The sequence below is a fragment of the Pseudomonas sp. B21-019 genome, from assembly GCF_024749225.1.
Classification (GTDB): domain Bacteria; phylum Pseudomonadota; class Gammaproteobacteria; order Pseudomonadales; family Pseudomonadaceae; genus Aquipseudomonas.
Genome location: NZ_CP087193.1, coordinates 2,631,856 through 2,688,452, shown reverse-complemented (window position 1 = coordinate 2,688,452; position 56,597 = coordinate 2,631,856). Strand labels below are relative to the sequence as shown.

At 58.7% G+C, this 56,597-nt stretch carries 56 protein-coding genes (1 of these 56 running past the window's edge); 31 read left to right on the top strand and 25 right to left on the bottom strand.

What is annotated here, in order from left to right; genetic code table 11:
• Both LOY36_RS12195 and LOY36_RS12190 read left to right on the top strand, forming a co-directional pair.
• Positions 1–304: the 3' portion of a hypothetical protein gene (locus tag LOY36_RS12195; RefSeq protein WP_258673763.1), read on the top strand. It extends 866 nt beyond the left edge of the window; only the last 304 of its 1,170 coding nucleotides appear in the window; its start codon lies off the left edge, out of view; the stop codon is at positions 302–304.
• Between the two features lie 81 nt (positions 305–385).
• Complete coding sequence (locus LOY36_RS12190) at positions 386–1,558, top strand: hypothetical protein (protein WP_258673762.1); 1,173 nt, start codon at positions 386–388, stop codon at positions 1,556–1,558.
• A gap of 164 nt (positions 1,559–1,722) precedes the next feature.
• On the opposite strand, the gene LOY36_RS12185 is transcribed toward LOY36_RS12190, so the two are convergent.
• Both LOY36_RS12185 and LOY36_RS12180 read right to left on the bottom strand, forming a co-directional pair.
• Positions 1,723–1,860 carry a phage major tail tube protein gene (locus LOY36_RS12185; protein ID WP_408981111.1) on the bottom strand — a complete coding sequence of 46 codons (138 nt, stop codon included), beginning with the start codon at positions 1,858–1,860 and terminating at the stop codon, positions 1,723–1,725.
• Between the two features lie 22 nt (positions 1,861–1,882).
• Positions 1,883–2,050 carry a hypothetical protein gene (locus LOY36_RS12180; protein ID WP_258673761.1) on the bottom strand — a complete coding sequence of 56 codons (168 nt, stop codon included), beginning with the start codon at positions 2,048–2,050 and terminating at the stop codon, positions 1,883–1,885.
• Positions 2,051–2,643: 593 nt separating this feature from the next.
• On the opposite strand from LOY36_RS12180, the gene LOY36_RS12175 reads away from it, so the two are divergent.
• On the top strand, positions 2,644–3,651 hold the full coding sequence (locus LOY36_RS12175; RefSeq protein ID WP_258673760.1) for a hypothetical protein: 1,008 nt from the start codon (positions 2,644–2,646) through the stop codon (positions 3,649–3,651).
• A gap of 394 nt (positions 3,652–4,045) precedes the next feature.
• Here the strand turns inward: LOY36_RS12175 and LOY36_RS12170 are convergent, their stop codons facing one another.
• From LOY36_RS12170 to LOY36_RS12150, 5 genes are all read right to left on the bottom strand, one after another.
• Positions 4,046–6,022, bottom strand: coding sequence for a hypothetical protein (locus LOY36_RS12170; protein ID WP_258673759.1), 1,977 nt, complete (start codon positions 6,020–6,022; stop codon positions 4,046–4,048).
• 371 nt (positions 6,023–6,393) lie between these two features.
• Positions 6,394–7,965 carry an HNH endonuclease signature motif containing protein gene (locus LOY36_RS29130; RefSeq protein WP_258674240.1) on the bottom strand — a complete coding sequence of 524 codons (1,572 nt, stop codon included), beginning with the start codon at positions 7,963–7,965 and terminating at the stop codon, positions 6,394–6,396.
• Positions 7,966–8,460: 495 nt separating this feature from the next.
• The gene (locus LOY36_RS12160) at positions 8,461–8,895 is read right to left on the bottom strand and encodes a phage virion morphogenesis protein (RefSeq protein ID WP_258673758.1); all 435 of its coding nucleotides are present in this window, start codon (positions 8,893–8,895) and stop codon (positions 8,461–8,463) included.
• A 250-nt stretch (positions 8,896–9,145) separates the two neighbouring features.
• Positions 9,146–9,886 (bottom strand): IclR family transcriptional regulator, encoded by a 741-nt coding sequence (locus LOY36_RS12155; protein ID WP_258673757.1) that lies wholly within the window; start codon positions 9,884–9,886, stop codon positions 9,146–9,148.
• Between the two features lie 61 nt (positions 9,887–9,947).
• Positions 9,948–10,910 carry a helix-turn-helix domain-containing protein gene (locus LOY36_RS12150; RefSeq protein ID WP_258673756.1) on the bottom strand — a complete coding sequence of 321 codons (963 nt, stop codon included), beginning with the start codon at positions 10,908–10,910 and terminating at the stop codon, positions 9,948–9,950.
• A gap of 212 nt (positions 10,911–11,122) precedes the next feature.
• On the opposite strand from LOY36_RS12150, the gene LOY36_RS12145 reads away from it, so the two are divergent.
• The 3 genes from LOY36_RS12145 (at position 11,123) to LOY36_RS12135 (ending at position 14,651) form a co-directional block, all read left to right on the top strand.
• Positions 11,123–12,499 (top strand): aspartate aminotransferase family protein, encoded by a 1,377-nt coding sequence (locus LOY36_RS12145; RefSeq protein WP_258673755.1) that lies wholly within the window; start codon positions 11,123–11,125, stop codon positions 12,497–12,499.
• A gap of 33 nt (positions 12,500–12,532) precedes the next feature.
• Entirely contained in the window at positions 12,533–13,987 is a 1,455-nt protein-coding gene (locus LOY36_RS12140) for an aldehyde dehydrogenase (RefSeq protein WP_258673752.1), read from the top strand.
• Positions 13,988–14,087: 100 nt separating this feature from the next.
• The gene (locus LOY36_RS12135; RefSeq protein ID WP_258674174.1) at positions 14,088–14,651 is read left to right on the top strand and encodes a cytochrome b; all 564 of its coding nucleotides are present in this window, start codon (positions 14,088–14,090) and stop codon (positions 14,649–14,651) included.
• A gap of 224 nt (positions 14,652–14,875) precedes the next feature.
• On the opposite strand, the gene LOY36_RS12130 is transcribed toward LOY36_RS12135, so the two are convergent.
• Positions 14,876–16,213 carry an alginate export family protein gene (locus LOY36_RS12130; protein ID WP_258673751.1) on the bottom strand — a complete coding sequence of 446 codons (1,338 nt, stop codon included), beginning with the start codon at positions 16,211–16,213 and terminating at the stop codon, positions 14,876–14,878.
• 241 nt (positions 16,214–16,454) lie between these two features.
• Here LOY36_RS12130 and LOY36_RS12125 point away from each other — a divergent pair, with 241 nt between their 5' ends.
• From LOY36_RS12125 to antC, 15 genes are all read left to right on the top strand, one after another.
• Positions 16,455–16,847, top strand: coding sequence for a DUF6152 family protein (locus LOY36_RS12125; RefSeq protein ID WP_258673749.1), 393 nt, complete (start codon positions 16,455–16,457; stop codon positions 16,845–16,847).
• Between the two features lie 82 nt (positions 16,848–16,929).
• Positions 16,930–17,688 (top strand): hypothetical protein, encoded by a 759-nt coding sequence (locus LOY36_RS12120; RefSeq protein ID WP_258673748.1) that lies wholly within the window; start codon positions 16,930–16,932, stop codon positions 17,686–17,688.
• Between the two features lie 33 nt (positions 17,689–17,721).
• Entirely contained in the window at positions 17,722–19,230 is a 1,509-nt protein-coding gene (locus LOY36_RS12115; protein WP_258673746.1) for an alpha/beta hydrolase domain-containing protein, read from the top strand.
• 20 nt (positions 19,231–19,250) lie between these two features.
• Positions 19,251–19,739, top strand: coding sequence for a DUF6644 family protein (locus LOY36_RS12110; protein ID WP_018927835.1), 489 nt, complete (start codon positions 19,251–19,253; stop codon positions 19,737–19,739).
• Between the two features lie 32 nt (positions 19,740–19,771).
• Positions 19,772–20,260 (top strand): DUF6644 family protein, encoded by a 489-nt coding sequence (locus tag LOY36_RS12105; protein WP_018927834.1) that lies wholly within the window; start codon positions 19,772–19,774, stop codon positions 20,258–20,260.
• A 38-nt stretch (positions 20,261–20,298) separates the two neighbouring features.
• Positions 20,299–21,021, top strand: coding sequence for a DUF6162 family protein (locus LOY36_RS12100; RefSeq protein WP_258673744.1), 723 nt, complete (start codon positions 20,299–20,301; stop codon positions 21,019–21,021).
• A complete protein-coding gene (locus tag LOY36_RS12095) occupies positions 21,018–21,950 on the top strand; it encodes a metal ABC transporter solute-binding protein, Zn/Mn family (protein WP_018927832.1) in 933 nt (310 codons plus the stop codon). The genes LOY36_RS12100 and LOY36_RS12095 overlap by 4 nt, the downstream gene beginning before the upstream one ends.
• A 23-nt stretch (positions 21,951–21,973) precedes the next feature.
• Positions 21,974–22,654 carry a metal ABC transporter ATP-binding protein gene (locus LOY36_RS12090; RefSeq protein WP_258673742.1) on the top strand — a complete coding sequence of 227 codons (681 nt, stop codon included), beginning with the start codon at positions 21,974–21,976 and terminating at the stop codon, positions 22,652–22,654.
• Positions 22,651–23,556 carry a metal ABC transporter permease gene (locus LOY36_RS12085; protein ID WP_258673741.1) on the top strand — a complete coding sequence of 302 codons (906 nt, stop codon included), beginning with the start codon at positions 22,651–22,653 and terminating at the stop codon, positions 23,554–23,556. The genes LOY36_RS12090 and LOY36_RS12085 overlap by 4 nt, the downstream gene beginning before the upstream one ends.
• Positions 23,553–24,548, top strand: a complete 996-nt coding sequence (locus tag LOY36_RS12080; RefSeq protein WP_258673739.1) for a metal ABC transporter solute-binding protein, Zn/Mn family — start codon at positions 23,553–23,555, stop codon at positions 24,546–24,548. Before LOY36_RS12085 ends, LOY36_RS12080 begins: the two co-directional genes overlap by 4 nt.
• A 12-nt stretch (positions 24,549–24,560) precedes the next feature.
• Positions 24,561–24,902 carry a hypothetical protein gene (locus tag LOY36_RS12075; protein ID WP_258673731.1) on the top strand — a complete coding sequence of 114 codons (342 nt, stop codon included), beginning with the start codon at positions 24,561–24,563 and terminating at the stop codon, positions 24,900–24,902.
• Between the two features lie 8 nt (positions 24,903–24,910).
• Positions 24,911–25,735, top strand: a complete 825-nt coding sequence (locus LOY36_RS12070) for a DUF4198 domain-containing protein (protein WP_028940857.1) — start codon at positions 24,911–24,913, stop codon at positions 25,733–25,735.
• Between the two features lie 154 nt (positions 25,736–25,889).
• On the top strand, positions 25,890–27,275 hold the full coding sequence (gene antA / locus LOY36_RS12065) for an anthranilate 1,2-dioxygenase large subunit (RefSeq protein ID WP_258673730.1): 1,386 nt from the start codon (positions 25,890–25,892) through the stop codon (positions 27,273–27,275).
• 1 nt (position 27,276) lies between these two features.
• Positions 27,277–27,765 (top strand): anthranilate 1,2-dioxygenase small subunit, encoded by a 489-nt coding sequence (antB, locus tag LOY36_RS12060; protein ID WP_064617270.1) that lies wholly within the window; start codon positions 27,277–27,279, stop codon positions 27,763–27,765.
• An 18-nt stretch (positions 27,766–27,783) separates the two neighbouring features.
• Positions 27,784–28,815: an anthranilate 1,2-dioxygenase electron transfer component AntC gene (gene antC / locus LOY36_RS12055; RefSeq protein ID WP_019649047.1), complete on the top strand. Its 1,032-nt coding sequence runs from the start codon at positions 27,784–27,786 to the stop codon at positions 28,813–28,815.
• A 71-nt stretch (positions 28,816–28,886) separates the two neighbouring features.
• Here antC and LOY36_RS12050 read toward each other — a convergent pair whose 3' ends face one another.
• Positions 28,887–29,099, bottom strand: coding sequence for a DUF3079 domain-containing protein (locus LOY36_RS12050; RefSeq protein WP_018927823.1), 213 nt, complete (start codon positions 29,097–29,099; stop codon positions 28,887–28,889).
• A 224-nt stretch (positions 29,100–29,323) separates the two neighbouring features.
• Between LOY36_RS12050 and LOY36_RS12045 the strand changes: the two genes are divergently transcribed.
• The 4 genes from LOY36_RS12045 to LOY36_RS12030 are packed head-to-tail and all read left to right on the top strand — an operon-like array spanning position 29,324 to position 32,425.
• Positions 29,324–29,848, top strand: a complete 525-nt coding sequence (locus LOY36_RS12045) for an iron transporter (protein ID WP_019649048.1) — start codon at positions 29,324–29,326, stop codon at positions 29,846–29,848.
• Complete coding sequence (locus LOY36_RS12040) at positions 29,849–30,181, top strand: cupredoxin domain-containing protein (RefSeq protein WP_258673720.1); 333 nt, start codon at positions 29,849–29,851, stop codon at positions 30,179–30,181.
• Between the two features lie 22 nt (positions 30,182–30,203).
• On the top strand, positions 30,204–31,058 hold the full coding sequence (locus LOY36_RS12035) for an FTR1 family protein (protein ID WP_258673719.1): 855 nt from the start codon (positions 30,204–30,206) through the stop codon (positions 31,056–31,058).
• A complete protein-coding gene (locus LOY36_RS12030) occupies positions 31,046–32,425 on the top strand; it encodes a 4Fe-4S binding protein (protein ID WP_258673718.1) in 1,380 nt (459 codons plus the stop codon). The genes LOY36_RS12035 and LOY36_RS12030 overlap by 13 nt, the downstream gene beginning before the upstream one ends.
• Positions 32,426–32,441: 16 nt before the next feature.
• Here LOY36_RS12030 and LOY36_RS12025 read toward each other — a convergent pair whose 3' ends face one another.
• The 11 genes from LOY36_RS12025 to LOY36_RS11975 all read right to left on the bottom strand — a co-directional run bounded on the left by LOY36_RS12025 (position 32,442) and on the right by LOY36_RS11975 (position 47,137).
• Positions 32,442–33,137 (bottom strand): anaerobic ribonucleoside-triphosphate reductase activating protein, encoded by a 696-nt coding sequence (locus tag LOY36_RS12025; protein ID WP_258673713.1) that lies wholly within the window; start codon positions 33,135–33,137, stop codon positions 32,442–32,444.
• On the bottom strand, positions 33,134–33,301 hold the full coding sequence (gene nrdD / locus LOY36_RS12020; protein ID WP_258673711.1) for an anaerobic ribonucleoside-triphosphate reductase: 168 nt from the start codon (positions 33,299–33,301) through the stop codon (positions 33,134–33,136). Before nrdD ends, LOY36_RS12025 begins: the two co-directional genes overlap by 4 nt.
• Positions 33,302–33,333: 32 nt before the next feature.
• Positions 33,334–35,349 (bottom strand): ribonucleoside triphosphate reductase, encoded by a 2,016-nt coding sequence (locus LOY36_RS12015; RefSeq protein ID WP_258673710.1) that lies wholly within the window; start codon positions 35,347–35,349, stop codon positions 33,334–33,336.
• Positions 35,350–35,659: 310 nt separating this feature from the next.
• Complete coding sequence (moaA, locus tag LOY36_RS12010) at positions 35,660–36,652, bottom strand: GTP 3',8-cyclase MoaA (protein ID WP_258673709.1); 993 nt, start codon at positions 36,650–36,652, stop codon at positions 35,660–35,662.
• Positions 36,653–36,677: 25 nt separating this feature from the next.
• Positions 36,678–37,634 carry a peptidylprolyl isomerase gene (locus LOY36_RS12005; protein WP_258673708.1) on the bottom strand — a complete coding sequence of 319 codons (957 nt, stop codon included), beginning with the start codon at positions 37,632–37,634 and terminating at the stop codon, positions 36,678–36,680.
• Between the two features lie 10 nt (positions 37,635–37,644).
• Positions 37,645–38,325, bottom strand: coding sequence for a respiratory nitrate reductase subunit gamma (gene narI, locus LOY36_RS12000; protein ID WP_258673707.1), 681 nt, complete (start codon positions 38,323–38,325; stop codon positions 37,645–37,647).
• Positions 38,318–39,073, bottom strand: a complete 756-nt coding sequence (narJ, locus tag LOY36_RS11995) for a nitrate reductase molybdenum cofactor assembly chaperone (protein WP_019649057.1) — start codon at positions 39,071–39,073, stop codon at positions 38,318–38,320. Before narJ ends, narI begins: the two co-directional genes overlap by 8 nt.
• Before the next feature lie 2 nt (positions 39,074–39,075).
• Positions 39,076–40,614, bottom strand: a complete 1,539-nt coding sequence (gene narH, locus LOY36_RS11990) for a nitrate reductase subunit beta (RefSeq protein ID WP_019649058.1) — start codon at positions 40,612–40,614, stop codon at positions 39,076–39,078.
• Position 40,615: 1 nt separating this feature from the next.
• Positions 40,616–44,389 (bottom strand): nitrate reductase subunit alpha, encoded by a 3,774-nt coding sequence (locus LOY36_RS11985; RefSeq protein ID WP_019649059.1) that lies wholly within the window; start codon positions 44,387–44,389, stop codon positions 40,616–40,618.
• Between the two features lie 68 nt (positions 44,390–44,457).
• Complete coding sequence (locus LOY36_RS11980; protein ID WP_258673705.1) at positions 44,458–45,855, bottom strand: NarK family nitrate/nitrite MFS transporter; 1,398 nt, start codon at positions 45,853–45,855, stop codon at positions 44,458–44,460.
• Positions 45,833–47,137 carry a nitrate/nitrite transporter gene (locus LOY36_RS11975; RefSeq protein WP_019649061.1) on the bottom strand — a complete coding sequence of 435 codons (1,305 nt, stop codon included), beginning with the start codon at positions 47,135–47,137 and terminating at the stop codon, positions 45,833–45,835. Before LOY36_RS11975 ends, LOY36_RS11980 begins: the two co-directional genes overlap by 23 nt.
• A 303-nt stretch (positions 47,138–47,440) precedes the next feature.
• Between LOY36_RS11975 and LOY36_RS11970 the strand changes: the two genes are divergently transcribed.
• The 6 genes from LOY36_RS11970 to LOY36_RS11945 all read left to right on the top strand — a co-directional run bounded on the left by LOY36_RS11970 (position 47,441) and on the right by LOY36_RS11945 (position 51,996).
• The gene (locus LOY36_RS11970; protein ID WP_258673704.1) at positions 47,441–49,243 is read left to right on the top strand and encodes a HAMP domain-containing protein; all 1,803 of its coding nucleotides are present in this window, start codon (positions 47,441–47,443) and stop codon (positions 49,241–49,243) included.
• Positions 49,240–49,887, top strand: a complete 648-nt coding sequence (narL, locus tag LOY36_RS11965) for a two-component system response regulator NarL (RefSeq protein ID WP_028940874.1) — start codon at positions 49,240–49,242, stop codon at positions 49,885–49,887. The genes LOY36_RS11970 and narL overlap by 4 nt, the downstream gene beginning before the upstream one ends.
• Before the next feature lie 86 nt (positions 49,888–49,973).
• Positions 49,974–50,648 (top strand): Crp/Fnr family transcriptional regulator, encoded by a 675-nt coding sequence (locus LOY36_RS11960; protein WP_019649064.1) that lies wholly within the window; start codon positions 49,974–49,976, stop codon positions 50,646–50,648.
• Between the two features lie 74 nt (positions 50,649–50,722).
• A complete protein-coding gene (locus LOY36_RS11955; protein ID WP_258673703.1) occupies positions 50,723–51,121 on the top strand; it encodes a putative zinc-binding protein in 399 nt (132 codons plus the stop codon).
• 346 nt (positions 51,122–51,467) lie between these two features.
• A complete protein-coding gene (locus LOY36_RS11950) occupies positions 51,468–51,701 on the top strand; it encodes a type II toxin-antitoxin system Phd/YefM family antitoxin (RefSeq protein ID WP_026345803.1) in 234 nt (77 codons plus the stop codon).
• Positions 51,702–51,711: 10 nt separating this feature from the next.
• Positions 51,712–51,996: a type II toxin-antitoxin system RelE/ParE family toxin gene (locus LOY36_RS11945; RefSeq protein ID WP_026345804.1), complete on the top strand. Its 285-nt coding sequence runs from the start codon at positions 51,712–51,714 to the stop codon at positions 51,994–51,996.
• A gap of 75 nt (positions 51,997–52,071) precedes the next feature.
• On the opposite strand, the gene LOY36_RS11940 is transcribed toward LOY36_RS11945, so the two are convergent.
• From LOY36_RS11940 to moaB, 5 genes are all read right to left on the bottom strand, one after another.
• Positions 52,072–52,542 carry an SCP2 domain-containing protein gene (locus LOY36_RS11940; protein WP_258673701.1) on the bottom strand — a complete coding sequence of 157 codons (471 nt, stop codon included), beginning with the start codon at positions 52,540–52,542 and terminating at the stop codon, positions 52,072–52,074.
• A complete protein-coding gene (locus LOY36_RS11935) occupies positions 52,536–53,426 on the bottom strand; it encodes a U32 family peptidase (protein WP_019649069.1) in 891 nt (296 codons plus the stop codon). The genes LOY36_RS11940 and LOY36_RS11935 overlap by 7 nt, the downstream gene beginning before the upstream one ends.
• Before the next feature lie 10 nt (positions 53,427–53,436).
• On the bottom strand, positions 53,437–54,432 hold the full coding sequence (locus LOY36_RS11930) for a peptidase U32 family protein (protein ID WP_064617223.1): 996 nt from the start codon (positions 54,430–54,432) through the stop codon (positions 53,437–53,439).
• Between the two features lie 214 nt (positions 54,433–54,646).
• Positions 54,647–55,882 carry a gephyrin-like molybdotransferase Glp gene (glp, locus tag LOY36_RS11925; protein ID WP_258673700.1) on the bottom strand — a complete coding sequence of 412 codons (1,236 nt, stop codon included), beginning with the start codon at positions 55,880–55,882 and terminating at the stop codon, positions 54,647–54,649.
• On the bottom strand, positions 55,879–56,433 hold the full coding sequence (gene moaB, locus LOY36_RS11920) for a molybdenum cofactor biosynthesis protein B (RefSeq protein ID WP_019649072.1): 555 nt from the start codon (positions 56,431–56,433) through the stop codon (positions 55,879–55,881). Before moaB ends, glp begins: the two co-directional genes overlap by 4 nt.
• Between the last annotated feature and the right edge of the window lie 164 nt (positions 56,434–56,597).

Genomic DNA, 56,597 nt, shown 5'->3' with positions numbered 1-56,597 from the left:
TGGTCAGAGCCCAAACTTCAAATACAAGTTTGTTAAGTCGATCGAAACACCGCTGACGCAGATTTCAGACGTCGTTGCAGGGTTGTTTGCCAAGTATTTCGAGTTTATTGAAAAAAACACCCTGAGCGACCTCACTATTATTAGAAAAAAATTGAGCCCGCAACAGTTGGAGACCCTCAACTTGATAAGAGCGCTGATCGAAAAAAGCCATGATGAATGTGAGCATCTCCTGTTTTATGTCATGACCCTGAGTGAACATAAGAAACACGTTTCTTTCATGTTCCCCGACGTAAAGTTAGACTAGGCTGGTATGATCGCTGTGCGCTGCGCCAACGCGGCGCAACTTAATAATAAATAAGAGCTATCGACCACTCTTGGAAATCACATGACCACTGAAGCCAGTTCGCAACTGATCCCCGATGTGCCTCCCGCGGTGCCTGCCGTCCAGAATTGGAAATTGAGAAACGCTGACCGACCGAGGCATTCTATTACTGAATATCCTCTCTACACGGATTCTCACATCACTGGTCAAATCCACCGCGAGGATTGGCCGTACGCATTCCTGAATACCATTCCGGGTAGTACTGAACCCGGCCTGGTGCAGCACTCCTGCACGTTGCGAGTTGAAGAGTATATTCACTCAACTATTCCAGATTTTTCAGAGACGGATGACTCGCTCTACCATGGTGGCTTACTCCAGGATGAGATCGCTGCTCTAGCATCAATCTGTTTGGGGGCCAGAGTCAAAGCAGGCGGTATGAGCCGGATATTCGAAAGGCTTACAAAGGATCCGTTAGGCCGACCTACGGAATGGGACTATAAACGGCCTCTGTCTTTGACGGTAAACAAGGATCGTTTAATTCTTCCAGACGTGGCTGGCGTTCACTCACTCGATGAATTAATGCGATTTGAATCGTTGCCATCTTTAAATGCACCGCAATCAATTGCACTTATACGGGCTGCTCGGTTTTACCAAGATGCGTTATGGATTGTAGAGTCAGAGCCGAGTCTTGCTTGGCTTATGCTTGTATCCGCCCTTGAGACTGCGGCAAACCACTGGCGTACAGAGAACGGAACGGCGCCAGAGCGCTTAGCCGATTCGAAACCTGAATTAGTCGCTGGATTGATGGAATGTGGTGGAGACAAACTAGTTCAGTTTGTGGCAGAGCAGATTGAACACACATTAGGCGCTACAAAAAAATTCATCGATTTCACTCTGACTTTTCTACCCTCGCCACCATCGTCGCGTCCAAACGAATGTGATCAGATTTCTTGGGTACACGCGTCAATGAAGAGGTTACTTGGCTCTGTCTATAATTATCGATCTAATGCCCTCCATGGAGGCACTCCATTTCCTGCCCCTATGTGCGATCCGCCTAGGAAACTTGATGTTTCGAGTGGATATTCAGAGATCGGTACGACTGCACTAGCGGTTAGCTCCTACGGAGGGGTTTGGAAAGCTAAAGACCTACCCATTAACCTTCATGCCTTCCATTACATCGTCCGCGGAGCACTTCTCGGATGGTGGGAAAAGATGGCAAGAGAAGCTCAGTCGTAATTGTCGAAACTGGTAGGCAAAGAACTGGCTACACGGGAGAAAAATGTGGGCCGCTTTGAATGCCTTGCCAGATGAAAAGGCTATTTCACAAGTGGCTATTTTTTTGACTCTATCAAGCGATCCTAAGATTCTTGTCATCCTTGGGCAGCTGATCCTCATCACCCCTAGCAATGTTTGAACTTAAAAAGCTTCCTGGCTGCCTCAAAGTACAGGCTGTTCCAAGTGATTTTCCCTTCCAGTTTGTCGATGCCATCCGGCAGCACGATCAGCCCCACCATGCCAAGCCCTTGAAAGTCGCTCATCACGGTTTTGATGGTGCCCAGATCAATCGGTGTTTGGGGCTGCTAGATCAATGGATTCCGGTTGGCCGTCTTCGCTGAATTCGATGACGCCGGGTTCGCCTTCGGCCAGTTCGATGGGCCGCAGGCCTTTGACGGCCGGCGGTTGGGCGCCGAGGAAGCCGACGTGGCGTAGGTAGTAAACGCCGGGCACGGGGTTGTTGGCCGCGGTTGGGTGGTAGAAGGAGGCGGATACTTTTTTGTAGCTGCCCTTGGCGATCTGTTCGGCGAAGGAGGCGTCGTGTTGCGGGTGGCCGATGACCAGCGGGGCTTCGTGCAGGGTTGGGTTGTAGGCGGCGACGGTGGCGGCCAGGTCGGTTTCGGTGAAGTTGAAGGTGGTGCCGGGTGCCGGGTTTGAAGATGTGGAGTGGGGTCATGGGGGGCGCTGCGTTGTGATGATGTGCAGAGCTTGGCCGCTGGATGGGGCTGGGGCTTTTATCGGATTTATAGGGTTAGATTGGTGAGATTTTGCCGGTGGGGTACGTCACCACGCGTTTTGCGTATGGGGTAAGCGGTGACAGGGAAAAATAATCGCAAAACACCCAAGGCAGCGATCAACGCACACAAGCTATTGATTGGTATAAAAAATAGTCAGTTAATTAATTATTCCTTTTTTAAACCATGTCTTGTGCTGGCGGAAGTAACTGCCGTCTGCTATTGGTTATAGAAAAGCGTTGAGCGGGATGGGTGTCCTGCAGTGTCCGAGCTCAGCAGAAGGGATGTTTTGCTTAACTTACGGAGAAGATGATGCAAGGATCTCAACGTGCAATATTATTTTTCGGGGCAACCACATTAGTTGGGTGTAGTGTGTGGCACCCGATGGAACCACCGATAGCAAATGCTCTTGGGCGTTATGTAGAAAAAGGCAGCTTCGGTTCATATACGATTGGTGGAATCGCCGTTACATTAGATCCAACAATGGTGCGCACCGACGATTCAAGAGATACGTTTACAAAAAGCGAATACTCATCTTTCCACGCCAAGTTAATGGCCTCGTTCAACAATCTAGTCGGGGCCGGGGCGGATGTAAATTATGATGCCTCGAACATTGAGGTGTCTAAAGGGTGGAAAGTGATGCAAATTTCCGACCTTTCCATCGCTGCACCTCTGCACGCAGAATTTGTTTATAAATGCCTGACGAATGATGAGTACAGCTTTGAAGCCAGGAGCCTATTGGCCGGCGGAGCATCGATAAGCAGCTCTGAACTTGCCAAATCTTTTGGGACAGCAGAAATCAGCACTACTCCTTCAGCGCCGAACATTACAAAGGTCACAATAAAAAACCCTACGGTTTGCCTCTCTTACGTTGCGGCGCGCCTAGATCCGGTAGACAAAAGTTCAATCCCCAAAATGACTGCTTTCACAAAGACTGAAAATGGCATCCCAAAAACTGCATTTAATCTAGGTCATAACGGCTCTAGCGATCAAGCCACTCTCGATCTAGGTACCGAAGGACTCGATAACAAGCCGATGTTTAGGTTGATACATGCAGGCACCAAAGACGTTCCCTCATTGAGAGTTGAAATAGTTGACCTGACCAAACCAAAAGCGACTCCACATAGTGTAGTTCTATCTGAAACCACCCCTGGATCTCGAGAGTGGGAAGGAATTTATGGCCTTGAAAATTTCCAGTACGAGAGCATGAAATTTTTACTGGCTCGGTTAAAAATTAACGCAAAGCTGACTGCAGATAACACTGTTGAAGTGGCATCAGCGACGATTTTTGCTCCCACTTATAAGCTTTCTCTAAAATAGCTGATGTTTGCTTCGGCACGCATCGGCACGGTAGGCACTTTGCTGAGAGCTGCTTAGGTGCCAATAGGTAGGCCGGAGAGAGTTTATAAAGCATTTACGGAGTGCTCTTTGCTCGACCATAAGACGACGTGACTCGGGTTGTTGCTCGCGTCTCCTATGGCACAAGCATAAGCTCTTTACCTACCTTGCATTGCGCCAGAAGACGGGTAGTTCGCAGGTTAAGGTCTAGCCTTCGCTAGCCATTGGTCCGCTCATTATGTCACCTGCGAAGGTTATGCACCGAGTCGGTGGGGTTGGTCGATCGCTGCTAGCGTTAATGGCAACGATCGGCCAACGACCTACATCTCGGCATTGCAGCTACACCGAATCTCGCATCACCAGCCACTGCAGGAACTCACAGGTAGCGACTATGCCGTTCGATGAGCAACTGGCGATCATACATCTGCATGTACGGGAGCAGTGCCTGAAAGATTTGTTCGCGCTCATTTGCGCTGATCCAATCTCCGTTGCGACCGGTCGCTTCAAGCATGGCTCTCATCACGTAATCGGTGTTGTCACTGAGCGGAATAAAGTGAGCTTGTTTCAAAATATCGCTGATGGCTTCGCACAGGTCCTCATGGGTCTCTGCTGAGCTTATACCTAGGTTTGAGCGTATGTAGCCTGTGAACCCCTTACCGCCTTTGAGTAATAACAGCAGGGTTTGATACAAACCTGCCCGCTGGCATGCCGTAAACCAAGCGCGCTCGCTTCGATCACTATTGTAAAATTGCTGAAGCGTCTCCAATGTTTCCACGACTCCCAGCTTTCGGAACCTCTCTGCCTCTACCAACGGCATGCTCCGCACATCGGTGTAAGCATCTGCGCTGTTCCAAAACTGGGTGACGCGAGTCATCTCTGCGCGTGTTGCGAACGGGTGTAGCCAGTTTCGCCAATATCCTCCCATCCGACCTGCCCGCCAATGCCCCACTGCAGGTAACAACTCGTTGATGAGCCACCGATAGGTCTCCATACACGACCACCGGGTTTCACTATAAGCACGATAATTAGTAGGCGGCTCCCATAGGATTGCAATCTGATCCGTGCTGCAAAGATCCTCAATGACAGCTCCAAAGATAACTCCATGGTAGCCCGTGCTTGAAACCGGCATTAGTCTATTCGACGCATTGTGGAACATATGCCATTGAGAGCTGCCATTATTGGTGTCATGAGCATTGGCGAACTCAAGCATTAGCTCCCATACCCAAGCATCGACTTTGCAAAGTGCGACTCGCGTACCCAGCCATTTGACGAATGGAAAGTTTCGCGCCTCCCATTGCGTCTCGACATGGTTCAGGCTTTGTATGTAGTGTTTTGAGAACTCGTCCGCAGCATTGACCACCTCTTGGGCTGCTGTTTCAGGAAGGAGGAACCGGCAGTTCTTTAAGTCGATTATGTGGTTGTTAGGTTCTTGACTGGTTAGGCCTTGAAAAAAAGGGCGACATGTCGTCAGCAGAGGTTCGCCGTCATTGCCTAATAAGTTGTTCAGTAGCCAAGGTTGGTCCAGTACCACCATCACACCTTCAGTATCCAGCATGGTGATCGAAATAATAGCCGAGCCCGGATAGTCCTCAGGCGTGGGGAGCATGGCTGAGACATCGACCAACGGTTTTCTCAAGGACCAATACCGACCGATTGTGCTGCGAATTGTCAGGTCTTCCTTCTCAAACGCTCCGCTATCCAGAAACTCATGCGCCATTGCTGAAATTTCTGCTCTAGGGTCTCTGATCGCTTTGAGCAGCGCGTCATGAAAGCCCACTTTTTGCATCCACTGATTGCAGAACTGATCGACATGCGGACCGGAGAAAAAACGAGTGAGCACGTCTGGGGCGTTTTTGAGCTTTTCGGTCAGGTGTTCCGCTGTCCATAAATCCGCCTCGATTCCATGCGTCGATAATTTTCGCTTGGCCGCAATCCAAGCTCGGTCAAGAGAACGGATAGTGCTTTGAGCCAGGATCAGAGTGAAGCGTTCTGCAGATTCCGCCCACTCGCCAGCTAGGAAACGGTCCACCGCTATGGTCAGATCGCGGCCAGTGAAATTTCGCCAACACTTACATTCAAATACCGACAAACGATCCTTGTTTAGAAGCTCAAATGCGAATAAATCAATGCCATGTTGGGAGACGCTACCTTTGTTACCTAGTCGCTGACAGCCGGTAAGAGAGTGGTCTTTTTGTAGCAGCCACCAGCACATCTGCTCGAATGGCTCGGGGTACATGTCCTCGAACCGCAGCGCATTGGTTGTCTTGGGCGGTACGTATTGTTGCGCAGTAATCGGAGCGTCAGCATTTAGATGTTCGCCCCACTCCTGTGGAAATCGTTCGTGATTGCTCATGGGACCTGGATCGTTCGTGTAAAGGTTAAGGGAACCACGCACGCACGCGTGGGAGCAAGCCAACCCTTTACAGTTACTGCTCCAGCCTCATGGACCGTGGTGTGGCGGATAGCTGTCTTTCGTCGAGAGCCGCTACTGATCCAAAGAAGCAGTCAATCACAGAAATTGCCAACACGAAGCCGCCGCCCACGTTACATCGCTCTTTATTTAGCGCATGTAAAAAAGCGGGGAGCTTGCTCCACTAATGGGCAGCAAACCTCCTCGCTTATTTTTTAACTCTGGCTCCCTCACGCCTCAATTAGGTTTAATAATGTTTTTTGTACTTATATCAAGTAGCACTCAGAGATCATCTCTGTGCTTGCAAGTTTAGATTATTTATATTGTCTCCAGTTATGATGGCGACTAAACTTTTGGGAGACTCGTCCCTCTCCATTGCATGGTATGCAATCATTTGCATGATAACGTCCTTCGCCCTTGCATAGCTGGCACTCTACCGATTCGTATCTTGACCAATCATGATCATAGTAAAAGCCCTCGGTTACTTGGCCTTCACCACCGCACGGTGGACAATCATCACCATCATGCTGACCAGTGCCATCACAGAGCTTACACGTGACCGAATCATACTTTGACCAATCGTGGTAATCGTAAAAGCCCTGAGAGACTTGGCCTTCACCAAGGCATGGCGGACAATAATCACCATCATGTTTCCCACTACCATCACAGAGCTTACACGTGACCGAATCATACTTTGACCAATCGTGGTAATCGTAAAAGCCCTGAGAGACTTGGCCTTCACCACCGCACGGTGGACAATCATCGCCATCATGCTGACCACTGCCATCACAGAGCTTACACGTGACCAGATCATACTTTGACCAATCGTGGTAATCGTAAAAACCCTGAGAGACTTGGCCTTCACCGCCACAGGGCGGACAATCATCGCCATTATGCCGACCACTGCCATCACAAAGCTTGCACGTAACTAAATCGTACATGGACCAATCGTGATGGTCGTAATAATTCTGAGAGACCTGCCCCTCAGCGCCACATGCCGGACAATCCGCACCACCGTTCGTGCCAGCCCCACTACATAACCGGCAGTCAACCAATTTATAGGCAGATAGATCAATTCGATCCTTAATTTCTGCATCTATCTCTCCATCGCCTAAACATACGGGGCACGGATCGTAAAAACTGGTTGCGCCGTGCCCCTCACAGAGTGGACATATGTGCTCTTGATTTTGTTCTATGTATGAATCAATTGCAACACTTACGGATTCTGAACTGGTAAAGTTGGCATGATCGACTTCAGTAACCGAATAAGCTTCTGTAGATGTCGCAATCTTGTCCAAGGTGCTTTTGAATTCATCATCAGGTATGATGTTACGAACAATCTCATGAATCCCCAACAATGACTTGGCGGAGTTAAGGCCTGCAAGATATGACCCGATCAGATTTCCCTGAAGCTTCCACAACTGCCGCTGAAATATCTTTAAAGCGCCCTTGAGTATTAGAACTTCTTCCCTGTCGATGTTTGCGGGAATTCGAGCATTGTCATATTCCGTATGATGATCAGGGCAAAGAAATATTAGATTTTTGGGATGATTGCAGTGGGTGGCGGAGACGCAATCAATATGCGCAATTTCGCCGTGACTCTTGTTGCATACCGGGCAAGAGCTTCGTGCTTCGTGCCTAATTTCACGCTTTATTCCTTCTGGAATATGTGGTCTTTGTCCTTTATCAGTTTTTGGCCACTTACCTTCCATCTTTTGATTTAACCTAGCGAGCTCGTCTTGGTCGTAGTAATAGACCTCATCGCGTTCCTCATAGCTTATTTTGGTTCTATCAAGGATTCCATTTGAAGTGATCCATCGCAAAAGAGTCGGCGACAGATCAAATTTCAAAGCTGCTTCATACTCGTTAATAAAATTTTTCTTCATTTTAGAAACCACTGATATCGTTAGGTTGGCACTTTATGAGGAGGGCGGAGGGTAAACATCGCGATATATAAGAAAGCTCAGGCCGTGTAACTCTTTGACTGTGTTTGGCAAGTGATGCTTTTATTAAGAACATTGGGGCGTTCAAAGGTGATGCGAGCAAATGGCAGCAGCACACCATGTTGGTAACTCCCTTTAGCTAGATATTCGTCGATGTACAGCCACCGCCGCTGCCCAGGATCATGGGTTTTCCTCAGCGATTTTGATCAGGTAGTTGCCCATTCGTCATAGCGGTCAGGAAATTTAGAAACACGTCCGAATTTACATGCTCAATGCTCTTCGGAACGTTTTTTCATAAAATAGATGAGCCATTTTTAATCCCGACATCCATGATATGGCGAGTGGCCATAGCCTACCCTACGTCGCAAATTTGGGGAATTTTCTTGAGTCGAGGCTAAACACCTTTGGTAGCGACTTCCAGGTGGGCTAATGCTAAATCTAGGATGACCTTTTCCGCTTCAGGTTGCAGGTTGCTTTCAGCATCCATGGGCAAATACGGTCGGCCCGGGACATCCCCCACAGCTGCGAAAAATCAGCTTGATCCCCACCGAACTGTATCATCGCCGCATAGGGCTTGTTGCTACCCACCAGCGCCGAGCTGTCGGTGGCCTGGGTGGTGCTTGAGGCGGCTAAGCCGGCGGCGCTGACTTGCAGAATCTTGCCAGTCCAGTGACCGTTGTTGGCTCGGCGTTCGGTGGTGGTGTCGAAGAGTTCGAGCGAACGCGGGCGTCCTTCGTGTTCGAAGTTTTCTTCGGTTTGACTGGCGAGCTCGGCGGCCAGACTGTGCATGAGTGGCGTGAGGTCGCCGATGGTCCTTTCCACTTGGTTTAGGGTTTGGTGCAGGTGTTGGTGCTCTAGTTGGATGGTGAACATGGGATGCCTTCCATTTTGGGTTTGCGGTGCGTCACAGGCAGCATTGGGGGCTGAGTTTGGGGCTGCTGTGCAGCCCGGCGGGAGCAAGCTCCCTCGCCACGGGTGGTGCAACGGTATTGCACCGGCTGTCCCAATTTGTGCCAGCCTATCCCGGAATGGACCGGATTTATCTCGCTTACTCGCTGGGATTTATCTCAGGCCTGAACAGTGAGCGTTGCGTTTTTTTTGGGCCGCCACCCGCCCTCTCACCTCACTGCAAGGCGATACGCGCCGTCAGTTCCGATGCCGCGCCGGTCACCAGGTCACACAGGTAGCTCTGCTGAAACGCACGGAACCGCTCACTGCGCCCAACCAGGGTCATGCTCCCGAGGACTCGCTGCTTTTCGTCGAAGATCGGCGCCGCGACGCCACTACGCCCCGGGTGCAGTTCGTTTTCGCTGATACAGTAGCCCTGTTTGCGGATGGCGAGCAGGTTCTTGGTGAACGGCTTCCACTCCAGCCCCAGATGCAGCAATTCGGATGGGTTCGCGTGAGCATCGTAGATGCGTCGGATCTGGCGCGGCAGCAGATAAGCCAATACGACCCGGGAGGTCGCGCTGTGAAAAAGATCGATCGGCCGCCCCCTGTCACCACCGACCGGTCCGGCATCGGAGCCACGATGGATCAACACGTTGACCACTGAGTCGCCATGCCACTCGCTGACCAGCGCATCCAGGCCGGTATCGGCGACCAGTTTGTCGGCCAGGTCCCGGCTGCATGCCAACAACGGGTCGTAGTTCGCCATCTGATGCTCCAGCGTGACGATTCGCGGGCCGAGTGCATAACCGCGCGGCAATCGCTTCAAAAAGCCCGCGTCGCCGAGTTCGCGCAGATAACGATAGGCGGTGGCGGGCGTATAGCCGAGCTCCTGGCAAACGATGTCTACATCGATCACCGGCTGTTCCGGGCGGAACAGGTCGAAGACCATGAGCAGGCGGCGAAGGCTATTCATCTTTTTCTACATCCTTGTGGAGTCGACAGTCACCCCGCCGCTGAATGCAGCGGGCTGCTGTTCAGGCACGAGCGCAAACGGTGATGGCTGCGCGCGCGGTATGGGACGGCAACTCTGCGAACAGCTCCTGGTACTCCGCCGCAAAATGGCTGAGGTGATAGAAGCCCCATTGGGCAGCGGCATCGCCGATCGAGAGATGCGACGCGCGGGTGGACATCAAGGTTCGGCGTACACCGTTGAGCCTCACGGAGCGCAAGTAGTTCAGCGGCGTCGTCTCGGCAACCGAACGGAAGCTGTTCTGCACGGTACGCCGACTCACGTGGAGTCGCTGGCACAACTCGTCCACGCTGGGCACGTTCATCATCTCCGCCGTCGCCAGGCGGTGGCATTTCTCGACAATGAAGCTGCGTGTGGAGCTTGGGCTGCGCTGGTGCTTGTCGCAGGCCGGGTCGGTCATGAGTTGCAGCAACTCGCCGAGCATGGCCTGTTCCAGTTCCAGCTCGCGCGCGCTGTCGAGTTCTTCGTTCACCAGGGCCTGGGAGAACAGCGCCAGCAATCGGCGGCGAGCATCTGCAAAGCGCGGCGCGGAAACCCTGATCACCGGCTGACGCAGCAACAGACTGACCTCCTGAGCCGACGCCGTTTGCGCCAACGCCTGCTCGAACAATTCACGTTCGAAGGTAATGGACAGCAGCTCCATGCCTGTCGGCATATGGAACATGAACTCCTCGCCACCGTGAAGAAAGAACAGGCTGCTGTCGTCCACCTCCCGCCCCTGCATCCGAATCGAACCCGGGACGGTGATCGGCACGGCAAAGCACATCTTGCCTCGGGGTGCCACGCCGTGCTGCACGACACGCTGGTTGATCTGCTCGCGAAATACGTGGCAACGCGCAGTCGTCAACTGCATCAGCGAACTCTCGGTCGAGCCGGCGGTTAACTGGCTGTAGTCCTGGCTCCACTCCTGGACGGTGGCTGCATGGACATGGATGTCTCGAAAATGGCTGATACTCTGATTCTTCATGATGTACGGAAGCCTCTGCCAATATTCTTGTTTTTAGACCGCCATCCTATGCGCTATTTGCACATAGTGGAAATCCTGCAAATTCCTTGAGCAATTGTCAATTCGCTGGAACTTGCATTCGGGGCGGTCCACTCATGTGCCGATTCGGGATACCGGCCAGGGACACACAACGAGGATGATCGGCACACAGAAACCGACATCCAGAGGTCGTCATGAGTGAAGCCAAATTAGAATCCCTGCACTTCGCGGATGCTCCGCGGATTACATCCAGCACACTACCCGGCCCCAGGACCAGCGAAGCCCTGGCGTTGTCGGCACGTACCGAGTCGATGGCGCGCGGCGGCGGACGCATGCCTGTGGCCATGGACCGCGCCTTCGGCGCGACCTTCAAGGACCCCGATGGCAACACCTACATCGATTTGTCCGCCGGCGTGGGCGTCAGCAGCGTAGGCCGCTGCCACCCGAAAGTGGTGCAGGCCATCCGCGAACAGTCCGAAGTGCTGATGCATGCCCTGGAAGTCAACAGCACCCGACGCACCGAACTGGCAGCCAAGCTGTCCGAGATCGCGCCCGACGGCTTGCGTGGCGACTGCATCACCTTCTTCACGCAAAGCGGCAGCGATGCGCTGGAGGCCGCCATCAAGTTCGCCAAACGCATCACCGGGCGGCACCAGATCATCGCCTTCCACGGTGGCTACCACGGCGTATGGAACGCCTCGGGTTCCCTGACGACAGGCACGAACTACCGCAAGGGCTACGGCGCGCAGATGGGTGGCGTCATTCACGCCCCCTACCCTTATGCCTACCGTTTTCCCTTCGACACCACTCACAAAAGCGCCGAGCAGATCGCCGGCGAGTACGTGGACTACCTGCTGAACACCCCCTACACCGCCGCCGATGACGTGGCCGCCGTGATCGTCGAACCGGTGCAGGGCGAAGGTGGCTACGTGCCCCCTTCACCAGAATTCCTGAAGCTGTTGCGCAAGGCATGCGACCGTAGCGGTACGCTGCTGATCGTCGATGAAGTGCAGTCCGGCGCTGGGCGCACCGGCAAGATGTGGGCAGTCGAGCACTCGGGTGTGAAGCCAGACATGCTCACCTTCGGCAAGGGTATCGGCAGCGATCTGCCGATGGCCGGCCTGATCATGCGTTCGGACCTGGCGGCCGCGATTCCTGACGGATCAATGCCCAATACCTTCGCCGCCAACTCGTTGTCCGCAGCAGTGGCGCTGACCAACATCAGCATCCTGCAGGACCCGGAGCTCGATCTGCTCAACCGCGCTCACACGCTGGGGCTGGACGCGCAGGAATATATCCGTGGTTTCGACAGCCCGTTCGTTGGTGAAGTACGCGGTCGCGGCCTGATGATCGGTATCGAGCTGGTCGAAGACCCAGCCACCAAGGCCCCCCTGGCGCCGGAAAAGATCGGCCAGCTCATGGGCTACTTGCTGAACCACGGCGTGCTGATGATTCCCTGCGGTCGCTACAGCAACGTGATGCGTGTCATGCCCTCGCTGACGATCTCACGCTCGCTGTTCTTCAAGGCACTGGACATCTTCGGCGATGCCCTGGCTTCCCTCAAGGCATGACCTGACCACTGCACATCACTCATGGATCCCAAAATGACTGAGCACATGAATCACTTCATCGAAGGCGCGTCCTTCGAAGCTTCCGACGGCCGTCGCATAAACCTCGTCAACCCCGTGACAGAACAGGTGTACGGTAGCTCCGCACGCGGCACGGCTGAGGACGTGGACCGTGCCGTGAACGCGGCGCGCACCCAACTTGAGCATGGCATCTGGAGCCAGCTCGACGGCGCCCAGCGCGGTCGACTGCTGTCGAAACTGGCTGACCTGGTAGAGCGCGACAGCGAATTGCTGGCCGATCTGGACGCCAACGCCATCGGTCGCTCACCCATCGAACCGCGCCGGATGGACTTGCCCAACGCGATCGCCAACCTGCGTGCCGCCGCCGGCTGGGCCAACCAGCTCGAAGGTCGCACCATTCCCACCGGTGGTTACTTCGGCAACAAGACCCTCTCGTACACGGTACGGGAACCGGTGGGCGTGGTCGGTGCCATCGTTCCCTGGAACTCACCGTTGATGATCACGGTCTGGAAGCTCGCCGCTTTGCTGGCAGCAGGCTGCACCGTGGTCATCAAGCCTTCGGAGGAGACGCCGCAGTCTGCCCTGCACCTGGCGGCGCTGGCTCAGGAAGCGGGCTTCCCTGACGGCGTGATCAACGTAGTCACCGGCTACGGCGAGGAAGTGGGTCGCGCCTTGTGCGAACACCCTCACGTCGCCAAGATCAGCTTCACCGGCAGCCCCGAGGCCGGACGCGAAATCCAGCGCACTGCCGGTGTGCTGTTCAAGCGCGTGGCACTGGAACTGGGCGGCAAGAGCCCACAAATTGTCTTCGACGATGCCTCTTTCGAGGACGCGCTGCGCGGCTGTGCACTCGGCCTGTTCGCCAACCAGGGCCAGGTCTGTGCAGCCGGCTCGCGCATCCTGGTACAACGCAGCATCGCCGATCGCTTCGCCGCGGCGCTTGCCGATGCCGCGCGAGCAGTCAAGGTGGGCGACCCTCGGCAGCCCGGCGTACAGATGGGACCGGTGGCCAAGAAAGCGCAATTCGATCGCGTTAACCGTTACATCCAACTGGGCATCGACCAAGGCGCCTCGCTACTGGCCGGCGGTGTATCGAACCCTGAGCAGGGCTGGTTTGTCCGGCCGACCATCTTCGCCAACGCCCGCAACGACATGGCGATCGCCCAAGACGAGATCTTCGGCCCTGTCGGCACGGTGATCACGTTCGACAGCGAAGATGAGGCTATCGCACTGGCCAACGATTCCACATACGGTCTCGCGGCCACGGTCTGGACGACCGACCTGGTGCGCGCGCACCGCGTAGCCGCTGCGGTGAAGGCCGGTGCCGTGGGTATCAACTGCTGGAGCCCGCTGGACGCCAACCTGCCCTGGGGCGGAGTCAAGACCAGCGGCATTGGACGCGAAGGAGGGATTAGCGGCGCGTTGGCCTATACCGAGGAGAAGGTCATCACCGTGCTGCTGCCTGCCTGAGAACAAATCCCTGCACTGACGGAACCACCCCCGAAGCCTTGTGCCCTAACAGCTGAAAGGTGCGTCCTTGATGCCTTTGATGCTCAATGGAGAGACTGCAATGAACCCGATAAATCAAGAGACAATCGATCGGTATCCGACGTCCCTGCGGATTTTGCACTGGGTGCGCGCCGTGCTCATTGCAGGCCTCCTCTGGGCAGGCTGGCATATGACCGGTCTGAATGACGAAGTGGCGAGCAAGTACGAGCTCTATTACCCGTGGCACAAATCCTTTGGGGTGTTGGCGTTCCTGGTGGTCCTGACGCAGGTCGCCCTGCGTTTTCGGACCCCCGGGCTTCCGCAGCCGCTGGAAACGCTGGCGACGTATGAAAGGTTCCTGTCAAAGCTTACGCAGCGTGTCATGTATGCGCTGATCGTGATCGTGCCGTTGATGGGGTATTCAATGTCGAGCACCTACACGATGAGTGACGGGGTGTTCTTTTTTGGGGTCAACCTGCCGGAGCTCCTGCCGAAAAATGACAATTGGTTCGTCGTCTTCCAATGGCTGCACAAGGTGCTCGCCTACACCCTGCTCGGACTGATCCTGTTGCATGTCGCGGGCGCCCTGAAACACCGGTTTTACGACCGGGACCCTCAAAATGACGTCCTGCGCCGCATGCTGTGACTTGATGGGGCGTGGACGCAAAGACGTCCACGCCTTCATGGCTCTGAGCGGAAGGGTCCGGTAAAGTCCGCCGGCTTGACGCGTAACCCATCCTCCTGCAACAAATCCCCCTCCTTGATCGCCAGTTGCCTGGCAGCCTCTCATCGGGAATGCGCCACTGCTAGTGGCGCCCCCTGGTCAAGATTCCTGCAACAAACCTTCGTCATTACGGCGCGAGCAGCGACTCAGAAAGTCACCCACACGATGAACTGGAAGTAAGTGTTCGTTGATGCGCTCCCGCTCTGCTGGCCACCGTCCCCGAGCCATTTCTCAGGCTTGTAGAAGCCGACCAGCGGCGAGAGTGTGACGTTATCCGTCACCATCCAGTCCAGAAAAAGGTCGACCTCGCGGGCAGTGAAGTCTTTCTCATGCCGACGGGAGAGCTGGTGGTAGTTGAAGGCCATTGCGTTTAGGGTCAATTTCTCGGACGGCTTGACGGAGAGGAGTACGTCGTTGATCGCCATGTTCGAGGTCACTGAACCTGCGTAATTCGCGGCGATTTCACCCTGGTATCGCTTGCGAAAACCTCCCTGGAACAGAAAGTCGTAGCCTTCGGAATAGCGCGAATATCGATAGCTCACCGTCGGTTGCCATTGGGTGTCGGCGAAGGTGTAGCCCGCGTCGAAGAACATCGCCCGTTGTGAGCCCGAACGTTTTTCCTGACGTGCCACCTCGAATGCAAAGTCGGCATTCTCGATCCCGGCATTGCCCTGCCCACGAATGCTGTAGATGTTCATGCCCTTGCGCTCAAGCCGATCACCAAAGGCAAATCGCTCTTCAACATCGAGGCCGTGCACGTACGTCGAACCGATCGAGCCGATGGGCGTGGTGTAGTCGAGGGTGGCGGCCGCCACTTCAGTCTTCGACTGCCCGGGGTTATCGGATTTGAGCCATATCAGGCTACCGTGAAGGCCCTGCGTACCACCCAGTTTCAAGACTGCCGTATTCCCGAACGCCAACCGCGGGCCAAGGTAAAAGGCACCGCCACGATTGAACCGGCCATCCGTGACGCCCTCGATTGGGTTGAAAGCCTTCCCGGGGTTGAACCCGTCATCAGTGATCAGGAAGCCATCCACCGTAACGAGCTGGCGGCCAAAAGAGAAATCAACGCCGTCCTTGCCCAGTGCAGGAATCAGATCGCCGGACTTCCAGCCTAGGTAGGCGTCTTCCACAGCCGTTCTTCTTTCATCCCCGGCGGTGTTCCCACCCGCGTCCCCATCGCCCCATGTCCCCGTGCTGATCCAGCTGAGTCCGCCATAGATCGAGCCGGCATTGATCTTGTCCGTCGTGCCGTTGAGACCGTACTTGGCGAAGCCTTCTTGCCACCGCATTCGGCCGGGCTCCCTCTGCGGGTCGCCGATGTAGTTCTTCTCGCTGCCGAACCAGCCGAACCCCGCCCAAAGGTCGGCGTTCAGGACAGTGCCACCCTCGTCTTCGTTATAGAGCTGGTAGGCGTGCGCCTGCGGCTCAAACGTGCAGAGTGCAACCAGCGAAAGTAATGGGGCGTAATTGGCGGTGCGCATGACGTCTCTCCTGTTTTTATATTTATGAGGCGAGCCGCGAGTGTTCCGGCTTGGGTTGCGCGAGCGGTAACCCAAATCAGCACTTGCAAGGGGCTGACCGCCCCATCCCCCTTCGCGCGATACCTCCCCCGCTGCAAAACGTCCTCAGCGCCTTGAATGGTTGCCGTTTTGGGCTACGGCCTCTGAACGCAACGCCCCTATGCTGGGCCCCATAAGAATCATAAGAACCGAGGCACCCGTCATGACCCCTTTGTCACCCTCCCCGCTGTTGCGTCAGGGGCTTTGTCTTCTGACGCTCATCGCCTGCAGTGCCCTGCCGACTGTTGCCAGTGCCCACCATTCGTTCGCGCTTTTCGACCAGACCCAGACGATCACGATCAAGGGTGTCGTCGAGCGCTTTGCCTGGACCAATCCTCACATCACGATTTACCTCGATACACCCGGCCCGCCGGCCCAGCGATTCAAGATCGAGACAGGCAGCGTCAACGCGTTGCAGCGCACTGGCTGGAGCGCTGACTCGATCAAGGCCGGCGAGAGCGCCGAGGTGTCCTTCAAACCGCTGAAAAACGGTGAGCCGGGAGGGCTGCTCGTGGAGATCAAGATCGGTGACGTCGTGCTTTCGGGCGGCGGATGAGAGACGTCCCACCCCGCCTTCATGACGACCGAACTGAACAGACCAGCAGCGTGGAGACGTTTCAATGAGACCGACACGAATCTTGAACACGGCAGTGATTTTCCTGGGCGTCGCGCTCGTCGCCGGGATGTGCAACGCCGCAACACCTACGAAACCCCAAAACGATAAACACAACATCGGCACACGCCCCGACATCAGCGGCACCTGGGAAAGAACCCCGGACGACTGGTTCGGTGAGAACCCGGATGATCCGGTGCACCCCGGCGGACCGATGGACCTGAAGGCACCCTATGCCGACGAATACGCCGCGCTGAAGAAGAGACAAGCCGTGGCGAACGAGGCCGGAACGCCGTTGGCCACAACGAGCTCCAGATGCCTGCCCGAGGGAATGCCAACGTTGATGGCGGCGCTCTTCCCGATCCAGATCATTCACGACGACAAGCAAGTGATCGTCCTCGGCGAGTATCTCCAGCAGGTACGCCGGATTCTCCTGAACCAGGCGATGCCTGCGAAAGAGAAGCTGGACCCTAAATATCAAGGCCACTCGCGCGGCCACTGGGAAGGCGACACGCTCGTCGTGGAGACACAGCGCGTGCGAACGGACGTGAGCTTCTACGACGTTCCGCACGGTCAGGATATGAAGATCACCGAACGCATCAGGCTGAAGGGGCCGGATCACTTGGAAAACCAGGTCGTGATCGAGGATCCGCAGGTGCTCAACACCCCATATCGCTTCACGTTCGACTACAAGCGCTCCAACTACGCCATTCAAGAGTACGTCTGCGAGAACAACCAGATCGTGATCGACAGCGAGGGCAAGGCATCCCTCAGCCGCGAGTGAAGCCCCCATCAATAATCACCAGGAGGTGACCGGATGGAACGACTGACAACCATCAGCATCCTGCGGCCGACGCTGCAAAGCGCCCTGCTGTTGCTGATCCTCACGTCGAACACGTTCGCAGAGGTGCCGCTCATGCCCACGGCCATCGCGGTGCCGCCCTCCGGCAAGCCACCGCTCTCGTCGGCGAAACGCCCGGGCACCGAATACAGCGACCTGGACAAGTACGGCTACGTCGAGGAGGAGTTTTACCTGCAAGGCGTCGCCCCAGCCATTACCGCCTCGGGCAAAACCCTGTTGGAGGCGCCTTACACCACCCGCATTCTGGTGCGCAAACCGGCTGACCCCGCGCGCTTCAATGGCACGGTCGTGATCGAGCCGTTCAGCTGGTTCGGCGAGCGCGCTGCGGGATGGATCCTGACTCGCGACTACTTGCTGCGCCGCGGCTACGCGTACGTCGGCTACACGCTGAATGTGAACAAGCCGCCAGTCGATCCCAAGTTCATCTCGGACTCCCCGGCTGCCGAGGCCGAGCAGATCGCTCAATACGGACGGATCGTGAACTTCGAGTTCATGCGCCGCTTCGACTTTGCACGCTACGCGCCGCTGGGCAGCTATTACGACCCGGAACACTTCACCCGCGGTGAAGCTCCCGATCCGTTCGCTCCACAGTCCCAGGGCATCGGGGCGCAACTGGCGTTGCTGCTGAAAACCAATGCAGCGCAAAGCCCGTTGGCAGGTCTCGACGTTAAACGCATCTACGTCAATAGCTGGGCCGTGACCGCGCAAGTCTGGATGGACTACCTCGACCAGGGCCGGCACCAGCAATGGCGTATGCCCGACGCAAGGCCGCTGATCGATGCCTACATGACCGGCCGCATGGCCTACGGAGAAGTGGGCGGCGACGTCATCCGGGTGCCGCGCCATACGCCCGATGGCGTGCCGTTCGTGACCGTCTACAGCCAGTCCGAACTGATGCACGACGTGATCGAAGGCATCAACCTGCCGCCGGACACCGACAGCCCGCAGGTTCGTTACTACGAAGTGACCGGCATGCCGCATCTGCGGCTGGCCGATCTCGGTACGGAGCATACCGAACAGCTTGCTGCCGACATCGGCAAGGGCGACGACCCACGGTGCCGGACGCTGTACGACGAACCGGCGGAGCTGGTCGTCTCGGCGCTTCTGGATCGCATGGACCAATGGGTACGCAAGGGCAAACCCATGCCCAATGCTCCGAGGGTCGCCCGCGATGGCAAGACCGCCGCACGCGACCCTGTTACCGGAAACCTGCAAGGGGGCGTACGCCCGCCGTGGATCCAGGTGCCCAGTGCGACCTACCTCACGGATCAGGAGACCGGCTGCGGACTGATCTACGACACCAAGGTGCCTTACTCCAGGGACGTCCTTGGCCAGCGTTATGGAAGCTTCAGCAACTACGAACAGAAATTCGAAGACGCCAAGGCCCTTTCGATCAAGGAAGGCTACCTACTGCCGGAGGATGCGGCGGGCCTGCGTTCGATCGCAACGCCTCAAGACTTCTAACCCATTGGGAAGAACAGCAAATGTCATCATCACTCATCATTGCCTGGATCTATGCGTCACCTTTGAGCACAGCCATCCGGGACATTCTCTGGATCATACCCACCGTCCAGAGCATTCATATCCTCGCTATCACAGTGCTCTTCGGCTCTGCGGTCATCTCCGATCTTCGGCTGGCGGGTGTGTTCGCCACGGACGAGCCCTTGCGTGGCGTCGTTCGCCGGTACTACCCGTGGATGCGCAATGCGCTCCTCGTCCTGCTCTTCACCGGGTTGATCATGATCATCGCCGAGCCTGATCGCGTACTCGTCAACTCGACCTTCTGGCTGAAGATGGCCCTGGTCGTGAGTGCGTTCACGCTGACCTTGCTTTTACGGCGCCCCCTTCTGCGCCCTGCCGACGATGCACAACGTGATGGCAAGCCTCCTCTTGTCAAGGCGCTAGCCTGGCTGTCGATCGGCTTGTGGTGCGTCGTCATCATCTGTGGTCGCTGGATCGCCTACGCGATCTAAGCGTTTTCAACGAAAGCTCCCAGGTATTCGCCATGGACATTCAACCAACACTACAAGCCCTCCAGGACACCTCTGTCGCCACCTTCATCCGAGAGTCGGGCTCCGCCTTTCCAACCCTTGAATCGGTGCATGTGATCGGCATCGCTCTTGTGTTCGGGACCATCGCCGTCGTCGATTTGCGTCTGCTCGGCGTTGCCTCCCATCGCCGCAGCGCGCTACGGCTGATAAAAGATTTGCTGCCGTTCACCTGGGTCGCTTTCGTGGCTTGCGTGATCACCGGCCTGCTCATGTTCGCCGCCAATGCCACGACCTATGCCGAGAACACCGCATTCTTGTGCAAGATGGGCGTGTTACTGCTGGCGGGGCTCAACATGGGGGTATTCCATTTGGGCGTCTTTCGCCGCATTGCCGAATGGGACACAACGCTAACGCCTCCCAGCCAGGCGCGTGTCGCGGGGTTCAGTTCGTTGGCATTGTGGGCGGGCGTGGTGTTCCTCGGCCGCTGGATCGCGTTTCTCTGATGGCTCGTCTATCGCCGCGTCGCGCATCTGGTGCAGCTATGCCCAGCGATCACGCAAACAGCGCAATCAAGGTGGTGCACCCGGTATCCGGCCGATGGGAATCGCTGGCACTGTTGCTTGCGGCCCTGGCAGTCATCGCCAGCGTGGCAGGCTATATAACGCTGCGCCCCCAGAAAGTCGGCCCACCGATAACCTTGAGCTGGCAGGTGCGTTCCTTCGATGGCCTGGGTGCGGTCGATCAGGCGATTCACAGCGCTCTGCTGCCGGCCGGTGAAGAAATCATCTGGTTCAACAACGATACCGGCGGCTGGATCACGCTGGAGCGTGCGCAGAAAATCTTGCTGCCGCCCTTCTACCGTGACGCCTTCTGGAAGACCAATGGCGAGGTGCAGTGGCAATTGATTCTGCCCGGCACTCACCAGCCGCATGCCGCTTCCGGCGACGTGCACGCCGATGCGCCTGTCACCCCGCCGGACCAGACCGCCAACAAGGTGTCGCAAGCCACCCAGGGCCAGGGCGCTACGGTCTATTACGGCTCCGCCGGCCGCGCGCCGGGCCAGAGCGCCTACCTGCTCGTCATCGGTCACGCGCATGCCGGTGTCATGTGGGCCAACCAAGCGACGATCTGGGTCCACCGCGACCCGAACGCGCCCTACCCTGGCATCGTCAAGCCCGAATCGCTGGTCGGCGATGGCTGGCGACAGGTCATCCCTTACAACGGTGCCAGCGAAGTCGAACGCGTAAAAGGAACCCAGCCATGACCGTTTCTACGAAACACCGCGCACTGTGGCGCCGATGCATCGCGCTATTGCTGCTGATACCCGCCATCGCACTCGCCAGCCCGGCTCCCTCTTCGGGCAAGAAGCTCAAGATCGGCGTCACACTGCATCCCTACTACAGCTTCGTGGCAAATATCGTTGGAGATCGGGCGGAAGTCGTTGCGCTCATCCCGGCGGAAGCGAATCCGCACAACTACCAGCCGCAGCCCGATGACATCACCCGCGCGATGAATATCGATGTTCTGGTCGTCAACGGCATCGGACACGATGAATGGGCCTTCCAGATCATCAAGGCCGCTGGCCGCGGGGCGACCCTGCCGATCATCCAGGCCAATGCCTCGGTTGCGCTCATTCCAATCGGCGGCGGCCAGGACGGCGTCAAGGTGGTCAATCCGCATACCTTTGTCTCCACCACGGCGGCGATACAACAGGTCTTCGAGATCACGCGCCGGTTGGGGGAACTGGACCCGGACAACGCTGCGGCGTATCGACAAAACGCCCTGGCGTATGCCGCGCGTATCCGGGCGCTAAGGGCCGGCTTCATGACCCGTTTCGCCGCGCTGGATTTGTCTTCCTTCCGGTGCGCGACAACGCACGCTGGCTACGACTACATGATGCAAGAGTTCGGCCTGTTCGTGAGTGCGGTGATCGAGCCGCGTCACGGCGTCGCGCCGACTGCGCGCCAGTTGGCCAACACCATCGACGCGATCAAGAAGGCCAATGTGCGTGTGCTTTTTGCCGAGAAGAATTTCTCCCTCGACCTGGCCAAGCCTATCGAGGCAGCCACCGGCGTGAAGGTGTTCGCGCTGTCTCACATCACCGGCAATACCTATAGCCCGGACGAATTCGAGGTGGCGATGCGCGAAAACCTCGAGACCTTGGCCGAAGCCGTTGAGTTTACGCAGCGATGAACGCGATGAAGGAGGAACCAGCGATGCGCGGCCCCGCCATAGTGTTCGATAACGTCTCCCTGCAACTGGGAGGTACGCAAGTGCTCGACAAAGTGAGCTTCCGGGTAGAGGCCGGTGCGCTGCACTGCCTGGTAGGCCCGAACGGCGGCGGCAAGACTTCACTGGTGCGTGCGCTGCTGGGCCAGATGCCGCATTCGGGGACGGTCCGGTTCGAAGGCGAGGTCACGACACCCATGGGGTATGTCCCGCAATTGCCGGACTTCGACCGCAACGTGCCGATGACGGTCAACGACATCATGGCCCTTCTCGGTCAACGCAGGCCGGCCTTCTTTGGCTCAAGCCGATCTGCCAAGGCGGCCAATGCCCAAGCGCTGGAGCGCACCGGCGTGGCCGGAATGGGCGCAAAACCCTTTGGCAGCCTGTCCGGTGGCCAGCGTCAGCGAGTGCTGCTGGCACAGGCGATCAGCCCGGCGCCCTGGCTACTGATCCTTGACGAACCGACCGCCGGCATCGACGAACCGGGTGTGCGACTGGTGGAGGCGCTGGTGGCCGAGCTGAACGGCCGCGGCGTCACCATCCTCTGGATCAACCATGACCTGGAACAGGTCAGGCGCATCGCGCAATCCATGACCGTCATCAACCGGCGGGTGCTGTTCCATGGTTCGCCCGACCAGGTCGCCTACCCTCTGGAGGCTACCCAATGAGCGCCCTGTACGAATTGATTCGCAACCAGCTCCAGGCGCTCGCCGCGAGTGGCATCCTGCCGCAACCGTTCGAGTACGAGTTCGTGATCAATGCGCTGCTCTGTGCAGTGCTCATCGGACCGCTACTGGGCGTGCTGGGCTCGATGGTGATGATCAAGCGCATGGCGTTCTTCAGTCAGGCCGTCGGTAATGCGGCGATGACCGGCGTTGCCATTGGCGTGCTGATCGGCGAGTCCTACACCTCCCCCTACTTCTCAATGTTCGGCTTCTGCCTGCTGTTCGCCCTGACGCTGAAGTACACGCAGCACCGCACCACGCTGGCCAATGACACGCTGATCGGCGTGTTCTTGTCCATCTCGCTGGCGGTCGGGGCCTCGTTGCTGCTGTTCGTGTCGGCAAAGATCAACACGCACGTAATGGAAAGCGTGCTGTTCGGTTCCATCCTGGCGGTCGACTACACCGACATGAACGTGCTGCTGGTGGTAACGGCGACGTGTGCTCTGCTCGGACTGCCGATGTACAACGGCATGCTGCTGGCCAGCCTCAATCCGAGCCTGGCACATGCTCGCGGCGTGCGCGTGCGAAGCGTCGAGTACCTGTTTGTCGTACTGGTCACCCTGGTGACGGTAGCCTGCCTGAAAATCATCGGCGCAGTGCTCGTCGAAGCCCTTCTGCTTATACCGGCCGCAGCAGCACGCAACATCAGCCACTCGCTCCCGGGGCTGGTCGTGCGCGCCATCCTGACCGCGACTTTTTCCTGCGTGGTCGGCATCCTGGCACCCATGCAATTCCACATTCCCGTACCGACAGGCGGCGCAATCGTGATCGTCGCCGCCCTGGTGTTCGTCGTCACCACCGTCATCCGCGCTACCGGGTCCCGGTTCAGAGGTGCCAGCGTATGAAATGGCTTTGCATGTCACGTCGACCCTGGCTAGCGCTGCTGGCACTGCTGCTGGGCAGCCCGCTTTCTGCCTTTGCGGATGTCGGCAAGCAGCAGGTGCTTGTCGCGCTGCCGGCGGTGTATGCGCTCACCTCGACGCTCAGCGACGGCACAACCCTCAAGGTCGCCCGCCTTCCGGCAGACGCTGCCGTGCCCATGGAAAGCCAGGCCAACGCGCTGTCGCGCCTGGACGCCGCTGCATTCCAGCAGGCCACCGCCGTGGTCACTCTGGGCAGTCTCTGGCGCGCGGATCCTCTGTACGCGACGGCCCGTCGCCACAATCTGCGAATCGTCGAGATTGATGCTTCGCACTCATGGGACACCATCAAACCGGGCGTGGCCGTGACCCGCGTGCCATCGAACGACGTTCCCTGGGCCGCTGCGCGCGACGTCGATGGCGGACTGTCGCCGTACGCCTGGCTCGGCCCCGTCAACGCCATGCGCATGTCGGCGATTATCGCTACCGACCTGGCACGCCTGTCTCCCCCCGATGCGCCTCGGATAGAGCGCAACCTCGCCGCACTCGAAGGCCGATTGCGCCAGCTCAAGGCCAACTACGGTGCCCGGCTGCTGGCAGTGCCGGATCTGCGCGTGCTGTTGCTGGCCGATGAGTTCACCTACTTGTTCGGCGAGTTCGGGATTTTTGTCGACGGCTGGTTCGTCCGACAGGACATCGACTGGAGCGACGCCGACCGCGCCGCACTGACCCGATACCTGCGCGAGCGTGACATCCACGTGGTGGTCCACAAGTGGGCACCGGACGCCAGGATTGCCAAGGCCATCGAGGACGGCGGCGCACGGTTGTTGATACTGGACGCCGGCAACCCGGGAATGCTCACCGACGCGGCCAACGGGTACGAAGCACTCCTGAGTTCGAACCTGGATTCCTTACTGACGGCCTTCGCGCCACTTGGCCCCAATACGAGCGGCGATCACAAATCGCCGCTCCAATGATCAACCTCGACCGTGGAGATCGAAGACCTTATGAAACCCCTAGGCTCAGCACATCGAATACTGATCGCCGGCGCCCTGGTGTTCTGCCAGGCAGCCTTCGCTCATGGCCCCGTCTTCGACTGCTACATCGAGAGCGATGATCTGGTGAAGTGCGAGGCGGGTTACACCGACGGCAGCTCCGCCGCTGGCAGAAAAATCCATGTCCAGGACACCAGCAACAAGGTGTTGCTCGAAGGAAGCGTCGATAAAGACAACAGCTACACCTTCCAGCCCCCCGCCGGAAAATACTCCGTTGTGTTCATGGGTGGAGACAACCATCAAGCCACGATTCAGTCCTCCGACATTTCAAAGTGAAATCGACCATGCCGATCAAACGACGACTGCTCCAGGCACTTGCCGCCGTAACATTAGGCTGTCTGACAGGCGCTGCACAGGCCCATTTCCAGATGCTCTACGTCGAGGAAACGGCGCTGCCGCGTGCGGATAAACTGGAGTTCGCGCTGGTGTTCACGCATCCCTTCTCCGGCGGCCCCACCATGACCATGGATGAACCCCGCGCCTTTAGCCACATCAGCTCGCACGGCGGGGAAAAAATCGATCTGCGCCAATACTTGCGCCCTGTCCAGTGGCAGAGTCGCGATAACCAAACGACTGCCTATCGTGCGTCGATTCCGCGGGAGTTGGTTCGCTCACTGGGTGACCATATCTTCGTACTCGAGCCCGAGCCCTACCTGGAAACCGAGGAAGACGTCTACATCCAACAGTTCACCAAGCTGATCGTGAACGTGGGCGGAGTACCCGGCAACTGGGCAGAACCACAAGGGTTGCCGGTTGAGATCCAGCCACTGAACAAGCCTTATGCAAACTGGACAGGCGGAGTGTTCCGCGCCTTGGTGCTGGCCGATGGCAAGCCCGTTCCGTTCGCCGAAATCGAAATCGAATACATCAACCATTCCGTCGATATCGAGAAAAACGCCTTCGGCCAGCAAGACTATGTAACGGCACCTCAAGCTTCATTCAAGTCCCTGAGCACCTACACGGACGCCCAGGGCGTCGTGACCATCGGCCTGCCCCGGGCCGGCTGGTGGGGTATTGCAGCGCTCGACATCGGTACAACGAAAACCCACAAGGGCAAGCCCTTGTCGCAAGACGCGGTGCTGTGGGTGCAGGCCAGGGATATGAAATGAAAAGCGCATAAAGCAACCGCGCCTGATAGCCCTCACGGAAAGCGCCCCCCGCCCCCTCAGAAACGGATAGATATCGCCTCGAATCCGGATAGATGCACCGCACAGAAAGGCTTTCAATCGGGTCGTGCCTAAAACTACAAAAAGGGTGTACCTGATGAACAGCTCTAGAAGCATTGCGCAGTGGCAAGATTACATTCAGGGTTGCCTGAATTTTCGGCCGGCCGAAGGTATTTACCGCGTCGCCCGTGACATGTTCACAGAGCCGGAACTGTTCGACCTGGAGATGGAACTGATCTTCGAGAAGAACTGGATATACGCCTGCCACGAGAGCGAAATCGCCAATCCCAATGATTTCCTGACGATGCGCGCAGGTCGTCAGCCGATGATCATCACCCGCGATGGGAGCAATCAGCTCCACGCGCTGATCAACGCTTGCCAGCACCGGGGCGCGACCCTGACTCGCGTCAGCAAAGGCAACCAATCTACCTTTACCTGTCCGTTCCACGCCTGGTGTTACAAAAGTGACGGCCGCCTGGTCAAGGTCAAGGCCCCAGGTGAATACCCGGAGGGTTTCGATAAAGCAACACGCGGCCTGAAGAAGGCCCGGATCGAGAGCTACAAGGGCTTCGTCTTTATCAGCCTGGACGTCAATGGCAGCGACTCGCTGGAGGACTACCTCGGCGATGCCAAAGTGTTCTTCGACATGATGGTCGCGCAGTCTCCGACCGGCGAACTGGAAGTACTGCCCGGCAAGTCGACCTATAGCTATGACGGCAACTGGAAACTGCAGCACGAAAACGGCCTGGATGGTTATCACGTCAGCACCGTGCACTACAACTACGTCTCCACGGTGCAGCATCGCCAGCAAGTCAATGCGGCCAAGGGCGGCGGTTCCGACACGCTGGACTACAGCAAGTTGGGCGCCGGCGATGCCGAAACCGACGACGGCTGGTTCTCGTTCAAAAATGGCCACAGCCTCTTGTTCAGCGACATGCCCAACCCGACTGTACGCGCCGGTTATGCCAGCGTGATGCCGCGTCTGGTGAAGGAGTACGGCCAGCAACAAGCCGAATGGATGATGCATCGCTTACGCAATCTCAACATCTACCCAAGCCTGTTCTTCATGGATCAGATCAGCTCGCAGCTGCGTATCGTGCGCCCGGTGGCCTGGAACAAGACCGAGATCACCAGCCAGTGCATCGGCGTCAAGGGTGAGTCCGACGCGGATCGGGAAAACCGGATTCGCCAGTTCGAGGACTTCTTCAACGTTTCAGGCATGGGCACTCCTGACGACCTGGTGGAATTTCGCGAGGCCCAGCGCGGATTCCAGGCTCGCCTCGAGCGCTGGAACGAAGTATCCCGCGGCAATGAAAAATGGGTCGAAGGCCCCACCCCGAACAGCGAGGTTTTGGGCATCAATCCGGTACTGACCGGCACCGAGTTCACGCATGAGGGGCTCTACATCAATCAGCACGGATCCTGGCAGCGCTTCCTTCTGCAAGGTCTGGCACAAAAAGCCCTGAAGTTGAAGGAGGTGTGAAATGAGCGCACTACAACATTCCATCGAACAATTCCTCTACCGCAAAGCCGAGCTGTGTGATCAGCAGGATTGGGACGCCTACATCGCCCTGTTTGATGAACAGAGCGAGTTCCACCTGCCGCAATGGGAGTCGGAGCATGTGTACACCACCGATCCCAAGCGCGGCATGTCGCTGATTTATTACTCGAACCGCTCCGGCCTGGAAGACCGGGTATTTCGTCTGCGCACAGGCAAGTCGGCAGCTTCAAACCCGATGCCGCGCACCTTGCATCAAATCAGCAATGTGCGAATCAAGGAGATCGATAACGGCTTGCTTGAAGTCAAGGCCGCCTGGGTCACGCTCTACACCCGGCAAGGGCTGTCCGAGCAGTTCTACGGCCATGTGACCTACCACCTCAAAGCGGACGCTGACAGCTGGAAGATCACTCGCAAGCACATCGTGCTGCTCAACGACACGATCAACTCAGTGCTTGATTTCTATCACCTGTGAACTGTGGGGCACGCTGTCATGAACCATAAAGTCGCTTTCAGCTTCGCAGATGGCAAGACCTCGTTCTTCGAGGTCAAACCCAACGAACTGCTGCTCGACGCCGCGCTACGCAATGGCGTGAACATCCCGCTGGACTGTCGCGAAGGTGTCTGTGGCACTTGCCAGGGTCGCTGCGAATCAGGCCAATTCACTCAAGACTACGTCGATGAAGAGGCCCTTTCCGAGCAGGATCTGGCGCAACGCAAAATGCTCTCTTGCCAGACCCGCGTGCAATCGGATGCGTCGTTCTATTTCGACTTCGATTCGAGCCTTTGCAACGCTGGCGCAACCCGGTTACTGCAAACGGTGATCACCGGTGTAGAACAGGTTTCGGCCACCACGGCGATCCTCCATCTGGACGCTAGTTCCCACCAGCAGCAACTGGACTTTCTGCCGGGGCAATACGCTCGACTGCATGTACCGGGCACCAGTGAGTGGCGCTCCTACTCATTCGCCAACCGCCCCAATCCCACCAACCAATTGCAGTTTCTCATCAGGCTCCTGCCTGATGGCGTGATGAGCAACTTCATCCGTGAGCATTGCCGCCCTGGTCAAACACTCGAGCTCGAGGCCCCATTGGGGAGCTTTTATCTACGTCAGGTGACCAAGCCTCTCGTACTGGTGGCAGGAGGAACCGGCCTGTCGGCCTTCCTCGGGATGCTTGATAACATTGCAGAAAAAGGTGGCTGCGGGCACCCGATCCAGCTGTTCTATGGCGTCACGCAGGACAATGACCTGTGCGAAACTCAACGCCTGGCTGATTATCGCGACCGCATCGCCGACTTCGACTATCACCTTGTGGTTTCGAAACCCTCCGTGGATTGGCAAGGTAAAACCGGATGGATTCCTGACCACTTCGACCGTCAGTCGTTCGACGCCAACCCATTCGACATCTACCTGTGCGGTCCTCCGCCCATGGTCGACGCGATTAAAACCTGGTTCAACGATCAGAAGATCGAGCAGTTCCAGATGTATTACGAGAAGTTTATCGATAGCAATTCCAAACATTGAGCAACAGGGAAATATCCGGAGAGGCATCCAGATATTTCCCTGATTTTTTAATCTGCGAGCTTTGGCATGCACTAGACGCCATCATCCGCTGTCTTGTCCGTGACGATGAGGGGCTCGATGCCCCAGTCTCCAGACAAATACCAATCTTCTCCGAACATCTCGGCCGGATGCATCGTACGGTCGGAGCCATTGCCGCATGCCAGGGACTTGGCCGGACAATACCGGTCGCATCCCCAACAGATCCGTTCGGGGTGCTTGGGGTTGACGGGGAAGTTCTTGGCCATTTCGATCTCCGATCATTGAGAGATGTCCTTCCAACCTACAGCCTTTGTGCAAAACCATCCTTGATGGATATCAAGAATCGACATCGAGCGACTGCCCTCCCTATCGCGATCCTGGAGCTAAGCTTCTAACGGTTTAATTGATCAAAACTTGATAACAATCATTATTGTTCGCAGCAAAGCTTCCTAGACTCGGGTTCCTACTCGTCAGTGCTCAGGAAGACATTATGCGTACCCACCTCTCACTCGCCCTGCTCTTGCTCGTACCGCTGGCTCACGCAAAGGAATACCCGATCGGGGAACCACAGTTGTGTCAGGGGCTGGAAGTCGGGGCGGTGTATCTGCAACCGATCGAGATGGCCCCGGCTGGCATGATGCGCGCTACTGTCGATTCTGATATTCACCTGGAAGCCGACATTCGGGCTACGGCGGACAATCGACAGGGCTTTCAGGAAGGCAGTTTCGTGCCTTACCTCAATGTCTCGTTCAACTTGAGCAGAGCGGGTAACCCGGACGAAATCAAGGGCGACTTCCATGCCATGGTCGCCAATGACGGTCCGCACTATGGCGACAATGTGAAGCTGCTGGGGCCGGGAAAATATCGGCTGACGTTCACCGTGCTACCACCCACCGGTCACGGCTCCCTCGGGCGTCATACCGATAAGGAAACCGGTGTGGCGCCCTGGTTCGAACGCTGCGAACTGCACTACGAGTTCATCTACGCCGGCATCGGTAAAAAAGGCGGCTATTGAATGAAGCGCCTGCATCTTGCCTGGCTGATCGTGGCCGGAACAGTTGCGCCGTTGACGGCGCATGCCGAGTTGCCGAGCTACGAGCTGACCCTGCGCGATGGCCACTTCTCCCCTGCCTTGCTTGAAGTCCCGGCCGGACAGCGCTTCAAAATCGTGCTGAAAAACGTCGGCCAAGGTCCGGCCGAGTTCGAGAGCACGCCATTGCGGGTTGAAAAAGTACTGTCGCCGGGCGTGACAACCTTCGTCGTCATTCACCCGCTCAGGCCCGGCCACTATCCCTTTTTCGACGAGTTCAATCCGCAGTTGCCCGAGGGCGGCATCCTCGCGAAATAACCTGTTAGCGCACGGAGCTTCCATGAATCAATCAATGTTCATCGTCTGGCGCGAAAGTGTCGAGGCGTTGCTGGTGATCGGCATTCTCCAGGCCTGGGCCAGCCAACAAGGCCAACGTCATCGCTTGGTCAAATACCTGTGGGCGGGTGTGGTGCTGGGGTTGATGCTCTCGGGCCTGCTGGCGGTGTTGATTCTGTTTGCCGGTGAGGCCATGAGCGGGTCGGCCAGTGAATGGTTCCAGGCCGCACTCGCGCTGGTTGCCAGCCTGTTAATGGTGCAAATGGTCGGCTGGATGCACCGTCACGGGCGCACCCTCAACCACGATTTGCGACGGCACGCCGATAGCCACCTGGCTCGACAAGGAGGCGCAGGTCTATTACTGCTGGCCATGCTCGCGATCAGCCGCGAAGGCAGCGAAACGGTGGTATTTCTCTATGGCGCCGGCGCCCGGTTACGAGGTCCGCAGCTCGGTTTGTTTGCCGTCGGCGGCGTGTTGGGGCTGGTGCTGTCCGCGCTGACCGTTACGTTGCTGCACAGCAGTCGCCGCTTCATTTCATGGCAACGATTCTTTGCCATCAGTGAAGTCATCTTGCTCATGCTCGGCGCAGGGTTGCTGATCAGCGGCACCGAGCGAATCGGCGGCCAACTGCTCGCCCTGGATGTGCCGGACGTGGTTTACAGCCTCGTAGGCGAATCGCTTTGGGACAGCAGCGCGTGGCTGAGCGACAGCCATGGATTGGGTGGCTTTTTGGCCGGCTTTGCCGGTTATCGCGCAACGCCCAGCGGCATGACCTTACTGGTATGGGTCGGTTACTGGCTGGCCGTCAGCGCCTGGCTACGCCAACGGACTGCGGAGAAAGTCCCATGCCTGACCTGAGCCGGCGTAATCGATGGCTCCAGCGCCTGGGTGACGGGATGCGGCGCCATGCGTCCGTCATCCGTGCGCTGCAGTGGGCTGTCGTACTGTTTTACGCGGTGCTGTTGGTGACCCCGGCGCTGTTGCCGCTGCCGGACAGCCAGGCACGGATACTCGACAACCTGACCTTGCTCGCGCAGTTTTTATTCTGGGGGATCTGGTGGCCGTTCGTGTTGCTGTCGATGGTGCTCTTCGGTCGACTCTGGTGTGGCGTTCTGTGCCCGGAAGGTTCGCTCAGCGAATGGGCCAGCCATTACGGCAAAGGCCTGGGTGTGCCGCGTTGGTTGCGTTGGGGCGGCTGGCCCACATTGGCGTTCTGCCTGACGACCCTCTACGGCCAATTGATCAGCGTCTATGACTACGCCCAGGCCGCACTGTTGATTCTGGGTGGTTCGACCGTCGCAGCGGTCATCATCGGGTTGTTGTTCGCCCGGGGCAAGCGGGTCTGGTGCCGTTACCTGTGCCCGGTCAGCGGAGTTTTCGCCCTGCTCGCAAGGCTGGCCCCCGTGCACTTTCAGGTCGATGAGCAACGCTGGATAGAGAATGCCGCACCACGCCTGCCACCACCCAACTGCGCTCCCCTGCTCGATATCCGCCGCCTGCAAGGCGCCAGTGATTGCCACGCCTGCGGACGCTGCAGCGGGCAACGCGGCGCCGTGCAGCTGATCGCCCGCTCCAGCAATCAGGAGATTCTTCACGCAACCGCGCAGACGTTGTCTCCTTGGGATACACGCTTGCTGCTGTTCGGCGTGATCGGCTTGGCCATGGGCGCGTTTCAGTGGACGGTCAGCCCATGGTTTGTCGCCCTCAAACAACACCTGGCCCAGTGGCTGGTCGAACGCGACCAGCTCTGGGCATTGCAGGACAACGCCCCCTGGTGGCTGCTCACCCATTACCCGCAACTCAACGACAGCTTCAGTTGGCTCGACGGCTTCAGCATTGTCGCTTACTTGAGTTTGAGTTCGATCATGCTCGGCACAGCGTTGATGCTGCTCCTGCGACTGACGGCTCGACTGGCGCGAGATCGCGCCCTGTATTGGCCTCTGGCGCTGACACTCACGCCTTTGGGTGGTGCCGGACTGTTTCTCGGGCTGTCGGCCACCACCGTCAAATTACTGCGTTATGAAGGTCTGCTGCTGGAGTGGGTACAGCCCGCCAGGGCCTGTCTGCTATTGGCCGCCATCGGGTGGAGCCTGCTACTGGGTTGGAAACGGCTGAAACACGAAGGTATTCCCCTGGCTCGGCGCGTGTCGGGTGGCGTTTGCCTGTTCCTCGCCAACGGCCTGATCGGGTTTGGCTGGTGGTTGCAGTTCTGGGGCTGGGCTTGAGTTTCCCCAGCCCCCGTTACCCCCGCAGCACGAAGGCTGGGAACAACTCGCGCATGGCCTCCCACAACTCTGGCGACAAGGCTTGCGCCGAAATGCTTGGCAGTAGCGGATCGAACATCCGCTCGGTGCGGACCAGTTGCACGGCGAAGCGTTTGACGCCGAGCGCACTCAAGCGTTTTGCCAGGATCAGCAGACGCGCCGGCTCGAACAGATGCCAATGCACGGTGGTGCGACATTCGTAGTCCACACCACTGGCCAGCAGATGCTCAAGGCTGCGCCAGTTAGCCGTTCCACTGCCCTCGACCCGGGTAATGGCCAGGCAATCTTCGGGCAACGCCTTGACGTCGAAACCGACCCAATCCGCGCCCGTGAGTGCCTTGGCGAAGGCGGCAGGCTTGATGCCGGCGCTGTGCAAGCCGATGCGAAATCCCATGTCCCGCACTTCATCCATGGCGCCGAGCAAGCCGTCTTGCAAGGTCGGCTCACCGCCGCTGAACACCACGGCATCGAGCAGGTCCTGACGACGTTGCAGAAACGCCAACACCCGCCGCCAATCCACTTCCTCACTGCCGCGAGGCGGAATCAGCTGCGGGTTATGACAGTAACGACAACGCCAGGCGCAACCCTGGCAAAACAGCACGCAGGCGAGCTGTCCCGGATAGTCGATAGTGGTCAGGGGCACCATGCCCCCGACCCGAAGCATTCGACTCATTGGCGCCCGGCCAGTGCCGCGCTTTCAGTGAAGTGCACCCGCTCGCGGTGCTCCGACTGTTTACCCGGATTGAATGCTGACACAGGACGGTGATAGCCCATCACGCGGGTCCAGATTTCGCAGCGTTGACGTTGAGCCTGGGGCAGTGGTTGCGATGCAGTCATGGTGAAGCTCCTTGCAGTTGAGTGGATCGAGATCAATGAACAGCGCCGGTTTTCTGCTCTTGCAGCAGCAGAACTTCGTCGCATTTGGGGCAGAACTCATGCTCGCCATCGAGGTAGCCGTGCACCGGGCAGATGGAGAAAGTCGGGGTCACGGTCAGGTACGGCAGGCGGAAACGTCCAAGGGCCTTGCGCACCAGTTGCTTGCAGGCCTGGGTCGAGGAAATCCGCTCGGCCATGTACAGGTGCAAGACCGTGCCGCCGGTGTATTTGCATTGCAGTTCGTCTTGAAGTTCCAAGGCCTCGAAGGGGTCTTCGGTGTAGCCCACGGGCAGTTGCGAGGAGTTGGTGTAATACGGCGCCTGCGCACTGCCCGCCTGGAGAATGTCCGGATAGCGCTTGAGGTCTTCCTTGGCGAAGCGGTAGGTGGTGCCTTCTGCCGGTGTCGCTTCCAGGTTGTAGAGATGACCGGTTTCTTCCTGGAAACGCAGCAAGGTGGCGCGCACATGGTCCAGCAGATTCAGGGCAAACTGCCGGCCATGTTCGGTGTGCATGCCCTCCTCGTCGCCAGTGAAATTGCGCAGCATTTCATGCAGGCCGTTGAGGCCGATGGTGGAAAAATGGTTACGCAAGGTGCCCAGGTAGCGCTTGGTGTAAGGGTACAAACCGGCATCCATGTGGTGCGCAATGACCTTGCGCTTGACCTCCAGGCTCTCCATCGCCAGCTCCATCAACGTGTCCAGGCGTCGCAACAAGCCACTGGTGTTGCCCTTGAACACATAGCCCAGGCGTGCGCAGTTGATGGTTACCACGCCGAGCGATCCGGTCTGTTCCGCCGAGCCAAACAAGCCACCGCCGCGTTTGAGCAACTCGCGCACATCGAGCTGCAACCGGCAGCACATCGAACGCACCTGATTGGGCTGCATGTCCGAATTGAGGAAGTTCTGGAAGTACGGCAAACCGTACCGCGCCGTCATCTCGAACAGACGGTCGGCGTTTTCACTGTCCCATGGAAAGTCATGGGTGATGTTGTAGGTCGGGATCGGAAAGGTGAACACTCGCCCTTTCGCGTCGCCAGCCTGCATCACCTCGATGTACGCGCGGTTGAGCAGGTCCATTTCGACTTGCAGGTCACCATAGGCAAACGGCATCTCCTCACCCCCGATGACGGGTATCTGCTCACGCAAATCCTGCGGGCAAACCCAGTCGAAGGTCAGGTTGGTGAACGGCGTCTGGGTGCCCCAGCGTGACGGCACATTGAGGTTGTAGATGAACTCTTGAATCGCCTGGCGCACCTCCTGATAACTCAGCTGGTCCTTGCGCACGTAAGGCGCCAGGTAGGTGTCGAACGAGCTGAACGCCTGGGCGCCGGCCCATTCGTTTTGCAGGGTGCCGAGGAAATTCACCATTTGCCCCAGGGCACTGCTCAAGTGCTTTGGCGGACCCGCTTCGACACGCCCCGGCACACCGTTGAGCCCCTCGTGCAACAGAGTGCGCAGCGACCAACCGGCACAGTAACCGGCGAGCATGTCGAGGTCGTGCACATGCAAATCCGCCTCGCGGTGGGCCTGGCCGATGGCCTCGCTGTACACCTCGTCCAGCCAGTAGTTGGCGGTGACCTTACCCGACACGTTCAACACCAGCCCGCCCAGGGAGTAACCCTGATTGGCGTTGGCCTGGACCCGCCAGTCTTCACGGTCCAGGTACTCATTCATAGAAGTCGCCACCTCGACCATGGTCCGGCGGTCACGACGCAAACGCCCGTGCTGTTCGCGGTAGACGATGTAGGCGCGCATGGCGAAGAAGAAACCGGCGTCCATCAATACCCGTTCGACCCGATCCTGGATCTGCTCGACGTGAAGTCTTGGCAGCCCTTCCAGCCGGGCCAGCACGGCCTGAAGCAACCCCTCGGCCTCAACCTCGGTGTACTCCCCTGTCGCCTTGCCGGCGGCGATCAACGCCTGGCGGATCTTGTCCGCATCGAAGGCGACCAGACTGCCATCGCGTTTGTGCAAGCGGTTACATCCTACTGAGATCAGTGTGCTCTGCATTTGGCCTCCAGATACTACATATAGATGTTCATACACAAACAAACACAACATGCAGTGAAGACTACGGACAAATTGCTGATCTGCAATTGATCGATATCAAGATTTGCCGGTGAAAAAAACCGCCCGAAGGCGGTGAAGGAAAAATCGGTGTGAACACTGTGGCGAGGGAGCTTGCTCCCGCTCGGCCGCGAAGCAGTCGCAATCCTGCAAGCTCGATTTGTCTGAATAATCGTGGTGCCTCATTTAGGGTTGCTTCGCAACCCAGCGGGAGCAAGCTCCCTCGCCACAGTGTTGTGTTTTACAGACCTGCTCAACCGCCACTCATGTTCATGAACCGCACAATCTGCACCTCCCCTTCGGGATTGAAGTCGTGGCGCAATGGCTTGCCGCGCAAGGCCTTTTGCACCGCATTGATCAGCGGCTGGTCGTCCAGCGGATAACGCCGCAGCAATCCGCGCAAGTCCAGCGCGTCTTCCTGGCCAAGACAGAGCAACAGCTTCCCTTCAACGGTCATCCGCACCCGGTTGCAGGTGCCGCAAAAGTTATGGCTGTTGGGTGAAATGAAACCGATCCGGGTATGGGGATGGCGCTCCAGGCGCACGTAGCGCGCCGGTCCGCCGCTGTTTTCAGTGCTGTCGAGCAACCGGTGACCACTGGCGATCAGCGCCCGGACCTCATCGCTGGAACAAAACGATTCGCCCCGGGAACGCCCGACATCACCCAAGGGCATTTCCTCAATAAAACTGATGTCGATGCGCTGATCGATGGCGTACTGCACCAACGCCGGGACTTCATCGAAGTTGCGCCCCTTCATCACCACGCAGTTGAGCTTGATCCGCTCAAACCCCGCGTCCCGCGCCGCTTCAATGCCACCCAGCACCTGATCGAGATCGCCGTTGCGGGTGATCGCGCGAAACTTCTGCCCGTCGAGGCTATCGAGGCTGATGTTCATCCGCTTGACCCCAGCCTCCGCCAATGGCCGGGCCAGACGGCCCAGCTGCGAGCCGTTGCTGGTCATCACCAGCTCGCGCAAACCGGGCAATGCGGCGATGTTGCGGCACAGTTCGACAATGCCCGGACGAATCAGCGGCTCACCGCCGGTGAGGCGGATTTTGCGGACGCCCAACCCGACGAACAACGTTGCCAGGCGCTGCAATTCCTCCAGCGTCAGGACCTGCTGACGCGGCAGGAAGGTCATGTTTTTCGCCATGCAATACACACAACGAAAATCACAACGGTCCGTCACCGACATCCGCAGATAATCGATCTGCCGTCCAAAACCATCCTGCATCACAGCGTTCATCACATCTCCCGGTTTGTCTCGATGCTCACTGCACCAGCGGTGAGTCGGCGCCCTGCAAGTGGATGCCACGAATATCCGCCGCTCCGATCAGGGTTTGCAGGTACTGCACCAGCGCTTTTTGCCAGACGCCTTGCTGCAACTGCGTGCGGATCGCCGTCGACACCACTTCATAGGGCAACGGCATGCCTTCGATCCGCTGATCGACACTGACCACATGCCAGCCGTAGCGACTTTCCAGCGGTTTGCTGGCCAGGCCCGGCGCCAGAGTGAACAGCTGACGTTCCAGTTCGGGCACGGTCTGGCCCTTGCTGATCTGCCCCAGAGAACCGCCTTGAGCCTTCGACGGGCAGGCCGAATATTTCACCGCCAGCTCGGCGAAACTGCCGGGAAAATCCGCCAGCCGCTGCAACAGGATTTCGGCCTGGACATGCGCCAGCGCACGGGCCTCGGCGTCGTCCGGTGCGCATTCGAGCAGGATGTGCCGCACCGCCAATAACGGTGCACTGTGGAAGCGCCCGCGATTGTTTTCGTAGTAGCGCAGACTGGTTTGCTCGTCGCACTGCGGCACGTTTACCTCGCGCTCAAGCAACAAGCGCGTGGCCGCTTCTTCTGCGTTCTCGCCAGGGCCAATCTCCAGCGACAGGCCGAGCTCGGCAATACGCTGCTGCAACAACTCGCGAATCACCAGCGCCCGGGCCGCCAGGAATACCGCTTCCTCGCGGCTCTCGGCCGGATGATATTGCAGCTCCTGGGCCATTGCTTCCGGGGTGATCGACACCTGGTTGACGCTGATGATCGGCCACTCCTGCTCGCTGCTGGCGATCAACTGCGCCGGGGCCTCCTCGGCAACCGCCGGCTCGACCGGCAGTGCTTCGAACTGCGCGATGTCGACAACGTCCGGCACCGCAGCCTCTGCTTGTTTCGAAGAGCCGCAGCCACCGCTGCCACCGTTACCACCACCACATCCACATCCACCTGACATGATTGCCTCCTCAGATTTTCTGCCGAACGATTTGATAACGGCGTCCCAGGTACCAGACCGGTGCACTGACGATGTGCACGAGACGGGTGAAGGGGAACAGCACGAACAGGGTCAGACCGAGAAACACGTGCAGCTTGTAGGTCAGCCCGACCGGTGCAATGGACGCCGCCGCTTCCATCGGCTGCAACAGCACGGTGTTCTGCGCCCAGTTGGCGAGCATCACCATCACCGAACCGTCCATGTGGCCGGTGGACGCGACGATCGTCAGCAGGCCCAGCAGCAACTGCGCCAGCAGCACCAGCAGAATCAGGATATCCGAAGGGCTGGAAGTGGCACGTACCCGAGGATCGGTCAGCCGCCGCTTGACCAGCATCAGCAGGCCGATCAGGCACAACAGGCCGAAGAACCCACCGGACACCATCGCCAGCAACTGCTTGTTCTCAGTGCTGATCACATGGTGATAAACCGACGCTGGGGTCAGCAGGCCGACAAAATGCCCGGCCAGCACGAACAGCACACCGATGTGAAACAAGTTGCTCGCCACGCGCATGCCGCTCTGGTTGAGCATCTGGCTGGAGCCAGCCTTCCAGGTGTACTGCGACAGGTCAAAACGTGCCCAACTGCCAATCAGGCAAATCATCAGGGCCACATAGGGATAGATCCCGAACAACAACAGGTTCCATTTAGACATTACCCACCTCCTGGGCCGGCACGGCGGCCGGCCCTTCATGCTGAAAATCCACCCAGTGCAACGGCACCGCGCTTTCTTCCCGGGCCTTGCCCGGTGCGCTTGGCAGTGAGCCGCAGCGCTCCTGTTGTTCGGCCTTGAGGAAGTCCACGGCCTCCTCTTCCCAGATCTTGTCGAGGGCTTCGAGGGAGTCGTCGCGCACCTCGGCGGCGACCTGCTCACGCAGATTGGCCACGGCCTGATGGGGCTCGGCCCCGGCAATCTGCAGCAGTGCCCGGAAGCAACTGGCATAGGCGCTTTCACGTTCCTCCAGACGCGCCGCGAGCAAGGCCAGCAAGTGCGAAACATCCGCCAGGCCCTCGCGGGCCTCGAGGTCTTCGCGGGTGGACAGGAACTCCAGGTACAGCGGGATATAGTCCGGCAGCTCCTTGACACCGATGGCAAAACCGGCGGCTTCGTATTGCGCCATCATGTCGACCATGGCCTGGCCACGGTCGCGGGATTCGCCATGGACATGCTCGAACAGCAGCAGCGACAGCGAGCGCCCCCGGCCGAACAGCGCACCGTAGTGCTCCTGCCCGTCCATCAGGTCATTGGCGCAGATCAGCTCCAGCAATTCGAACAACGCACCGCGCTGTTTAGGGCTGATTTCCCGTGACTGGATAATCGCCTGCTCCAGCTCGTCGCGCCCGGCAATCAAGGTTTGGGTCGGGTAGTCGAGCAGCAGCGAAATCACTTTGAGAATTTGCATGCTCAGTCCTCCCACAACTGGACGGTTTTCAAAACGTCGCGGCGGTTGGCTTTCTTCGCCCCGAACATATTGGTGTCGGAGCTGCCGCTGCAGCCGCTGCCGAAGCTGAAGCCGCAACCCGAACGTTCGGCAAAGGCGTCGCTCATGGCGTCTTCACGGTGGGCACTCGGGACCACAAAGCGGTCTTCGTAGTTGGCGATCGCCAGGTAGCGATACATCTCCTCGACCTGTGTCACGTTCAAGCCGACATCCTTGAGCACTTGCAGGTCCTGAACGCCATCGACTTGCTCGGAACGTTTGTAGGCGCGCATCGCCAGCAAGCGTTTAAGCGCACGCTTGACCGGTTTTTCGTCGCCGGCGGTCAGCAGGTTGGCCAGGTAGCGCAACGGAATGCGCAGGCTGTCGACATCAGGGATCACCCCGTTCATGCCGACGGTGCCCGCCTCGGCCGCGTTCTGGATCGGCGACAGTGGCGGTACGTACCAGACCATTGGCAAGGTGCGGTATTCCGGGTGCAACGGCAGTGCGAGTTTCCAGTCCACGGCCATTTTGTAGACCGGCGAACGCTGGGCGGAGTCGATCACCGATTGCGGAACGCCGTCCGCCAGGGCCTGGCGAATCACCGCCGGGTCATTCGGATCGAGGAAGATCTCCAGTTGTTTTTCGTACAGGTCCTGCTCATTGGCGGTGCTCGCCACTTCGCTGATGCGGTCGGCGTCATACAACAACACGCCGAGGTAACGGATGCGCCCGACGCAGGTTTCGGCGCAGACGGTCGGCATGCCGGCTTCGATCCGCGGGTAGCAGAAAATGCACTTCTCGGATTTGCCGCTTTTCCAGTTGAAGTAGATCTTCTTGTACGGGCAGCCGCTGATGCACATCCGCCAGCCACGGCACTTCTCCTGATCGATCAGGACGATGCCGTCTTCTTCACGCTTGTAGATCGCGCCGCTCGGGCACGACGCCGCGCACGCCGGGTTGAGGCAGTGCTCGCACAGGCGCGGCAGGTACATCATGAAAGTGTTTTCGTATTCGCCGTAGATGTCCGCCTGGATCTTGTCGAAGTTCTTGTCCTTGCGACGCTTGGCGAATTCGGTGCCGAGGATTTCTTCCCAGTTCGGGCCCCACTCGATTTTCTCCATGCGCTTGCCGGAGATCAGCGAGCGCGGACGCGCAACCGGTTGATGCTCGCCCAGCGGTGCGGTGTGCAGGTGCTGGTAATCGAAGTCGAATGGCTCGTAGTAGTCGTCCAGGCTCGGCAGGTCCGGGTTGGCGAAAATGTTCGCCAACACGCGGAATTTGCCGCCGATACGCGGGTTGATCGAACCATTGGCATTGCGGATCCAGCCGCCCTTCCACTTGTCCTGGTTCTCCCATTCTTTCGGGTAACCGATTCCGGGTTTGGTTTCAACGTTGTTGAACCAGGCGTATTCCATGCCTTCGCGGCTGGTCCAGACATTTTTGCAAGTGATCGAGCAAGTGTGGCAGCCGATGCATTTGTCCAGGTTCAGGACCATGCCGATTTGTGAGCGAATCTTCATCTCAGTTCTCCTCGATGTCGGTCGGCAGTGGACGCGGCAAGGCATCGCCGTCTGTGCCATCGAGCCAGTCAACTTTGGACATTTTGCGCACCACGACAAACTCGTCGCGGTTGCAACCGACGGTGCCGTAGTAGTTGAAACCGTAGGCCTGCTGGGCATAGCCGCCGATCATGTGGGTCGGCTTGAGCACCACGCGGGTCACCGAGTTGTGGTGGCCGCCACGGGTCTTGGTAGTTTCCGAACCAGGCACGTTCACGATCCGTTCCTGGGCGTGGTACATGATCACCATGCCGTCCTTGACGCGCTGGCTGACCACCGCTCGTGCGGTCAATGCACCGTTGGCGTTGAAGCACTCGACCCAGTCGTTGTCCTCGATGTTCGCGCTCTTGGCGTCGTTCTCCGAGAGCCAGACAATCGGGCCGCCACGGCTCAAGGTCAGCATCAGCAGGTTGTCGGTGTAGGTACTGTGGATACCCCATTTCTGGTGCGGGGTGATCCAGTTCAGGACGATTTCAGTCTCGCCATTGCTGCGCTTGCCTTTCACCCCGGCGATGGTCCGGGTGTTGACCGGTGGCCGGTAGTTCATGAACTGCTCGCCGAACGCCTGCATCCACGGGTGATCCTGGTAGAACTGCTGGCGACCGGTGATGGTGCGCCATGGGATGTCTTCATGGACGTTGGTGTAGCCGGCGTTGTAGCTGACGTGCTCGTCCTCGAGCCCCGACCAGGTCGGGCTGGAAATGATCTTGCGCGGCTGCGCCTGAATGTCGCGGAAACGAATCGCCTCGTGGGCCTTGGACAACGCCAGGTGGCTGTGGTCGATGCCGGTGAATTCCGACAGCGCAGCCCAGGCCTTGACCGCCACATGGCCGTTGGTTTCCGGGGCCAGGGACAGGATCACTTCTGCGGCATCGATGGCCGTGTCGATTTTCGGCCGACCCTGACTGATACCGGCAGCGGTTTCGTGATGGTTGAGCTCGCCAAGGAATTTCACTTCCTTGTCGGTGTTCCAGTTGATGCCCTTGCCGCCGTTGCCGTGTTTCTCCAGCAATGGACCCAGCGAAGTGAACTGCTTGTAGATGTTGGTGTAATCACGCTCTACCACTTGCAGGTTCGGCGCGTTCTTGCCCGGCACCGGGGCCACGCCGGCGGTTTTCCAGTCGGTGCCGCCAAACGGTTGGGCCAGTTCGCCCACGCTGTCGTGCATCAACGGCACGGTCACCAGGTCCTTCTCGACGCCCAGGTGCCCTTCGGACATGGCGGAAAACGCCTTGGCGATGCCTTTGTAGATCTCCCAGTCGGAACGCGATTCCCACGCCGGGTCGATCGCAGCCGACAACGGGTGAATGAACGGGTGCATGTCCGAGGTGTTCATGTCGTCTTTTTCGTACCAGGTTGCGGTCGGCAACACGATGTCGGAATAGACGCAGGTCGAGGACATGCGGAAGTCCAGGGTGGTGACCAGATCGAGCTTGCCGATCGCGCCCTCGTCCACCCATTCGGCTTCTTCGGGCTTGCAATCGCCGACCTGGCCGATGTCTTCGTTCATCACCCCGTTCTTGGTGCCGAGCAGATACTTGAGCATGTACTCGTGGCCCTTGCCCGAGGAGCCCAGCAGGTTGGAACGCCAGATGAACATGTTGCGCGGGAAGTTCACCGGGCTGTCCGGCTGTTCGCAGGCAAAACGCAGCGAACCGTCCTGCCACGACTTGACCACGTAGTCTTTGGGGTCCATGCCGGCGGCGGCAGCATCGCGGCAGATGTTCAGCGGGTTGGTGTTGAGTTGCGGAGCGCTTGGCAACCAGCCGGCGCGTTCGGCGCGGATGTTGTAGTCCAGCGCATGTTCGGGGAATTGCGACTTGTCGGCCAATGGCGAGAGCACATCGTGCATGCTCATTTTTTCGTGGCGCCATTGCGAGCTGTGCGCGTAGAAGAAGCTGGTGCCGTTCATCTGGCGTGGCGGACGGTTCCAGTCCAGGCCGAACGCCAGCGGCAGCCAGCCGCACTGCGGACGGAGTTTTTCCTGGCCGACGTAGTGCGCCCAACCACCACCGGTCTGACCGACACACCCGCAGAGCATGAGCATGTTGATCAGCCCGCGGTAGTTCATGTCCATGTGGTACCAGTGGTTCATCGCCGCGCCAACGATGATCATCGAGCGGCCACGGGTCTTGTCGGCGTTATCGGCGAACTCACGGGCGATCTGAATCGCTTTCTCGCGGCTGACGCCCGTGATCTGCTCCTGCCAGGCCGGGGTGCCGGGTACGCTTGCGTCGTTGTAATCCTTGGCAACGTTGGCACCACCCAGGCCACGGTCGATCGCCAGGTTGGCGGCCGACAGGTCGAACACGGTAGCCACCTTGGCCACGCTGCCGTCCGCCAGCACCACGCTGTGCACCGGCACACGGCGGTATTGCACGGCATCGCCGGCCACGTGCTGGAAGTGCTCTTGCGATTCACCGGCAAAGTACGGGAACGCCACTTCGGCGACGTCTTCACCGATCAGGCTGAGTTTCAGGTCGATCTCACGACCTTCGCCGCCCTCGCGAGGCAGGATGTTCCACTTGCCCTTCTCACCCCAGCGATAACCGATGGAGCCCTGCGGCGACACCAGCTCGCCGTTGGCATCCAGGGCGATGGTTTTCCATTCAGGGTTGTTGTCCTGGCCGAGGTTGTCGGTAAGGTCCGAGGCGCGCAAGAAACGGTCCGGCTGGTAGCCGGCGCCCGGTGCCTTGTCGACCATTTGCTTGAGCAGTACCAGCACCGGCAAGTCGGTGAAGCGCTTGGCGTAGTCGGTGAAATAAGCGCTCGGCTTGTCCAGGTGGAACTCTTTGAAGATCACATGGTTGAACGCCTGGGCCAGCGCCGCGTCAGTACCCTGTTTAGGGTTGAGCCACAGGTCGGTGAGCTTGGCGACTTCCGAGTAGTCCGGAGTGATCGCCACGGTCTTGGTGCCCTTGTAGCGAACTTCGGTGAAGAAGTGCGCGTCGGGGGTACGGGTCTGCGGAACGTTGGAGCCCCAGGCAATGATGTAGTTGGAGTTGTACCAGTCGGCCGATTCCGGCACGTCGGTCTGCTCGCCCCACACCATCGGCGAGGCTGGAGGCAAGTCGCAGTACCAGTCGTAGAAGCTCAGGCAGGCGCCACCGATCAGCGACAGGTAACGCGCGCCGGCGGCGTAGCTGACCATCGACATCGCAGGGATTGGCGAGAAGCCGACGACCCGGTCGGGGCCGTACGTCTTGATGGTGTAGACGTTGGACGCGGCGATGATCTCGTTGACTTCATCCCAGCTCGAACGAATGAAGCCCCCCATGCCGCGCTTGCTTTTATAGGAGTCGGCCTTGGCCTTGTTCTCGACGATGCTGGCCCAGGCTTCCACCGGCGCCATGGTCTGCCGCGCCTCTCGCCAGAGCTTGAGCAACGGCTTGCGGATTTTCGGATACTTGAGGCGGTTGGCGCTGTAGATGTACCAGCTGTAACTGGCGCCACGCGGGCAACCACGGGGCTCATGGTTTGGCAGATCGTTGCGGGTACGCGGGTAGTCGGTCTGCTGGGTTTCCCAGGTGATCAGGCCGTTCTTGACGTAGATTTTCCACGAGCAGGAGCCGGTGCAGTTCACCCCGTGGGTGGAACGCACGATCTTGTCGTACTGCCAGCGCGAACGGTAGACGTTCTCCCAGTCGCGAGACTCTTTGCGAGTCTCTCCATGACCATCGGAAAACTCGTTTTGCTTGCGATTGAAAAACCGCAGTTGATCCAGTAAATGACTCACGGTGTGTCCTCTCAGGCTTGCTGCGGGGTTCTGTGCCCCGCCCACGCAATGGTTGGATTCGGGTCGGCTTAGCAGGGGGTTGCGGCGCCTTTGCGCGCGTACCACCACCAGGTCACGACGATGCAGCTCAGGTAAAAGCCGACGAACATGTAGAAAGCCATCTCAGGGCCGCCGGTCTGGGCCATCGAAGTGCCGAAGGATTTGGGAATGAAGAACGCACCGAAGGCGCCCATGGCTGAACTGAAACCCAGGACGGCGGCCGACTCTTTGCCGGCATCCTTGAGCGCCTGTTCGCGCACGGCTGGCGATTTCCCGGCCGAGGCTTTTTCGTGCTGCGTGCGGAAGATCACCGGGATCATCCGGAAGGTGGAGCCGTTGCCCACGCCAGTGGTGATGAACAGCAGCATGAACAGGCCGAGGAAGCCGTAGAAGCTGCCGCCCACGCCGTTCTGCGGCAAGAAGTGCATCACGCCGAAGACCATCGCGATCATCGCCACGAAGTTCCACAGGGTCACTTTCGCGCCACCGAGCTTGTCCGCCAGCCAGCCACCCAATGGCCGTACCAAGGCACCGACCAATGGGCCAAGGAAGGCGAATTTCAAGGCGATGACATCCGGAAAGGAGGTTTTGATCAGCAGCGGAAACGCGGCGGAAAACCCGATGAACGAACCGAAAGTCGCCAGATACAACCAGCACATCAGCCAGTTGTGCTTGCGCTTGAAGATCACTGCCTGTTCGCTGAACGAGGCCCGGGCGCTGGACAAGTCATTCATGCCGAACCAGGCCAACACCGTCACCAGGACGATAAATGGAACCCAGATGAAGCCGGCGTTCTGCAGCCACAATTGACCGCCGTCCGGCAACGCTTGCGACGAGCCGCCCATGAAGCCGAACACACCGAAGGTAATCACCAGCGGCACACAGAACTGCATCACCGAGACGCCCAGGTTGCCCAGTCCGGCGTTGAGGCCAAGGGCCGTACCCTGCTGGGACTTGGGATAGAAGAAGCTGATGTTGGACATGCTCGAGGCGAAGTTGCCGCCACCGAAACCGCAGAGCAAGGCAATCAACACGAACACGCTGTAGGAGGTGCTCGGGTCCTGCACGGCGAAGCCCATCCAGATCGATGGCAACAGCAGCGACGCGGTGCTCAGGGCAGTCCAGCGCCGGCCGCCGAAGATCGGCACCATAAAGGAATAGAAGACCCGCAAGGTCGCACCGGACAGCCCCGGCAACGCCGCCAGCCAGAACAGTTGGTCAGTGGTGAAGCTGAAGCCGATGGCGTTCAACCGCACAATCACCGTGCTCCAGACCATCCACACCGCAAAGGCCAACAACAGCGCCGGAATGGAAATCCACAAGTTGCGAGTGGCGGTCTGTTTGCCGCTACTTCCCCAGAACGCGGGGTCCTCGGGGCGCCAGTCATGAATGACCGGGCCTTTGTCAGGCGTTTGCAGAACGGACATGTTCTTCTCCTTGGGCAATGCTGGAAATCGGGGACGGAATCAGCAGCGGCTCTTTACCAAGCACCGGGCTTTTGCGAATTTCGCTGAAGTACATCCAGGTGAGGGAGACCCAGACCACGCCGTACATCAACATGAAGCAGGAAGAGCGCACGCCGGTGAGGTCCACCAGGGCGCCGAACAGGATCGGCAGCACAAAACCGCCCAGGCCACCCGCCAGGCCGACGATGCCGGACACCGCGCCCATGTTTTTCGGGTAGTCATTGGCGATGTATTTGAAAACCGAGGCCTTGCCGAATGCGAAGGCGATGCCCATGACGAACAGCAGCACGGTGAACAACGCTGGGCTCAGGCCAATGTGGAAATCCAGCGGGCCATCGATGGTCTGCACTTGCAGTTGGGTCTGGGGATACGAGAGCAGGAACAGGCAGATCCAGCTGACCCACAACACCCACCAGGTCACGCTTTGCGCACCCCAGCGATCCGACATCCAGCCGCCGACGGCACGCAGTACGCCGCCAGGCAGGGAGAAGCAGGCCGCCAGCAGCGCCGCGCTTTGCAAGCTGAAACCGTATTCCTGCACGTAGTACTTGGTCATCCACAGGGCCAGGGCGACGTAACCGCCGAAGACGATCGAGTAGTACTGGCAATAGCGCCACACCGCAGGATCCTTCAGCGAGCGCAGTTGCTCACGCAAGCTGGCGCCAGTGGCACTGCGGTGGCCCTTGTTTTCTGAGGTCAGGAACCAGAACAGCAGCGCAGTGATAAACAAGATCGCACTGAAGACTTTCGGCACCAGCTGCCAGCTGCCGGCGGCGATCAGCGCCGGGGCCAGGAACTTGGTCACCGCCGACCCGGCGTTACCGGCACCGAAGATGCCCATGGCGAAGCCCTGGTTCTCCTTGTCGAACCATTTGGCGACGTAGGCAATCCCCACGGAAAACGAGCCACCGGCCAGGCCGACGAACAAACCCAGTACCAGGAACTGCCAGTAGGCGGTGGCGTGACTGATCAAGTACAGCGGCGTGACGCAGGTCAGCATCAGCAGGAAAAACACGCTGCGCCCGCCAAAGCGGTCGGTCAGCAAACCCAGCGGCAAACGCACCAGCGAGCCGGTCAGCACTGGGGTCGCGGCCAGCAGGCCGAATTGGGTTTCGTTGAGCTGGAGCAGTTCCTTGATCGGCACTCCGAGCACGGCAAACATCATCCAGACCATGAAGCACACAGTGAAGGCCAGCGTGCTCATGCCCAGCACCAAGCCTTGTCGTACACGCGGTTGGTTCACAATGCTCTCCCGTCAATTAGCCATGGCGGCAGACTAGAGAGGCAAACCCCGCAAAAACTTGACCCAGGTCAACGATGCCCATGAGGGCCTAAGCCTATGCTTAGCCCGCCTACCTCCAAGGAGGTAGTGCAAGAAAACATTAAAAACCTTTATTTATCAGCTTGTTAAGGGTTTTAACCCACGCTTTTGCCGACAAGGAACTGTCGACAACTCTTTAGAGGTAGCTCGCCCAGGAACGGCGGCAAAACCCCACGCTGGAACGTGCATGCTCTGTTTTCTTATCGTTTTCCCGGACCTGCGCCGATGATCCGCTGGTTGCGCAGCTCCCTGCCCGCTCGCGCCGGGCTGGCGGTGATCCTGATCGCCGTGCTGGCGCTCGCCAGTTCATTGAGCGCCGGGCTGATCGCCTGGTTCAGCCAGGGCGATGCCGCTGCCATCAACACCGCAGGCTCGGTGCGCATGGAGACCTATCACCTGAGCTGGAAACTCGCCGCTGGCGTTGCCGACGAAGAAATCACCGCCATCATCGACAGCCTGCAAAACCGCTTGGACAGCCACTCTCTCAAAGCGGTACTGGAAGATGGCCCGCCCACCGCATTGCAACTCAGCTATGGGCAAATCCAGCAACACTGGAATGAGGATTTGCGTCCGGCACTGGAGCGCGGCGATGCGGCAGCCTTTCAGGCCCAGGCCCAGTCCTTCGTTGAGCAACTGAACCAGTTCGTCGATCTGTTGCAGCGCCAAAGCGAACAAAAGCAAGGCTGGCAACAGGCGATCCAGGGCCTGGCCCTGTTCACCACCATGATCGTCCTGCTGCTCGGGCTCTACGAACTGCAGTACGGCGTCGTTACCCCTTTGAAGGAGTTGGTGGATGCAACCCAGCGCTTTCGTCGCGGCGACTTCAAGGTGCGGGTCAACCATCAGTCCGAGGATGAGCTGGGCCAGTTGGCCATGAGTTTCAACACCATGGCCGAGACGATCGAGGAGTCGCATCGCACCCTGGAAAGTCAGGTCCAGCAAAAAACCCTGAACCTGCAACAAGCCAACGCGGCCCTGGAGCTTCTGTATCAAAGCAGCCGAAGCCTGGCCACACGCCTGGCCAATGCCGAAGGCCTGGATGAGTTGATTCGACGCTTCCAGCAACGCCTGCCCGGCTTGCGCCTGTCGCTGTGCCTGCAAGGACAAATGCAGGCACCGGCCCAGCAGTTGCTCGCCCTGCATGGCGCAAACATCCGGGAAGTCTGCGCCAGTAGCGACTGCGCCACGTGCCAGAGACACCCTAAAACCAACCCGCAAATCTTCAGCATCAGCAACCAGGGCAGTGAACTGGGGGAGCTCAAGGCGCACTTTGTCGACGGGCACCCCATGCAAGCCTGGGAAACCCAACTGATCCAGGCCCTGGCCAATCTGATCGGCACCTCGCTCTCGCTCAAGCGTCAACGGGAACAGGATCATCGCCTGCTACTGCTCGAAGAACGCACGATCATCGCCCGCGAGCTGCACGATTCACTGGCCCAGGCCCTGTCCTACATGAAGCTGCAAGTCAGCCGCATGCAGACCCTGATGCGCCGCGGCGAACCGGTCCAGACCCTGGAAACCGTCACCAGCGAATTGCGCGAGGGACTGAACAATGCCTACCGCCAGTTGCGCGAGTTGCTGACCACGTTTCGCTTGCAGATTCACGACGCGGGACTGGTACAGGAACTCAAGGACACGGCCGAGGAGTTTTCCCGTCGCGGAGAGTTCCAGGTGCACCTGCACGTCGACACGCTGGCCTTTCAGCTATCGGCCAGCGAACAAATCCACATTTTGCAGATCACCCGCGAGGCGCTCTCCAACTGCCTGCGCCACGCCCATGCGCAAAACGCCTGGCTGCAACTGCGCCAGGATGGCGAGACCGTCAGGTTGTCGGTCGAAGACGACGGGCGTGGGTTCAGTGGCAACGTCGATCAACGCGAGCACCACGGCCTGAATATCATGGATGAGCGGGCTCGCAGCTTGCGCGGCCAACTGCAGATATTTTCCAGGGAGCCCCAAGGCACCCGTGTCCAACTGGAATTCCACCCGGAGTTTCTCGGGCAGCAAACAGAAGGTAGCGCCACATGACCCTGTCCCCACAACACAAAATCCTGCTGGTAGACGATCACCCGATGATGCGTCACGGCATTCGCCAGATGCTCGAACTCGAAGATGATTTCCTGATCGTCGGCGAAGCCAGCCAGGGTGAAGAAGCACTCAGTCTCATTGAGCCGCTTCAACCGGATCTGGTTTTGCTCGACAACAACATGCCGCAAATGAATGGCATCGAAACCCTGCGCCGACTACGAGCCATGCACTACACCGGCAAAGTCCTGCTGTTTACGGTGTCGGACGCCGAAGACGATATTCGCGATGCCCTGCGCCTGGATGCCGACGGCTATCTGCTCAAGGACATGGAGCCCGAACTGTTGATTCAGTACATCCGCGATGCCCTGAACGGCGCGCTGGTGATCAGCCCGGGACTGACCCAAGTCATGGCGCAAGCACTGCGTGCTCCTGCGCGTCAGGCCGTGGTGGAACTGACCGAGCGTGAGCGTCAGGTGCTGAAAACCATCGCCAGCGGCTTCAGCAACAAGGTCATCGGGCACAAGCTGGGCATCACCGAAGGCACGGTCAAGGTTCACGTCAAAAACCTGTTGCACAAACTCGGCTTGCGCTCACGAGTAGAGGCGGCGGTGTGGGCCATGGAACATCTGCGCAACGCCGGCTGACGGGCATTCCTCTTTGGAGGTAGGCCTGCAGAGGCATAGGTCATCGAGCCTGCGCTCTCTACTATGGTCGTCAGCGGAGGTACGCCATGCTGACTCACCCTTCCATCGTTTTAACGTTGCGCCGTCATCATCTGTTCAGCCAACTGCCGGAGAAAGTCTTCGAGGAAGTCTGCAGCCTGGCCATGCTCAAGCGCCTGAGTTGTCACAGTACGCTCATGCATCAAGGGGATCCGGCCAGGCGCTTTTTCCTGCTGGTCAGCGGCCAGGTCAAGTTGTACCGGCTCACCGGCGAAGGCCAGGAGAACCTGGTGGAGATCATTCAGCCCGGCCAGACTTTTGCCGAAGCCTTGTTATTCAGCCAGGCTCGTCTGTATCCAGTGAGCGCCACCGCGCTGAAGGACAGCGTGCTGGTGAGCATCGACGGCAACCATTACCGCAATGCCCTGGAGGACCAGCCAAAAGTCTGCCTGGCCATCCTGGCGAGCATGAGCGTTCACCTGCACCTGCGTCTGCGCGACATCGATACCTTGACCATGGCCAGTGCGAGCCGTCGGGTGATCAATTTCCTGTTCCAGGAACGCCACCCGGTGACCGGCCAGATTGTCTTGCAGATGTCCAAACGCCTGGTGGCGTCGAAGCTAGGAATTCAGCCGGAAACCTTTTCGCGGATACTGCATCGCCTGGTGGAAAGCGGCCTGATTGCCATGGAACGACGCCACATCAGCATCCTCGCTGAAGAGGAACTGGCCGCTTTCCAATAGCCGGAATTGACCGTTATCAAGGCGCCCTGCCACACCTCTTGCACACTGACAGAGCCCATCCACGGAGAATGCAAATGCCCCATTCAACCCTGCCTTTGGTTTACTCCTGCTCAGGCTGCTCCAACGTCGCCCAACTGGCCAATACCCTGGCCGTGCGCCTGGATCGCAGTGGTCTGGCTGAAATGTCCTGCATCGTTGGTGTCGGCGGGCATGTGGCAGCGCTGGTCAACAAAGCGCGCTCGGGGCGCCGGATATTCGCACTGGACGGCTGCCCGCTGCAATGCGTCGAGAACTGCCTCAAGCAACATGGCCTGCACGCCGACGTGCACCTGATTCTCAGCCATTACGGGCTGCGCAAACGCTATGGCGAGGACTGCACACAGGCGCAGAGTGATGAGTTGTTTGAAGGGATCAGGCAATTGATTGCCAGTGATGCCCGGCAGCACAGAAACCGGCAGGAAAGGATAGTCTGAAGAACAACGGAAAACCTGTGGGAGCGGGCAAGCCCCCCACAGTTGAGCAATTGCAGGCCTGAGATATCCTCGACTTAGCGTTAGCCCACCTGGAAGCCGCCGAGGGTGTTCGATAAAGATGTTTAGCTGCGCTTTAAAAGAACACCCATTGGCCGTGGCGACCGCTAGTCAGTGCGCAATAAAAAACGCATTGTCTTACGCATAATCATACGCAATACTTCGCAGGTAGCGGCACTCAACGTTTCCTGACGACTGAGCTGACGACTGAACTGACAACTGAACTGACGAGATAAATGACATGAGTGCACTCCTAGACCGAGCTGAGCAGGCAGTGTCTGCCACGGCTATGGCACGTAGTTTTGGAGCGCGATTGAAGGACATCGCCAGCGGGGAGGTAACCCACCTGGTGATATTCAAGGACAACGAACCCGCAGCGGTATTAGTGGGCGTAAACGCCTACCAAGCGCTGCAGGACGAACTTGAAGATCTGCGCTCAGAACTACTAGCCATCGAACGCCTGCACAGCCTCGACAATACAGTCACAGTGAGCCTTGAAGATATGGAGGCTCGCTTTAGTTAGGCAAATGCAGATGAATTGGAATGTTCGATTTCACCCTGCTGTAGAAGATGATCTCAAACAGCTCGGAAGCGCCGAAGCGAAACGTATTCTGAAGGTCATTCGGGAGCGCATCGTTTCAGGAGAACCCGACAAGATCGGTAAACCCCTTCGGGGAGCCTTGTCCGGGTACCGCCGGATAAGGACAGGTGATGTGCGCATCGTTTATCGCGTGAACGGTACTGAAATCGTTTTGGTTTTGTGCGTTGGTGCTCGCCGAGACGAAGAGGTCTACGATTCTGCGACAAAACGAGTGTGATTAAAGACCCCGCCTCGGCGGGGTTTTTATTTTCAAGAGCCCAGGTTTTTCGCGCTCGGCATCAAGCAATATCGATTACCCCGCCGCCAAGCCCTTCCCCGCCCGCTCCAGATTGCGCCACAACCACACAGGCAGAACGTCGGGGTCAAGGCTGTCGATCAGGTTCTTCAGCGCCAGACCCAGTTCGGTATCACCCTCGATGACCAGCCGCCGGCGAAAGAATAACGTGTCGGGATCTTCCTGACGGCTGGCCAGCAATAAAAATTCGCGCCAGTTGCCGCTGATGGTCACGTTCGCCGTAGCGCGCTCGGCAATCCGCAAGCCCTGACGACTGAGTGTCAGGTACCAGGACAAACCCAGGTCCGGAATCCGCAAGCACAGCCAGCGCCCGCGCAGCACTTCGAACTCGCCCTCGCGCAATGGCTCGGCGAGGCAGCGATTCAGCGCCTGCTGCAACGCCAGGCGCTGCACGGCAAAAGGCACCCGGCGCACCAGTGGCAACAACCGGTCGGCACCTTTCAACAGCCACTTCTTTCGATTCAGCACAGACCAACCTCCTCGACGCGCAGCATGCCGGCCTGGCCATGCCAATAGCCATTGCAACCTTCGACGAACAACGGCGGTGTCTCGCCCAGACGAACCCGTTGATAGGCCGCGATCACTTCGTCCATGCCCTGAGCACGAGGGCTCAAGCGCAACAGATCGGCACCGCAGGCCACCAGTCCGGCGTAATCGGCCAGCAGATTGGTCACCTCGGCCGACATCGTTTGAATACCGTTAAGGGTGAACAGCGCCTGCCCTTCCTGGCTGGTCAGCGCCAGGCCATCGGGGTAGTTGATGCAGCAGAACCGGCAGTCGTCCTTGGGTCGGTTTTCTGCACGGGCAGTGAAGCAGCGGGCGGAATAGGCCAACGGCAGATGCCCATAGGCGAAGATTTCAACTTCCGGCACTGCACGACCCAATTCACGCACCTGCCCGATCACGTCGCTGATAAGGGCCGCCGAACACTCCACGGGCGGCACCCAGCGGGTCATTCCGCTGTCGAGTAATTGTGCCAATGAGTGGCCGTTGTACAGATTGAGCGCCGGGCCGCCCACGAAAGGTAACTTGCGTTCGGCCAGGAATTGCACCGCGCCCATGTCGTTGGCCTCCACCAACAACTCGCCGTTGTCGCACAGCCGGCGCAGGCTGGAGAGTTCGGAGGCAGCCTCGATCAGCGTCAGGCTGGAAAGCACCAACTGTGCCGGGCTGCATTCCTGTAACTCGCGCCCCAGCCCCAGCCATTGATCCAGGGAAAAGGCCCGGCGTTTGGAGCACACGGTTTCCCCTAGATAAATCACGTCCAGGGGCAAGGTCGACATGTCGGCGTAAAAGTTGCTGAGTTGCTCTTTGTCCCAATAAAACAGGACCGGTCCCAGGCTGAGCTTCATGTCGCGTCCCTCATTGCCATGATCGATGATAAGCGCCCAGAGTGGTCTGGCTGCCTTCGGACAAACCGGCCAGCACCTGACGCCATTCTTCCTTGACCCGAAAACTGCCTGGCGCGCCACGGTGAGCGTCCAGTGCCGCGCGCCAGACCCGGGTGACTTGTTCGACATACGCCGGGCTGCGTTGGCGGCCCTCGATTTTCACCGCTTCGACGCCGATGGCCGTCAATTCCGGGAGCAAGTCCAGGGTGTCGAGGCTGGTGGGCTCCTCCAGCGCATGAAAGCGTTTGCCATCGACCAGAAAACGGCCTTTGCACAAGGTCGGGTAACCGGCCGATTCGTCAGGGGTATAGCGATCAATCAGCACTTCGCTGAGGCGCGCGCTCAAGCCTTCGGCGTCCTCGCTCCAACGCACGGCTTTGGCTGGCGAACAGACACCGCACAGGTTCGGCGACTCACCGGTAATGTAGGAAGACAGGTGGCAACGGCCTTCGGCCATGATGCACAAGCTGCCGAAGCCAAAGACCTCGATGGGCACCGGGCTGCTGGCGGCGACTTGACGTACCTGCGCCAACGACAACACCCGCGGCAATACCGCGCGACGAATGCCGTAGCGCTGCGCATAAAATTCCAGCGCCGCGGCATGGGTTGCCGAACCCTGAACCGACAGATGCAAGGCCAATTGCGGGTGACGCTGACTGGCATAGTCGAGTACCCCGGGGTCGGCGGCGATCAGCGCATCGACGCCGAAATCGGCGGCACGATCCACCGCCCGTTGCCAGCGCTCCCACCCCTTGGGTTGTGGGTACGTGTTGACCGCGACGTAGAGTTTGCGTTGATGCTGGCGGATGTGAGCGACGGCAGCGTCGAACTGTTTGTCGTCCATGTTCAGCCCCGCGAAATGCCGGGCATTGGTGTCATCGCGAAAGCCGACATACACGGCATCGGCGCCTTGGCGCACCGCCGCTTTAAGCGCAGGCAGGTTCCCTGCCGGGCAGACCAGTTGCATGGGTAATCCTCATCAAAAAGCGCAGTCCGGAGCCTGATCAGCCATGGTTGGAATGCGCTTGTGGCGAGCGAGCTTGCTCCGGGCGGCGTTCCGACGCTGGACTGCGCAGCAGGCCTGAATAACAGGGCCGCTTCGCGACCCGGCGGGAGCAAGCTCCCTCGCCACACAGTCTAGCCAGACCGGCAGGCACAGCCTTGACGGCAATCAATTGCCATCACTGCATCAGGTCGGCGAAGGACAGGAACATCACGTTGTCGTGCTTGAGCACTTGCTGCTCGCACTCGATCACCGCCAGCCCGTCGGCCCAGCACGCGGCGGTCAACATGGCCGAGCTTTGCTGAGGGTGCAGTTCCACACTCAACTGGCCATCGGCGCCGGGCGTCAACCTGGCCCGCAGGTATTGTCGACGCTTGTTTCGCTGCAACCAGTCGAACCCGGCAGGCACAGCCAGCGGCACCGGCAGCACGTCAGTCACGCCCTGGGCCCTGAGCAGGAACGGACGCACCACCACCAACGCGGTAATCAGCGCCCCTGACGGGTTTCCCGGCATACCGATCCACGGTTTACCGGCCACTTCGCCATAGGCCAATGGCTTACCCGGCTGGATCGCCAGCCGCCAGAAATCCACACTGCCCAGTTCCTCGATGGCCTGTTTGAGGTGATCTTCCTCCCCGACCGACACGCCACCAGAGCTCAACAGCAAGTCGCATTCCGAAGACGCCAGACTCAAGGCATGCCGGCTGGCCACCAACTCATCGGCCATGACGCCATAGTCATGCACCTCGACGCCCCAGCCGCGCAACAACGCCGCGAGGCAATACCGGTTGCTGTTGTAGATCTGCCCCGGTGCCAAGGAATCACCCGGCTCGCGCAGTTCATTACCACTGCTGAGCAGGCACACCTGCAACGGCCGATAGACCTCGACCCGCGCTATCCCGGCACCGGCCAGCAACCCCAGTTCTTGTGCGCGCAGGCGTTTGCCGGCCTTGAGCAACAGATGCCCGCGGCGAACTTCCTCCCCTTCCTTGCGCACGTGATCACCAACGGATACCGGCGGGAACCAGACGCGCTCGCCCTCGACCCGGCAGCGCTCTTGCGGCACCACGGTATCGGCACCCGGTGGTAATGGCGCGCCGGTAAAGATCTGTACCGTTTGTTGCGCGAGCAAGGGTGAACACGCCTGATCCCCCGCCGCAATTCGTCCGCCAATCGTCAACCAGCCACCTGCCTGCGGCAAATCAGCCGCCCTGAGGGCATAACCGTCCATGGCACTGTTGTCCCAGGCCGGCAGGTTCACCGGGCAATGAATGTCCGCTGCCAGCACCCGCCCCATGGCCTGGTCCAAATGGACCTTTTGCGCCAGGGGTGGTGGCGGCGCCTGGTCGAGCAGACGGCTGATGGCCTCGTCCACGGGCATCAGGTTGCCGAGGTCGCACACCCGGCCGCTCATGAGCGTGTCTCGCAGGCGTCGATGACCCGCTGCGCTTGCGCTTTCAGATGCGGGGCGAAGTTACATGGGCCGGTGCGACTGTCCAGCTGCTCAAGCAGAATCTTGTTCCAGGCGGTCCGGCAGGCACCCGGCGAACCAGGAACGCAGCACACCAGTACGCCGTTGCTCATCCCGGCCAGTGCCCGGGACTGCAGGCTGGACATGCCAATCTCTTCCAGCGACACCTGGCGGAACAATTCGCCGAAGCCTTCCACATGTTTGTCCAGCAGTGGCAGCACCGCTTGCGGTGTGTTGTCACGAGCAGTGAATCCGGTGCCGCCAGTCATCAATATGACTTGCACCTGAGGGTCGGCGATCCACTGGGAGACCGTTGCGCGGATCTGATAGATATCGTCCTTGACCAGGCCACGATCGATCAACACATGCCCGGCGGTTTGCAGCAAATCGGTCAGGGTCTGTCCCGAAGTGTCGGTGTCAAAGGTGCGCGTATCGCTGATGGTCAGCACGGCAATGTTCAGGGGTTCGAAACTGCGTTGCGTCAGATGGGCCATATCCAGGCTTTCCCGTAGATGAGGGTATGGCCCAAAGCCTGAACCGGAATAGCGAACGAGCCTATTCCTCCAAGGAGGTACCTCGTCAGAGACATCAACCCAGTGGCGAGGGGGCTTGCCCCCGTTGGGGCGCGCAGCGGCCCTAGAAACTGCAAAGGCGTTGT

What these genes read in the sequence shown, in the direction of transcription:
- LOY36_RS12100 (WP_258673744.1), top strand. Translation starts at nt 20,299, where the DNA reads ATGCCCAGCGATCACGCAAACAGCGCAATCAAGGTGGTGCACCCGGTA.
- LOY36_RS12155 (WP_258673757.1), bottom strand. Translation starts at nt 9,886, where the DNA reads ATGAATAGCCTTCGCCGCCTGCTCATGGTCTTCGACCTGTTCCGCCCG.
- LOY36_RS12145 (WP_258673755.1), top strand. Translation starts at nt 11,123, where the DNA reads ATGAGTGAAGCCAAATTAGAATCCCTGCACTTCGCGGATGCTCCGCGG.
- LOY36_RS11970 (WP_258673704.1), top strand. Translation starts at nt 47,441, where the DNA reads ATGATCCGCTGGTTGCGCAGCTCCCTGCCCGCTCGCGCCGGGCTGGCG.
- LOY36_RS12045 (WP_019649048.1), top strand. Translation starts at nt 29,324, where the DNA reads ATGCGTACCCACCTCTCACTCGCCCTGCTCTTGCTCGTACCGCTGGCT.
- LOY36_RS12125 (WP_258673749.1), top strand. Translation starts at nt 16,455, where the DNA reads ATGACCCCTTTGTCACCCTCCCCGCTGTTGCGTCAGGGGCTTTGTCTT.
- LOY36_RS12135 (WP_258674174.1), top strand. Translation starts at nt 14,088, where the DNA reads ATGAACCCGATAAATCAAGAGACAATCGATCGGTATCCGACGTCCCTG.
- LOY36_RS12050 (WP_018927823.1), bottom strand. Translation starts at nt 29,099, where the DNA reads ATGGCCAAGAACTTCCCCGTCAACCCCAAGCACCCCGAACGGATCTGT.
- LOY36_RS12190 (WP_258673762.1), top strand. Translation starts at nt 386, where the DNA reads ATGACCACTGAAGCCAGTTCGCAACTGATCCCCGATGTGCCTCCCGCG.
- glp (WP_258673700.1), bottom strand. Translation starts at nt 55,882, where the DNA reads ATGAGCGGCCGGGTGTGCGACCTCGGCAACCTGATGCCCGTGGACGAG.
- LOY36_RS12085 (WP_258673741.1), top strand. Translation starts at nt 22,651, where the DNA reads ATGAGCGCCCTGTACGAATTGATTCGCAACCAGCTCCAGGCGCTCGCC.
- LOY36_RS12095 (WP_018927832.1), top strand. Translation starts at nt 21,018, where the DNA reads ATGACCGTTTCTACGAAACACCGCGCACTGTGGCGCCGATGCATCGCG.
- LOY36_RS12185 (WP_408981111.1), bottom strand. Translation starts at nt 1,860, where the DNA reads ATGAGCGACTTTCAAGGGCTTGGCATGGTGGGGCTGATCGTGCTGCCG.
- LOY36_RS11945 (WP_026345804.1), top strand. Translation starts at nt 51,712, where the DNA reads ATGAATTGGAATGTTCGATTTCACCCTGCTGTAGAAGATGATCTCAAA.
- narJ (WP_019649057.1), bottom strand. Translation starts at nt 39,073, where the DNA reads ATGCAAATTCTCAAAGTGATTTCGCTGCTGCTCGACTACCCGACCCAA.
- LOY36_RS12070 (WP_028940857.1), top strand. Translation starts at nt 24,911, where the DNA reads ATGCCGATCAAACGACGACTGCTCCAGGCACTTGCCGCCGTAACATTA.
- LOY36_RS11930 (WP_064617223.1), bottom strand. Translation starts at nt 54,432, where the DNA reads ATGCAACTGGTCTGCCCGGCAGGGAACCTGCCTGCGCTTAAAGCGGCG.
- antB (WP_064617270.1), top strand. Translation starts at nt 27,277, where the DNA reads ATGAGCGCACTACAACATTCCATCGAACAATTCCTCTACCGCAAAGCC.
- LOY36_RS12130 (WP_258673751.1), bottom strand. Translation starts at nt 16,213, where the DNA reads ATGCGCACCGCCAATTACGCCCCATTACTTTCGCTGGTTGCACTCTGC.
- moaB (WP_019649072.1), bottom strand. Translation starts at nt 56,433, where the DNA reads ATGGCCCATCTGACGCAACGCAGTTTCGAACCCCTGAACATTGCCGTG.
- antA (WP_258673730.1), top strand. Translation starts at nt 25,890, where the DNA reads ATGAACAGCTCTAGAAGCATTGCGCAGTGGCAAGATTACATTCAGGGT.
- LOY36_RS12160 (WP_258673758.1), bottom strand. Translation starts at nt 8,895, where the DNA reads ATGTTCACCATCCAACTAGAGCACCAACACCTGCACCAAACCCTAAAC.
- LOY36_RS12170 (WP_258673759.1), bottom strand. Translation starts at nt 6,022, where the DNA reads ATGAGCAATCACGAACGATTTCCACAGGAGTGGGGCGAACATCTAAAT.
- antC (WP_019649047.1), top strand. Translation starts at nt 27,784, where the DNA reads ATGAACCATAAAGTCGCTTTCAGCTTCGCAGATGGCAAGACCTCGTTC.
- narL (WP_028940874.1), top strand. Translation starts at nt 49,240, where the DNA reads ATGACCCTGTCCCCACAACACAAAATCCTGCTGGTAGACGATCACCCG.
- nrdD (WP_258673711.1), bottom strand. Translation starts at nt 33,301, where the DNA reads ATGACTGCATCGCAACCACTGCCCCAGGCTCAACGTCAACGCTGCGAA.
- LOY36_RS12030 (WP_258673718.1), top strand. Translation starts at nt 31,046, where the DNA reads ATGCCTGACCTGAGCCGGCGTAATCGATGGCTCCAGCGCCTGGGTGAC.
- moaA (WP_258673709.1), bottom strand. Translation starts at nt 36,652, where the DNA reads ATGAACGCTGTGATGCAGGATGGTTTTGGACGGCAGATCGATTATCTG.
- LOY36_RS12080 (WP_258673739.1), top strand. Translation starts at nt 23,553, where the DNA reads ATGAAATGGCTTTGCATGTCACGTCGACCCTGGCTAGCGCTGCTGGCA.
- LOY36_RS11935 (WP_019649069.1), bottom strand. Translation starts at nt 53,426, where the DNA reads ATGAAGCTCAGCCTGGGACCGGTCCTGTTTTATTGGGACAAAGAGCAA.
- LOY36_RS12035 (WP_258673719.1), top strand. Translation starts at nt 30,204, where the DNA reads ATGAATCAATCAATGTTCATCGTCTGGCGCGAAAGTGTCGAGGCGTTG.
- LOY36_RS11955 (WP_258673703.1), top strand. Translation starts at nt 50,723, where the DNA reads ATGCCCCATTCAACCCTGCCTTTGGTTTACTCCTGCTCAGGCTGCTCC.
- LOY36_RS12015 (WP_258673710.1), bottom strand. Translation starts at nt 35,349, where the DNA reads ATGCAGAGCACACTGATCTCAGTAGGATGTAACCGCTTGCACAAACGC.
- LOY36_RS12040 (WP_258673720.1), top strand. Translation starts at nt 29,849, where the DNA reads ATGAAGCGCCTGCATCTTGCCTGGCTGATCGTGGCCGGAACAGTTGCG.
- LOY36_RS29130 (WP_258674240.1), bottom strand. Translation starts at nt 7,965, where the DNA reads ATGAAGAAAAATTTTATTAACGAGTATGAAGCAGCTTTGAAATTTGAT.
- LOY36_RS12150 (WP_258673756.1), bottom strand. Translation starts at nt 10,910, where the DNA reads ATGAAGAATCAGAGTATCAGCCATTTTCGAGACATCCATGTCCATGCA.
- LOY36_RS12140 (WP_258673752.1), top strand. Translation starts at nt 12,533, where the DNA reads ATGACTGAGCACATGAATCACTTCATCGAAGGCGCGTCCTTCGAAGCT.
- LOY36_RS12090 (WP_258673742.1), top strand. Translation starts at nt 21,974, where the DNA reads ATGCGCGGCCCCGCCATAGTGTTCGATAACGTCTCCCTGCAACTGGGA.
- LOY36_RS12105 (WP_018927834.1), top strand. Translation starts at nt 19,772, where the DNA reads ATGGACATTCAACCAACACTACAAGCCCTCCAGGACACCTCTGTCGCC.
- LOY36_RS12025 (WP_258673713.1), bottom strand. Translation starts at nt 33,137, where the DNA reads ATGAGTCGAATGCTTCGGGTCGGGGGCATGGTGCCCCTGACCACTATC.
- LOY36_RS12005 (WP_258673708.1), bottom strand. Translation starts at nt 37,634, where the DNA reads ATGTCAGGTGGATGTGGATGTGGTGGTGGTAACGGTGGCAGCGGTGGC.
- LOY36_RS12175 (WP_258673760.1), top strand. Translation starts at nt 2,644, where the DNA reads ATGCAAGGATCTCAACGTGCAATATTATTTTTCGGGGCAACCACATTA.
- LOY36_RS11960 (WP_019649064.1), top strand. Translation starts at nt 49,974, where the DNA reads ATGCTGACTCACCCTTCCATCGTTTTAACGTTGCGCCGTCATCATCTG.
- LOY36_RS11950 (WP_026345803.1), top strand. Translation starts at nt 51,468, where the DNA reads ATGGCACGTAGTTTTGGAGCGCGATTGAAGGACATCGCCAGCGGGGAG.
- narI (WP_258673707.1), bottom strand. Translation starts at nt 38,325, where the DNA reads ATGTCTAAATGGAACCTGTTGTTGTTCGGGATCTATCCCTATGTGGCC.
- narH (WP_019649058.1), bottom strand. Translation starts at nt 40,614, where the DNA reads ATGAAGATTCGCTCACAAATCGGCATGGTCCTGAACCTGGACAAATGC.
- LOY36_RS11980 (WP_258673705.1), bottom strand. Translation starts at nt 45,855, where the DNA reads ATGTCCGTTCTGCAAACGCCTGACAAAGGCCCGGTCATTCATGACTGG.
- LOY36_RS12110 (WP_018927835.1), top strand. Translation starts at nt 19,251, where the DNA reads ATGTCATCATCACTCATCATTGCCTGGATCTATGCGTCACCTTTGAGC.
- LOY36_RS12115 (WP_258673746.1), top strand. Translation starts at nt 17,722, where the DNA reads ATGGAACGACTGACAACCATCAGCATCCTGCGGCCGACGCTGCAAAGC.